General features: G+C 54.7%; 51 protein-coding genes and 2 rRNA genes (1 of these 53 running past the window's edge). 30 read left to right on the plus strand and 23 right to left on the minus strand.

What is annotated here, in order from left to right; translation table 11 throughout:
- The 3 genes from ACH1XZ_RS00005 to ACH1XZ_RS00015 form a co-directional block, all read left to right on the plus strand.
- Positions 1 to 147, plus strand: a 23S ribosomal RNA gene (locus tag ACH1XZ_RS00005); the annotation flags it as partial.
- Between the two features lie 94 nt (positions 148 to 241).
- Positions 242 to 357: ribosomal RNA gene (gene rrf / locus ACH1XZ_RS00010) — 5S ribosomal RNA — on the plus strand.
- Between the two features lie 311 nt (positions 358 to 668).
- Positions 669 to 1,967, plus strand: coding sequence for an MFS family transporter (locus ACH1XZ_RS00015; protein WP_395593830.1), 1,299 nt, complete (start codon positions 669 to 671; stop codon positions 1,965 to 1,967).
- Between the two features lie 2 nt (positions 1,968 to 1,969).
- Here the strand turns inward: ACH1XZ_RS00015 and ACH1XZ_RS00020 are convergent, their stop codons facing one another.
- The 5 genes from ACH1XZ_RS00020 to trxC form a co-directional block, all read right to left on the minus strand.
- The gene (locus tag ACH1XZ_RS00020) at positions 1,970 to 2,296 is read right to left on the minus strand and encodes a YfiM family lipoprotein (protein ID WP_395593831.1); all 327 of its coding nucleotides are present in this window, start codon (positions 2,294 to 2,296) and stop codon (positions 1,970 to 1,972) included.
- A gap of 44 nt (positions 2,297 to 2,340) precedes the next feature.
- Positions 2,341 to 3,696: a CDP-diacylglycerol--serine O-phosphatidyltransferase gene (gene pssA / locus ACH1XZ_RS00025; RefSeq protein ID WP_395594662.1), complete on the minus strand. Its 1,356-nt coding sequence runs from the start codon at positions 3,694 to 3,696 to the stop codon at positions 2,341 to 2,343.
- 108 nt (positions 3,697 to 3,804) lie between these two features.
- Complete coding sequence (locus tag ACH1XZ_RS00030) at positions 3,805 to 6,456, minus strand: bifunctional acetate--CoA ligase family protein/GNAT family N-acetyltransferase (RefSeq protein WP_395593832.1); 2,652 nt, start codon at positions 6,454 to 6,456, stop codon at positions 3,805 to 3,807.
- A 35-nt stretch (positions 6,457 to 6,491) separates the two neighbouring features.
- Entirely contained in the window at positions 6,492 to 7,190 is a 699-nt protein-coding gene (locus ACH1XZ_RS00035; protein ID WP_123650358.1) for a tRNA-uridine aminocarboxypropyltransferase, read from the minus strand.
- Positions 7,191 to 7,259: 69 nt separating this feature from the next.
- Positions 7,260 to 7,685, minus strand: a complete 426-nt coding sequence (gene trxC, locus ACH1XZ_RS00040) for a thioredoxin TrxC (protein ID WP_123650357.1) — start codon at positions 7,683 to 7,685, stop codon at positions 7,260 to 7,262.
- A gap of 204 nt (positions 7,686 to 7,889) precedes the next feature.
- Here trxC and ACH1XZ_RS00045 point away from each other — a divergent pair, with 204 nt between their 5' ends.
- On the plus strand, positions 7,890 to 8,990 hold the full coding sequence (locus ACH1XZ_RS00045; RefSeq protein WP_395593833.1) for a tRNA/rRNA methyltransferase: 1,101 nt from the start codon (positions 7,890 to 7,892) through the stop codon (positions 8,988 to 8,990).
- A gap of 146 nt (positions 8,991 to 9,136) precedes the next feature.
- Here the strand turns inward: ACH1XZ_RS00045 and ung are convergent, their stop codons facing one another.
- A complete protein-coding gene (gene ung / locus ACH1XZ_RS00050; protein WP_035893808.1) occupies positions 9,137 to 9,817 on the minus strand; it encodes a uracil-DNA glycosylase in 681 nt (226 codons plus the stop codon).
- 319 nt (positions 9,818 to 10,136) lie between these two features.
- On the opposite strand from ung, the gene grcA reads away from it, so the two are divergent.
- Positions 10,137 to 10,520: an autonomous glycyl radical cofactor GrcA gene (grcA, locus tag ACH1XZ_RS00055; protein WP_395593834.1), complete on the plus strand. Its 384-nt coding sequence runs from the start codon at positions 10,137 to 10,139 to the stop codon at positions 10,518 to 10,520.
- An 86-nt stretch (positions 10,521 to 10,606) separates the two neighbouring features.
- Here the strand turns inward: grcA and ACH1XZ_RS00060 are convergent, their stop codons facing one another.
- Entirely contained in the window at positions 10,607 to 11,974 is a 1,368-nt protein-coding gene (locus ACH1XZ_RS00060) for a PTS transporter subunit EIIC (protein ID WP_395593835.1), read from the minus strand.
- A 273-nt stretch (positions 11,975 to 12,247) separates the two neighbouring features.
- Here ACH1XZ_RS00060 and ACH1XZ_RS00065 point away from each other — a divergent pair, with 273 nt between their 5' ends.
- A complete protein-coding gene (locus ACH1XZ_RS00065; RefSeq protein WP_395593836.1) occupies positions 12,248 to 13,447 on the plus strand; it encodes an enolase C-terminal domain-like protein in 1,200 nt (399 codons plus the stop codon).
- Between the two features lies 1 nt (position 13,448).
- Here ACH1XZ_RS00065 and ACH1XZ_RS00070 read toward each other — a convergent pair whose 3' ends face one another.
- Both ACH1XZ_RS00070 and srmB read right to left on the minus strand, forming a co-directional pair.
- The gene (locus ACH1XZ_RS00070) at positions 13,449 to 14,168 is read right to left on the minus strand and encodes a GntR family transcriptional regulator (protein WP_395593837.1); all 720 of its coding nucleotides are present in this window, start codon (positions 14,166 to 14,168) and stop codon (positions 13,449 to 13,451) included.
- A 58-nt stretch (positions 14,169 to 14,226) separates the two neighbouring features.
- A complete protein-coding gene (srmB, locus tag ACH1XZ_RS00075) occupies positions 14,227 to 15,561 on the minus strand; it encodes an ATP-dependent RNA helicase SrmB (RefSeq protein ID WP_312655942.1) in 1,335 nt (444 codons plus the stop codon).
- A 131-nt stretch (positions 15,562 to 15,692) separates the two neighbouring features.
- Between srmB and trmN the strand changes: the two genes are divergently transcribed.
- The gene (gene trmN, locus ACH1XZ_RS00080; RefSeq protein ID WP_395594663.1) at positions 15,693 to 16,430 is read left to right on the plus strand and encodes a tRNA(1)(Val) (adenine(37)-N(6))-methyltransferase TrmN; all 738 of its coding nucleotides are present in this window, start codon (positions 15,693 to 15,695) and stop codon (positions 16,428 to 16,430) included.
- Here the strand turns inward: trmN and nadB are convergent.
- Positions 16,415 to 18,034 carry an L-aspartate oxidase gene (nadB, locus tag ACH1XZ_RS00085; RefSeq protein ID WP_395594664.1) on the minus strand — a complete coding sequence of 540 codons (1,620 nt, stop codon included), beginning with the start codon at positions 18,032 to 18,034 and terminating at the stop codon, positions 16,415 to 16,417. The genes trmN and nadB overlap by 16 nt on opposite strands.
- Before the next feature lie 417 nt (positions 18,035 to 18,451).
- Here nadB and rpoE point away from each other — a divergent pair, with 417 nt between their 5' ends.
- From rpoE to acpS, 11 genes are all read left to right on the plus strand, one after another.
- The gene (rpoE, locus tag ACH1XZ_RS00090; RefSeq protein WP_035893821.1) at positions 18,452 to 19,027 is read left to right on the plus strand and encodes an RNA polymerase sigma factor RpoE; all 576 of its coding nucleotides are present in this window, start codon (positions 18,452 to 18,454) and stop codon (positions 19,025 to 19,027) included.
- 31 nt (positions 19,028 to 19,058) lie between these two features.
- Positions 19,059 to 19,709: an anti-sigma-E factor RseA gene (gene rseA, locus ACH1XZ_RS00095; RefSeq protein WP_395593838.1), complete on the plus strand. Its 651-nt coding sequence runs from the start codon at positions 19,059 to 19,061 to the stop codon at positions 19,707 to 19,709.
- Complete coding sequence (gene rseB, locus ACH1XZ_RS00100; protein WP_395593839.1) at positions 19,709 to 20,662, plus strand: sigma-E factor regulatory protein RseB; 954 nt, start codon at positions 19,709 to 19,711, stop codon at positions 20,660 to 20,662. Before rseA ends, rseB begins: the two co-directional genes overlap by 1 nt.
- Positions 20,659 to 21,135: a SoxR-reducing system protein RseC gene (gene rseC, locus ACH1XZ_RS00105; protein WP_395593840.1), complete on the plus strand. Its 477-nt coding sequence runs from the start codon at positions 20,659 to 20,661 to the stop codon at positions 21,133 to 21,135. Before rseB ends, rseC begins: the two co-directional genes overlap by 4 nt.
- Before the next feature lie 173 nt (positions 21,136 to 21,308).
- Entirely contained in the window at positions 21,309 to 23,108 is a 1,800-nt protein-coding gene (gene lepA, locus ACH1XZ_RS00110; RefSeq protein ID WP_395593841.1) for a translation elongation factor 4, read from the plus strand.
- A 16-nt stretch (positions 23,109 to 23,124) separates the two neighbouring features.
- Positions 23,125 to 24,099, plus strand: a complete 975-nt coding sequence (lepB, locus tag ACH1XZ_RS00115; protein ID WP_185670084.1) for a signal peptidase I — start codon at positions 23,125 to 23,127, stop codon at positions 24,097 to 24,099.
- A 220-nt stretch (positions 24,100 to 24,319) separates the two neighbouring features.
- A complete protein-coding gene (gene rnc, locus ACH1XZ_RS00120) occupies positions 24,320 to 25,000 on the plus strand; it encodes a ribonuclease III (RefSeq protein ID WP_015963393.1) in 681 nt (226 codons plus the stop codon).
- A complete protein-coding gene (gene era / locus ACH1XZ_RS00125) occupies positions 24,997 to 25,902 on the plus strand; it encodes a GTPase Era (RefSeq protein ID WP_395593842.1) in 906 nt (301 codons plus the stop codon). Before rnc ends, era begins: the two co-directional genes overlap by 4 nt.
- Before the next feature lie 12 nt (positions 25,903 to 25,914).
- Positions 25,915 to 26,628 carry a DNA repair protein RecO gene (gene recO / locus ACH1XZ_RS00130; protein ID WP_395593843.1) on the plus strand — a complete coding sequence of 238 codons (714 nt, stop codon included), beginning with the start codon at positions 25,915 to 25,917 and terminating at the stop codon, positions 26,626 to 26,628.
- A 90-nt stretch (positions 26,629 to 26,718) separates the two neighbouring features.
- Complete coding sequence (gene pdxJ / locus ACH1XZ_RS00135; protein WP_395593844.1) at positions 26,719 to 27,450, plus strand: pyridoxine 5'-phosphate synthase; 732 nt, start codon at positions 26,719 to 26,721, stop codon at positions 27,448 to 27,450.
- The gene (gene acpS / locus ACH1XZ_RS00140) at positions 27,450 to 27,830 is read left to right on the plus strand and encodes a holo-ACP synthase (RefSeq protein WP_035891303.1); all 381 of its coding nucleotides are present in this window, start codon (positions 27,450 to 27,452) and stop codon (positions 27,828 to 27,830) included. The genes pdxJ and acpS overlap by 1 nt, the downstream gene beginning before the upstream one ends.
- Here acpS and ACH1XZ_RS00145 read toward each other — a convergent pair.
- On the minus strand, positions 27,827 to 28,087 hold the full coding sequence (locus tag ACH1XZ_RS00145) for a YfhL family 4Fe-4S dicluster ferredoxin (protein WP_220438321.1): 261 nt from the start codon (positions 28,085 to 28,087) through the stop codon (positions 27,827 to 27,829). The genes acpS and ACH1XZ_RS00145 overlap by 4 nt on opposite strands.
- A 93-nt stretch (positions 28,088 to 28,180) precedes the next feature.
- On the minus strand, positions 28,181 to 29,029 hold the full coding sequence (locus tag ACH1XZ_RS00150; RefSeq protein WP_395593845.1) for a MurR/RpiR family transcriptional regulator: 849 nt from the start codon (positions 29,027 to 29,029) through the stop codon (positions 28,181 to 28,183).
- A gap of 215 nt (positions 29,030 to 29,244) precedes the next feature.
- Between ACH1XZ_RS00150 and yfhb the strand changes: the two genes are divergently transcribed.
- Both yfhb and tadA read left to right on the plus strand, forming a co-directional pair.
- Entirely contained in the window at positions 29,245 to 29,880 is a 636-nt protein-coding gene (yfhb, locus tag ACH1XZ_RS00155; protein ID WP_395593846.1) for a phosphatidylglycerophosphatase C, read from the plus strand.
- A 32-nt stretch (positions 29,881 to 29,912) separates the two neighbouring features.
- Positions 29,913 to 30,446 (plus strand): tRNA adenosine(34) deaminase TadA, encoded by a 534-nt coding sequence (gene tadA, locus ACH1XZ_RS00160; RefSeq protein WP_395593847.1) that lies wholly within the window; start codon positions 29,913 to 29,915, stop codon positions 30,444 to 30,446.
- Here tadA and mltF read toward each other — a convergent pair.
- On the minus strand, positions 30,443 to 31,981 hold the full coding sequence (gene mltF, locus ACH1XZ_RS00165) for a membrane-bound lytic murein transglycosylase MltF (protein ID WP_395593848.1): 1,539 nt from the start codon (positions 31,979 to 31,981) through the stop codon (positions 30,443 to 30,445). The two genes, tadA and mltF, sit on opposite strands and share 4 nt — an antisense overlap.
- Positions 31,982 to 32,226: 245 nt before the next feature.
- Here mltF and purL point away from each other — a divergent pair, with 245 nt between their 5' ends.
- The 5 genes from purL to glnB all read left to right on the plus strand — a co-directional run bounded on the left by purL (position 32,227) and on the right by glnB (position 40,635).
- Positions 32,227 to 36,114, plus strand: coding sequence for a phosphoribosylformylglycinamidine synthase (gene purL / locus ACH1XZ_RS00170; protein ID WP_395593849.1), 3,888 nt, complete (start codon positions 32,227 to 32,229; stop codon positions 36,112 to 36,114).
- A gap of 637 nt (positions 36,115 to 36,751) precedes the next feature.
- Positions 36,752 to 38,188: a sensor histidine kinase gene (locus ACH1XZ_RS00175; RefSeq protein WP_395593850.1), complete on the plus strand. Its 1,437-nt coding sequence runs from the start codon at positions 36,752 to 36,754 to the stop codon at positions 38,186 to 38,188.
- Between the two features lie 17 nt (positions 38,189 to 38,205).
- Positions 38,206 to 38,904: a two-component system QseEF-associated lipoprotein QseG gene (qseG, locus tag ACH1XZ_RS00180; RefSeq protein ID WP_395593851.1), complete on the plus strand. Its 699-nt coding sequence runs from the start codon at positions 38,206 to 38,208 to the stop codon at positions 38,902 to 38,904.
- Positions 38,891 to 40,228, plus strand: coding sequence for a two-component system response regulator GlrR (gene glrR / locus ACH1XZ_RS00185; protein WP_035891328.1), 1,338 nt, complete (start codon positions 38,891 to 38,893; stop codon positions 40,226 to 40,228). The genes qseG and glrR overlap by 14 nt, the downstream gene beginning before the upstream one ends.
- Positions 40,229 to 40,296: 68 nt before the next feature.
- A complete protein-coding gene (glnB, locus tag ACH1XZ_RS00190) occupies positions 40,297 to 40,635 on the plus strand; it encodes a nitrogen regulatory protein P-II (RefSeq protein ID WP_002914032.1) in 339 nt (112 codons plus the stop codon).
- 90 nt (positions 40,636 to 40,725) lie between these two features.
- Here the strand turns inward: glnB and ACH1XZ_RS00195 are convergent, their stop codons facing one another.
- The 5 genes from ACH1XZ_RS00195 to hmpA form a co-directional block, all read right to left on the minus strand.
- Positions 40,726 to 42,189: a POT-type proton-dependent oligopeptide transporter gene (locus tag ACH1XZ_RS00195; protein WP_395593852.1), complete on the minus strand. Its 1,464-nt coding sequence runs from the start codon at positions 42,187 to 42,189 to the stop codon at positions 40,726 to 40,728.
- Positions 42,190 to 42,257: 68 nt separating this feature from the next.
- The gene (gene cadA, locus ACH1XZ_RS00200) at positions 42,258 to 44,402 is read right to left on the minus strand and encodes a lysine decarboxylase CadA (protein ID WP_395594665.1); all 2,145 of its coding nucleotides are present in this window, start codon (positions 44,400 to 44,402) and stop codon (positions 42,258 to 42,260) included.
- A gap of 92 nt (positions 44,403 to 44,494) precedes the next feature.
- Positions 44,495 to 45,826 carry a cadaverine/lysine antiporter gene (gene cadB, locus ACH1XZ_RS00205; RefSeq protein WP_395593853.1) on the minus strand — a complete coding sequence of 444 codons (1,332 nt, stop codon included), beginning with the start codon at positions 45,824 to 45,826 and terminating at the stop codon, positions 44,495 to 44,497.
- A 341-nt stretch (positions 45,827 to 46,167) separates the two neighbouring features.
- Complete coding sequence (gene cadC / locus ACH1XZ_RS00210) at positions 46,168 to 47,697, minus strand: lysine decarboxylation/transport transcriptional activator CadC (RefSeq protein ID WP_395593854.1); 1,530 nt, start codon at positions 47,695 to 47,697, stop codon at positions 46,168 to 46,170.
- 134 nt (positions 47,698 to 47,831) lie between these two features.
- Positions 47,832 to 49,022, minus strand: a complete 1,191-nt coding sequence (gene hmpA, locus ACH1XZ_RS00215; protein ID WP_395593855.1) for an NO-inducible flavohemoprotein — start codon at positions 49,020 to 49,022, stop codon at positions 47,832 to 47,834.
- Between the two features lie 326 nt (positions 49,023 to 49,348).
- Here hmpA and glyA point away from each other — a divergent pair, with 326 nt between their 5' ends.
- The gene (gene glyA, locus ACH1XZ_RS00220; protein ID WP_035891344.1) at positions 49,349 to 50,602 is read left to right on the plus strand and encodes a serine hydroxymethyltransferase; all 1,254 of its coding nucleotides are present in this window, start codon (positions 49,349 to 49,351) and stop codon (positions 50,600 to 50,602) included.
- Between the two features lie 123 nt (positions 50,603 to 50,725).
- Here the strand turns inward: glyA and ACH1XZ_RS00225 are convergent, their stop codons facing one another.
- A complete protein-coding gene (locus tag ACH1XZ_RS00225) occupies positions 50,726 to 51,148 on the minus strand; it encodes a DoxX family protein (protein WP_395593856.1) in 423 nt (140 codons plus the stop codon).
- Between the two features lie 200 nt (positions 51,149 to 51,348).
- Entirely contained in the window at positions 51,349 to 51,543 is a 195-nt protein-coding gene (locus ACH1XZ_RS00230) for a ChiQ/YbfN family lipoprotein (RefSeq protein WP_395593857.1), read from the minus strand.
- A gap of 203 nt (positions 51,544 to 51,746) precedes the next feature.
- Between ACH1XZ_RS00230 and ACH1XZ_RS00235 the strand changes: the two genes are divergently transcribed.
- The gene (locus ACH1XZ_RS00235) at positions 51,747 to 52,883 is read left to right on the plus strand and encodes a 3-phenylpropionate MFS transporter (RefSeq protein WP_395593858.1); all 1,137 of its coding nucleotides are present in this window, start codon (positions 51,747 to 51,749) and stop codon (positions 52,881 to 52,883) included.
- Here ACH1XZ_RS00235 and csiE read toward each other — a convergent pair.
- Positions 52,880 to 54,157, minus strand: coding sequence for a stationary phase inducible protein CsiE (gene csiE / locus ACH1XZ_RS00240; RefSeq protein WP_395593859.1), 1,278 nt, complete (start codon positions 54,155 to 54,157; stop codon positions 52,880 to 52,882). The genes ACH1XZ_RS00235 and csiE overlap by 4 nt on opposite strands.
- A gap of 116 nt (positions 54,158 to 54,273) precedes the next feature.
- On the opposite strand from csiE, the gene ACH1XZ_RS00245 reads away from it, so the two are divergent.
- A complete protein-coding gene (locus ACH1XZ_RS00245; RefSeq protein ID WP_395593860.1) occupies positions 54,274 to 54,912 on the plus strand; it encodes a DUF1007 family protein in 639 nt (212 codons plus the stop codon).
- Positions 54,903 to 55,883, plus strand: a complete 981-nt coding sequence (locus tag ACH1XZ_RS00250) for a nickel/cobalt transporter (protein WP_395593861.1) — start codon at positions 54,903 to 54,905, stop codon at positions 55,881 to 55,883. The genes ACH1XZ_RS00245 and ACH1XZ_RS00250 overlap by 10 nt, the downstream gene beginning before the upstream one ends.
- Before the next feature lie 64 nt (positions 55,884 to 55,947).
- Here the strand turns inward: ACH1XZ_RS00250 and ACH1XZ_RS00255 are convergent, their stop codons facing one another.
- Positions 55,948 to 56,376, minus strand: a complete 429-nt coding sequence (locus tag ACH1XZ_RS00255) for an OsmC family protein (protein ID WP_395593862.1) — start codon at positions 56,374 to 56,376, stop codon at positions 55,948 to 55,950.
- A 143-nt stretch (positions 56,377 to 56,519) separates the two neighbouring features.
- Positions 56,520 to 57,323, minus strand: coding sequence for an inositol-1-monophosphatase (gene suhB / locus ACH1XZ_RS00260; RefSeq protein WP_395593863.1), 804 nt, complete (start codon positions 57,321 to 57,323; stop codon positions 56,520 to 56,522).
- A gap of 121 nt (positions 57,324 to 57,444) precedes the next feature.
- Between suhB and trmJ the strand changes: the two genes are divergently transcribed.
- On the plus strand, positions 57,445 to 57,671 hold the beginning of the coding sequence (gene trmJ / locus ACH1XZ_RS00265; protein WP_395593864.1) for a tRNA (cytosine(32)/uridine(32)-2'-O)-methyltransferase TrmJ. 505 nt of this gene lie beyond the right edge of the window; 227 of the gene's 732 nt are visible here — the first part of the coding sequence; its start codon is at positions 57,445 to 57,447; its stop codon lies beyond the right edge, outside the window.

Raw genomic sequence — 57,671 nt, forward strand, 5'->3', positions numbered from 1 at the left:
AGCACGAAACTTGCCCCAAGATGAGTTCTCCCTGACTCCTTGAGAGTCCTGAAGGAACGTTGAAGACGACGACGTTGATAGGCTGGGTGTGTAAGCGTAGCGATACGTTGAGCTAACCAGTACTAATGAACCGTGAGGCTTAACCTTACAACGCCGAAGATGTTTTGGCGAAGAGACATCGATATTCAGCTTGATTACAGATTACATCGACATGCTAAGGCGTGTTGATAAACAGAATTTGCCTGGCGGCTGTAGCGCGGTGGTCCCACCTGACCCCATGCCGAACTCAGAAGTGAAACGCCGTAGCGCCGATGGTAGTGTGGGGTCTCCCCATGCGAGAGTAGGGAACTGCCAGGCATCAATTAGTGAAAAAGCCCATCCTGACGGATGGGCTTTTTTGCGTGTGCGGGAAAGGAAAGTGCGGTGAATTTTCCCGGGGTCACTGCGTTCGCCCGGGCTACAAGTGCCTTATCTTTAACGTTTTAACCCCTTCGTGTGCCCCTCGTACCTACAGTTACTCCTAAATCGTGATCTTGCTAATGAAAAACGTGATGCCAATCACTAATTTACATATAACAATTATATAACATTTCATTCACTAAAATACCTGCCTGCGTGACGTGTACGCCCGGTTAAGGCAGGAGATCGCTTTTGGCAGGAGTTAACGAATGGCTGTAACCAGTGTGACCCCAGAAGGGACGCTTACCGGCAGTGATACTCGCCGTCGTGTCATGGCAATTGTCGGGGCATCATCGGGGAACCTCGTTGAATGGTTTGACTTTTATGTCTACTCGTTCTGTTCTCTGTATTTTGCTCATATCTTCTTTCCATCCGGAAATACGACCACCCAGCTTCTACAAACCGCAGGTGTCTTTGCTGCTGGTTTTCTGATGCGTCCTATCGGCGGATGGCTATTTGGTCGTATTGCCGACCGCCGCGGACGTAAAGTTTCAATGCTTATCTCCGTCTGTATGATGTGCTTTGGCTCTCTGGTGATTGCCTGCCTGCCGGGCTACAGCGTGATTGGCACCTGGGCTCCGGCGCTGCTATTGCTGGCGCGTTTATTCCAGGGGCTCTCTGTTGGCGGGGAATATGGCACAAGTGCGACCTATATGAGTGAAGTGGCGGTCGAGGGGCGCAAAGGATTCTATGCGTCATTCCAGTACGTCACCTTAATCGGTGGTCAGCTGTTAGCTGTACTGGTCGTCGTTATCCTGCAAAACGTAATGGACAGTGAAAGCCTTCACGCCTGGGGATGGCGTATACCGTTCGCTATGGGGGCGGTACTGGCTGTCGTGGCGTTGTGGCTACGCCGTCAGCTCGATGAAACATCGCAGAAAGAAACCCGTACGCTGAAAGAGGCTGGATCTTTCAAGGGGCTATGGCGTAATCGTAAAGCGTTTGTGATGGTGCTTGGTTTTACGGCCGCCGGTTCGTTAAGCTTCTATACCTTCACTACCTATATGCAGAAATATCTGGTGAATACGGCAGGCATGAGCGCTAACCTCGCCAGCGTCATTATGACGGCAGCACTGTTTGTCTACATGTTGGTACAACCATTCTTTGGCCTGCTGTCGGACAAAGTTGGCCGTCGTACCTCCATGCTCTGCTTTGGTGCGCTGGCAACGCTGTTTACCGTGCCAATCCTCTCCGCATTGCAGAACGTCACCTCGCCGTATGCCGCGTTTGGCCTGGTCATGTGCGCATTGCTGATCACCAGCTTCTACACTTCGATTAGCGGAATTTTGAAAGCTGAAATGTTCCCGGCACAGGTACGCGCGCTGGGAGTAGGGCTCTCTTATGCGGTCGCGAATGCGTTGTTTGGTGGTTCGGCTGAGTACGTGGCACTATCGCTGAAGTCGGAAGGTATTGAGACCGCCTTCTTCTGGTATGTTACCGTGATGGCGGCGTTGGCTTTCCTCGTATCGCTGAAGCTGCACCGCAAAGGGAAGGGGTTACGCCTGTAGCGTTAATGGTGCGCCAGCTGCCACACCGCATAGCCGGTTGTGGCGCCGGCAACATCCCACGCAAAGTCTTTCCAGCTCCAGCCGCTCCCTGCAGGGCGGCTATCCCACAGCTCTTTCGATGCCCCCAGACTCACAGAAAACATAAAGCCAATGGCGGCGCTGCGTTCACGGCTAATGCCCTGGTGCTGCGCATACTCGTTACCGGCGGCAGACAGCATAGCTGATGCAATAAAGTGCTGTGCTTTATCCTGACCGACCCAGCTATCGTTTGCCATATGGCTACAACCGCTTAATACGAGCGTACAGAAAAGAACAAACACGCGGGTCATTGAAGGCTCCCTGAAAAAAAGCCCCGTCGAAACGAGGCTGCAATTTAAAGGATACGGCTGATGAGTCTGTCGATACGGATACGTCGCAGACGGCGGATAAGCTTACGTACTTTAACCGGATATTCAGCGATACTTTGCAGATCGCGGAAATCATTCACTACGGTGGTGTTTTTGCGGATCAGATCCAGCTCTTTCTGGCGCATTGAGGCCAGCTGCTTTTTCGGATCGTGGATCAGCACGGCATTTTCCAGATCCAGACGCCAGGCGCGTGGATTGAGGTTATTCCCGGTGAGCAGGATCCACTCGTTGTCGACCCACATTCCTTTCAGGTGGTAGGTATTATCCTCGTCTTTCCACAGACGTACGGTTAACTGATCGGTATTAATATAATACTGTAAGCGACTCAGGAAGCGACGCAGGTTAATTTCATACAGATAAGGCAGCGCACCGATAATTTTAAACGGCTCGCTTTCCGGGATGTAGAAGTCATTTGCCGTCTTATCACCGACGATAATCTCGACCTTTTTTCCATCCCGCAGCAGACGAATAATGTTCCGCACCAGCAGCGCAGGTAGGTTGAAGTACGGTGTACAGATGGTGAGCTTTTCCTCAGTACACGGCATCAGGTGGAAAATCGTTTTGTTCAGAACGCTGGTTTTACCCAGACCAACTAATGGTGTGACGGTGAGTTCATCATCGCTGGCATCGCCTTCAAAATGGTAACTGGTATCACGTAATTCCTGGCGGTACAGGCGGATATCGTTTTTGATTTCTGGGCTTTTTGGACGCTCGGTATTATCGAGGCGGTTAACGCCGCGGCCTTCAACCAGATTTTCCGACACCCAGTTAAACATGATGTCGGCCATTTTCGGATTGCGGATGCACTGATAGCGGTCATAGCGATATTTATCGTGCTGATGCAGATAGACATCGTTGATACTCGCGCCGCTGTACAGCACGCAGTCATCAATAATGAAGCCCTTAAAGTGCAGTACGCCGAGCGCTTCACGGGTGTTGATAGGCACGCCGTAAACGGGAACCTCTACGCCCGGATTCTCTTTTGCAGTACGACAGTACCAGTCCGCGTTAGTATTAGACGCGGCAGCACCAATACGCCCACGCTGTGCACGGTGCCAGTCAACCAGCACGCGGACTTCAAGCTCCGGGCGTTGACGTTTGGCGTCGTACAAGGCTTGCAGAATCGTCTTTCCGGCGTCGTCCTGTTCGAGGTACAACGCGACGATGCAGATTCGGCGCGTGGCGCTGGCGATTTTTGCGAGCAGAGCTTCACGGAAATCTGCTGGAGCATAGAAAAACTCAATATCATCAACAGACTGTGAAAGCTTGGGTAATTGGGCAAGGTGTTGTTGATGTTTATTACGCTTAAATTTTGACAACATCACAGTGCGTTTCTTCTCTGGTTTAGTGAAGGGTCCTCTGTACCTGGCAGACGACGTAAGCGGTCAATGATACCATCTCTGTCGGGTAAGGGCAGCATTTCCAGCAACTTAGTCATTACTCAGCCTTAATGAAAGACCCACAATGCCATCTTCCAGCTGAATATCAACGTCAAAGCCGAGCTTTCTCGCGAGCGCTATCATCCCGCGGTTATTGGGCATGGTAATGCCATTCAGGCGCAGTAAACCGTGAGCGCGGGTATAGTTAATCAGTTTATCCAGCAGTCGCCCACCGAGCCCAAGGCCTTTCAAATCAGAACGTACCAGTACGGCAAATTCTGCATCGATATTATCAGGATCGGAAATCGCGCGGGTTACGCCGAGGATCTCGGTATCATCGCCAGAACCGTGAACGGCGACAAAGGCCATTTCCCGATCGTAGTCGATCTGCGTCATATTGGCTAAATCGTCGTGGGTAAATTCGTTAATCTCGCTAAAGTAACGGTAGTAAAGATCCTCTTTCGTGACGCGCGCGATGAACTGCTGCAACAGCGGTTCATCTTCCGGGAGAATAGGACGGAATAAACAGCGCTCACCGTTTTTCATGACTACCCACTCCTCAAGATGTTGAGGATACGGGCGAATGGCGAGACGGCTTTCGCTTGAACCGCTAAACGGCGCGATATCCAGCGTGACGTCCAGTGCGGTAAATTCACTGCCGGAAACTAACAGCGGATGAATATCCAGGCGTTGGATCTCCGGACAATCAACAATCAGGTTGGAAACTTGCACCAGCAGCTGGCTTAATCCGGGAATATCTAACGGGCGTAGCGCACTGCGTCCACGGATTTTTTTGCTCTTAATCGCCTGAATCACCAGATAGCGCGCCAGCGTCATATTGAGTGGCGGCAGTGCAACGGCTGCCTGGTTTTCCGCCCGCCACTCTACGCCGCCTTCGCCCAGCATAATCAGCGGGCCGAAAACCGGATCGTGCTCAACCACCACGCGTAATTCCTGTGCGCCAGCGCGGTTGGCCATGCTTTGCACCAGCAGGCCGTGAATGCGCGCCTGTGGCCAGGTCATTTTGACGCGGTCGAGGATCGCGTCGGCGGCCTGTTGCACTTCGGTAGCGGTACGAAGATAGAGCATGACGCCCTGGACTTCCGATTTATGCGGAATATCCGGCGACCGTAGCTTCAATGCTACGGGATAACCAATTTGTTCGGCGATATGAACGGCCTCAGCGCTGTCGGAGGCAATCCAGGTCGGCAGCGTATTCAGCCCATAGGCTTCCAGAATCGGACGAACTTCATGGGTGTCCAGCGCGCTGATACCGTTGTCTATCGCCTGCTGCAATAGCTCGTGAGCCTGTGAGGTATTTGCCGTCAGGCTATGGGGCAGCGCCGGTGTTTCCCGCAGTTGTTTCTGGTTGCGCCGGTATTCCACCATATGCATAAAGGCGGTAATCGTCCCTTCCGGGGTGCGATAGGTTGGGATACCGGCATCGCTGAACATGCGGCGGGCTTCTCGCGATGAGTATTCGCCGCACCAGTTGGTCAACACGCTGATATAGTTCCCGCGCGGATGCTTCTTGATGAGATCAATTAACGCGGTCGCGCTTTCGCTGCCCGGCGCCGTTGCGCTTGGAGAGTGGATCACCATCAGGGCATCCAGATCCGGGCTATCGAGCAGCACTTTCACCGCCGCTAAATAGTGTTCAATGCTGGCATCATCACGCAAGTCCAGCGGGTTATTAGCTTCGACGGTTTCCGGCAGCAGCTGCTGTAGCTGCTGGCGCGTCTCGTCGCTGAGTATGGCGAGCTTACCGTTGCGCGCCCAGTGCTCATCCAGCGCCAGCGCCGCCGGAGCCGCGCCGTTGCTGATAATCATCAACCGCTCGCCGCGTAAGGGGCGCATATGGCTGAGCGTTTCAACGGCAGAGAACAGCTCATGGGTATCCTGTACGCGCAGCAGACCCGCGCGTTGAATCGCGGCATCCCATGCCGGGTCCATACCCGAGTTGACGTGCAACAGGCGCTGAGCCGCCGGGCTGCGTCCGCTTTTAATCACCAGAATCGGCTTATTGCGCGAGGCGCTGCGAGCGGCAGAAACAAAGCGGCGCGCATCGCTGAGCTGCTCCAGATAGAGCAAGATGGCGCTGGTTTTGCTGTCCCGCGCCAGATAATCGAGCAGGTCGTCGACATCAATGTCCAGGCTGTCGCCGAGCGCGATAAAGTAGGAAAACCCCATCTCGCGCTGCTGGGCCCAGTCGAGAATGGTATTGGAAACGGCGGCTGATTGAGAAATAAAGGCCAGTTTCCCTTTGCGAATGGGCACCGGCGAAAAGCTGGCATTCAGGCCCTGCCACGGTGCGAGCAAGCCCAGGCTGTTTGGCCCAAGAAGGCGCATCTGGTAGCGGGCGGCGCATGCTTTCAGTTCACTGAACTGGTCGGGCGTCGAGGAGAGAATAATGCAGGTTTTACAGCCCTTTTCCCCCAGTGCTTCCAGCAGCTCGAGGTTACGACGCGCATGGGTGCAAAGCACCGCAAGATCTGGGGAAAAGGGGAGGCTGGCAACGGTCGGCCAGGCGAGAACGCCAAGCACCGCTTTCCAGGTCGGGGTAACGGGCAGAACAGGGCCAGCAAAGCCGCCGGCCAACAGATTCTGCATCATTAAAAAACCGGCCCGCTGTGGTTTCATCGAGGCGCCAATCACCGCAATCGATTTTGGCCTCAGAAGTGCTTCCAGCCCACGTTGACTCATAGCCGTCTTCCTTACGCGACAGTAATTCTATGAGTTTAACCGTTTTCCGCTTCGGCTGTTGTGATGTTGCCCTGATGATGAGCTTTTCCCGCAAGGTAGTTATCGCGAAAGCGGGTGAAGTGCTGACTAAGCGCCGAAGCCGCGCCGGTATCATTGGCTAAATCCAGTAGCGCAATGGCCACTTCCGCCGTGCAGTACTGACCTTCGGCATGCACCTCCCGCAGGCTATAGGCGGACACGCGCGACAGGTCGACGGAGATAAGCGGAATATTGTCCAGCCATGGGCTTTTGCGGAACATTTTCCGCGCTTCTGGCCAGGTTCCGTCTAACATAATAAACAGCGGTGGCTTGCCAGCGGGCGGCGCACTGAGTACCTGACGGTCCGGGTCGGCATAGGACGACGGGAAAACGACCATCGGCTGATAGTCCGGGTTTTTAACCAGCTCGAGTAACGCCTGGGGCGGTTCGGTACGTGACCATTGGAAGGCATCAGTTTGCGGCAAAATGTCGGCAATCAGGCGACCAGTATTACTGGGCTTCATTGGTTCGGTATCGAACATCACCAGGCAAAAACGGCTCTTTGCCGGATGCGGGGCAATGGTGTCGCACAGACAATAGCGCTGCACCAGCAGACAACGCTGACAGCGGCGAACCCGATTACCACGGGCAAGGAAAGGGCGAGTCGCGCGGGCTAAACGCTCAGCACGCAACCGAAGAACGGCGTTATCAATCATGGGAGTCGTACGGCAAAGAGACTATTGTCGCAGAGGCGGATACGGGGCACAAGATGTGCCCCGGTGGGATTATGCCTGCAGAGCTTCGTTCAGCCAGCTTTCAAACGGCGCTTTCGGGACCGCGCCGTTAAGCATATCGACGACTTCACCATTTTTGAAAATCATGATGGTCGGGATGCTGCGGATACGGAAACGAGCGCTGAGTTCGCGTTCCGCTTCGGTGTTCACTTTCACAAAGCGAATTTTACCGCTTTGTTCTTCGGCCACATCCTCGAAGATGGGCGCGAAGTTACGGCATGGGCCACACCATGGCGCCCAGAAATCAACAACAACGGGGAGATCGTCCTTCAGCAGTTTATCCAGCGTGCTGTCCGTGGCATTAATGACTTCGCCATCAAACAGGTCTTCACCACAGCGTCCACATTTTGCCGCTTCGTTAATACGCGCTTCTGGAATGCGATTAAGCGCCTGGCAGTGGGCACAAACGGTATTCATAACTCACCTCTGGGTCATCGTGTTGCAGAACGGCAAGGTTGCCGAATGTTTCTATAATGTTACACATTATCAACAAGAGTGTATTAATCAACAAGGCGTTTTGTCCGATGGATACAATAGTCGTGGTCTTTTTTATGAAGTAATGGCTAAGCGCTAACACATCAGGTAATCTGCGCGCTTCGCGCAGCGCAGGTGGAGAAAAACATGAGCGACGAACTGAAGAACAAAAACGGCAAGGTCAAAGTGATGTACGTCCGCAGTGACGATGACTCGGACAAACGCACCCAAAATCCTCGTACTGGTAAAGGCGGAGGCCGTCCTGGCACATCCCGTGCTGGTGCTTCCCGTGCCGAAGGCGGTCGTCGCCCTGCCCGTGATGAGAGAAAGGGTCCTAACAGCGAACGCGGCCGTGAACGTGGTCGTGACCGCGATGTAGAACGCGATCGCGATCGTGGCGAAGGCTCCCCATGGCGTACGGTTTCCCGTGCTCCGGGTGATGACGCGCCGGCAAAAGCCGATCACGGCGGGATCAGCGGTAAAAGCTTTATCGATCCAGAAGTCCTGCGTCGTCAGCGCGCAGAAGAGACCCGTGTATACGGCGAAAACGCCTGTCAGGCACTGTTCCAGAGCCGTCCGGACGCTATCGTTCGCGCATGGTTCATTCAGAGCGTAACCCCGCGCTTTAAAGAAGCGTTGCGCTGGATGGCGGCAAACCGCAAAGCCTATCACGTGGTTGATGAAGAAGAGCTGGCGAAAGCATCCGGCACTGAGCACCACGGCGGCGTGTGCTTCCTGATCAAAAAACGTAACGGGACGTCCGTACAGCAGTGGGTCGCAAAAAGCGGCGAAGATGACTGCGTATTGGCGCTGGAAGACGCCGGTAACCCACACAACCTCGGCGCGATGATCCGCAGCTGCGCGCACTTCGGTGTGAAAGGCGTGGTACTGCAGGATGCGGCTCTGCTGGAATCCGGTGCGGCTATTCGTACCGCAGAAGGTGGCGCTGAACACGTTGAGCCGATTACCGGTGACGGTTTCATCGACGCGCTGGAGCAGTTCCGCGATGCGGGCTACACCATCGTAACGACCAGCGGCAACGGCCGTGGCCTGCCGCTGTTCAAATCCGAACTGCCTAAGAAGATGGTTCTGGCGCTAGGTCAGGATCGCGATGGCGTTTCCGAAGCGGCAGCCGCTATTGCTGACATGAGTGTTTCTATCGACGGAACTCGTGCCGTTGAAGGACTGAATGTTTCCGTGGCGACGGGCGTGCTATTAGCCGAATGGTGGCGTCAGCATAAAGCGTAAGCAAACGCGATGTTGAAAAAAAACCGGAAGAGGCAACTCGACCGGTTTTTTTATATCTGCAATATTTCCCGGCGTCACTGCACTTGGTCGGGCTCCGATTCAAATGTAGCCCGGCCGAACGCAGTGACGCCGGGAAGCTCTCCAGACTATTCCGGCAACACCGGCATCCAGTCAATCGGCGCTTCACCGCGCTGCTCTAGCCACTCATTCGCCTTCACAAAATGGTTACTGCCAAAGAACCCGCGGTGCGCGGAGAGCGGCGATGGGTGCGGTGCTTTCAGCACGCAGTGGCGCTGAGTGTCAATAATGGCGCCTTTTTTCTGCGCGTGTGAACCCCATAATAAGAACACGACGCCTTCGCGATGTTCGTTAATCAGCGCGATCACTTTATCGGTAAAGGTTTCCCAACCCAGGCTAGCGTGCGAGTGCGCCTGCCCTGCACGAACGGTCAGCACGGTGTTGAGCAGCAGCACGCCCTGGCGCGCCCAGCTCTCAAGATAGCCGTGGTTTGGGCGCGTAAAGCCGGGGATGGTTCCCTCAAGTTCTTTATACATATTTAAAAGGGAGGGCGGCGTCGCGATGCCCGGCTGTACGGAGAAGGCCAGACCGTGCGCTTGGTTAGGACCGTGATACGGGTCCTGCCCGAGGATCACGACCTTCACATCGTTTAACTCGGTAAAGCGAAAGGCGTTAAAGACATCTTTCTGCGGCGGGTAGATAGTCTGGCCGGACTGACGCTCGCTGGCGACGGTGGCAAGGGTGTTCACAAAATAAGGCTGTTCTTTTTCAGCAGCTAGCACGTCGTGCCAGGTTAAAGGGGTGGTCATCTCGCTCTCCTGCGAATAGCTATCGGTATAGCTTAACTGCTTCTTTCGACATCACAAAATCAGAAGGCGGTGGATATCGCTGACGGGGCAAAAAAAGTTGAATATTTACAAAGATTTTTGCGTGCACCACAGGGCGTAACTTGATGCAAAACAAGTATTTTCAGATATGACCTCTTTTATGGTGTGGTTTTTATTGATTTAAATCAAAGAATCAAGGGTGTTCGAGGGGTATATATACACTCAAGCAACAATGGTTTTACCAATTGGCCGCGGTCAGGTCGGTTAAAAACGAATATAAAGAGCCTTAGGGAGGCATCAAATGATTACAGGTATCCAGATCACCAAAGCTGCAAATAAAGACCTGCTGAACTCATTCTGGCTGCTCGACAGCGAGAAAAACGAAGCACGCTGCCTATGTGCAAAAGGCGGTTACGCAGAAGATGACGTTGTAGCCGTCAGCGCGCTGGGCGACATTGAATACCGTGAAATCCCGGTTGAAGCGAAACCAGAAGTCCGCGTAGAAGGTGGTCAGCACCTGAACGTGAACGTGCTGCGTCGTGAAACCCTGATGGACGCGGTTGAGCACCCAGAAAAATATCCACAGCTGACCATCCGTGTTTCTGGCTATGCAGTGCGTTTTAACTCACTGACTCCAGAACAGCAGCGTGACGTTATTGCCCGTACCTTTACTGAGAGCCTGTAATTTCTCAGGGGTGGGAAAATGGCGTGCTGGGTTAGCCCGGCATCAGTAGACGAATCCCCCCGCAGGGTGCCTGCGGGGGGATTTTTTTATTTTGCTTCTTCGCGTCCGACCAGAAGGGTAGTGAGCGCAAAGGAAAGGATCAGCGCGATGGCCACGCCGGAAAGGGCAAAGACAAAGTAGGGGCCGATATAGGCGGGCAGGCTAAAAATACTCGATAAAATATAGCCATACAGCCGCACACCGAAGAAGGCGATAAATGCCGATGCCAGGGAACTGGCGATGGTTGCCGCAATAAACGCTTTCTTGTAGCGCGTAAGCACGCCGAACAGCGCGGGCTCGGTAATGCCCAACAGCGCGGAAATAGCGGCGGAAAGCGTTACCGTCCGGTTCTCTTTGCTCACTCGCCAGATGGCAAAGGTGGAACCTGCGATGGCCATGTTAGCCATAAACATCATCGGCATCAGCATGTCGTAGCCACGATCGCTAAAGTTCTGTAGCGCAATCGGCGTCATGGCGTGATGCATTCCGGTCAGAATCGCCACTGGGCGAATAGCTCCAACCACCAGTCCGGCAAAGCTTGCTGAAACGCCAAACAATCCCTCGATAAACCACGCCAGCATTTTACCCAGCCAGATACCAATCGGACCAATGATGACCAGCGCTGCCAGCGCAGCGAGGAATAGCGTCAACGTTGGGGTAAAGACTGTTTTCAATACATCCGGCATAATTTTATCGACTGCCTGATGGATATACTTCAGCGCCAGAATCGAGAAGATGACGGGGATAACACTTGAGGCGTAGTTAAAGACCGAGACCGGAATCGCGTTAAATAACCAGAGCGCGGAGGTGGCATCCGCCTGATGGGTTGCCAGCGCTTTTGCCGCGTCAATCAGCGTCGGATACATCAAACATGCTGCAACCGCCGCCGCCAGATACTCATTGGTCTTAAAAATTTTCGCTGCCGAGACGGCCAGGAAAAACGGTAGGAAATAGAAAACACCGCTCGCTATCAGGTCGATTATCATCACGGTATCACTCTTCGGTGACACCAGTCTCAGGGCGATAAGCCCTGCCAGCAGGCCCTTAATCATCCCAGCGCCAGCAATTGCGGGTACGATTGGGCCAAATACGCCAGAGACCGTATCCATAAACAGCGACACCAGGCTTTTACGCGCTTTAGGCGTGCTTTCAGATACGCTATGGCCGCCGTTGCCTAAGGTCTCCTGCAGTTGTTCATACCAGCTATTGACCCTGGGCCCGATAATTATCTGAAACTGATCGCTTTGTAGCTGAGCGCCCAGCACGCCAGGTAGGTTTTTAATCTCTTCCTGTGCGACTTTATTATCATCAATTAAATCAAAGCGTAACCTGGTCATGCAGTGCCAGACTTTATTGATGTTTTCCCGACCACCCACCAGACCAATAATTCGGCTGATAGCCTCTTGCGTCCCCATAGCGGCTCCTGCGATATGTTTGTTGTTATCTTTGTCTGTGGAAATGGTAAATAAGCTAATCAGTAAAAACAAACCAATAAATGATGATGAAAATCACATTCTTTCCTGTATTTGGTGTTGAGTGATGGGTAATTGGTAAATTGGTACGTTTTTTAAATATAAATATATCTATTTCCAGACCAAAATATTTATTCGATAAAAAGGTTTACCGAACCCTAAAAATAGGGTGAAGATAATAAGAAATTGATATTTATTTTGCACAGGGAGCTTTCTGTGAAACCGACGTTGATTACTGCGATTGAGTGCTTTATCACCCGCCCAGACCGCCACAACCTGGTGACGGTACGGGTGACAACGGATAACGGGGTGGTGGGGTTGGGCTGCGCAACGTTCCAGCAGCGCCCGCTGGCGGTGAAAACGCTGGTGGATGAGTATCTTCAACCGCTGCTGGTGGGGCGTGACGCCAACAATATCGAAGACCTCTGGCAGATGATGAACGTTAATGCTTACTGGCGTAACGGCCCGGCGATGAATAATGCCATCTCCGGTGTGGATATGGCGCTGTGGGATATCAAAGCGCAGCTTGCCGGTATGCCGCTGTATCAGCTGCTGGGTGGAAAATCCCGTGATGCGATTGCGGCTTACACCCATGCCAGTGGCGAAACGCCGGATGAGCTGTTTATCTCCGTCGATAAGCTTCTGGAACAGGGTTACCGCCATATTCGCTGCCAGCTTGGTTTTTACGGCGGTACGGCGCGAAAAATGCACACGCCAGAGAATCCAACGCCGGGCGCATGGTTCGATCAGGACGAGTACGTGCGAAATACGGTTGAGATGTTCCGGCTGCTTCGCGCGCGTTACGGGCATCGTTTCCATATTTTACATGACGTCCACGAACGCCTCTTTCCGCAGCAGGCGCTACAGCTGGCAAAGCAGCTTGAACCTTATCAACCTTGGTTTATCGAAGATATTTTATCGCCACAGCAGAGCCCGTGGCTGGCGCAGATTCGCCAGCAGAGCAGCGTGCCGCTAGCGATGGGAGAATTGTTCAATAATCCTGCGGAGTGGCATGACCTGATCGTCAACCGACAGATTGATTTTATCCGCTGCCATATTTCGCAGATTGGCGGCATTACGCCCGCGCTGAAGCTGGCGGTACTGTGCGAGGCCTTTGGCGTACGCCTGGCCTGGCATGGACCGGGTGATATGACGCCTATCGGTGTGGCGGTGAATACGCACTTGAATATCCATCTGCACAACGCGGCCATCCAGGAATTTATCCCACGCTCGGCTATGACGGATGCGGTATTCCCCGGTGCGCCTGAGGTGAAAAATGGCTTTATCTATCCGCCGACGGCGCCTGGTATTGGCGTAGGTTTTGATGAAGCGCTGGCATTGCAGTATCCGGTGGTGTACCGCCCGCATGAATGGACGCAGAGCCGTCTGCCAGACGGCACTATGCACACGCCGTAAATCAGCCTTGAGGCTGCTGGCGGAAGGTGAGGTTATCGCGGTTATGCGGGATCACGTAGGTGCAGCTGTAGTTGATATCAATAATGTCGCTTATCTCATACACGCGCCCACCGTCGAGGATCCCACGGTTATTAATGTGCATCGCTGGGCTGCCCTTTTTGCAGCCCAGCAGCATTGACTGCTCGCGACTGACGCTGACCGCCTGGTAGCTGGTGAGCAGGTGGGAAATCTGCAATCCTTTGCTCAGCACGTATTGCTGCAACGAGCGTTCAATCACGACCTGGTTGAGATCGCTGAACATCGCGGCGGGCATGCGGGAGATTTCAATTTGGGTTGCGACTTCATCGACAAAGCGCAGGCGGCAGAACTGCCAGATAAAATCATCATCGGTAAGCCCGAAAATTTGCCGGTCTTCTCTCTCCGGCCGCTTTTTGTGCAGGCTTATCATGCGATAGCGCATCTGATCGAAACGCTTTTCGGTTATCGAGTTATAGACTAGCGGATTGTTGCGCGTCTGCTCATTAATCCAGATACCGGAACCTTGCACAATGCGAACCACGCCGATACTGGCGAGCTTCTCCAGCGCTTGACGAATGGTAAAGCGTGACACGCCATACTCCTCTGCCAGCTGCCGTTCTGGCGGGAGCTTACGTGGCCCTTCGCTGTGCTGTTGGTAAATTTTGCTGAGGAGGTCCTGAGTCACGAACTCTTTTTTCTTCATGGCCAGCTTCCGTTACCTTTCAATATGAAAACGCCGGGAGGTTATCCCGGCGTTTGTTTTACTCTTCGCTAGTCTGCTCTGGGGCAGCGCTGCCGCTTGGTTTACGGCGTTTGCCTACGTTCTTGGCATCGCGATGGCGTACCTTCACGCGCGGTTTTTCTTTGTCCTTCTCTTTTTTCTTCTCGGCGCGTTTAGCGAGGACTTTCTTCGACGGTTTGCCCGTCATTTTGTCACTCGGTGCGCGAGTCGTCGGACGCAGTTCTTCAATCACGCGAGACTTCAGTGGTTCTTCGATATAGCGGCCGATTTTGAGCAGCAGCAGGTGATCGTGCGTTTCTACCAGAGAAATCGCCGTCCCTTTACGACCGGCACGGCCGGTACGACCGATACGGTGCAGGTAGGTATCTGCGCCGCGCGGCATATCGAAGTTAATCACGTGGCTGACGTCGGGGATATCGATCCCGCGTGCGGCAACGTCTGTTGCGACCAGCACGTTAACGCGGCCATCGGTCAGACGCTTGATGCCTTCGTTACGCTTGATCTGCGGCATTTCGCCTTCGAGGTAGCAGTTGTTGATACCGGCCTGGCGCAGGATTTCCGCCAGCTCGTGCACGCGCTCACGCTTACGCACAAACACGATGGTACGGGTGGCATCTTCCTGCTTCAGCAAGTGTTTCAGCAGCTCAACCTTGTGCTCGAAGTTATCGGCGCGATAGTACCACTGATGGATTTTTTTACGCTCGCGGGTCGACGGGGTCGCAGACACCTCTACCGGATCTTCCAGCAGACGTTCGGCAAAGTCTTTAATCGCTTCGCCTTCCAGCGTGGCGGAGAACAGCAGCGTCTGCTTACGCCAGCGGGTTTCACCGGCAATATGCTCGATATCCTGGGCGAAGCCCATGTCCAGCATACGGTCTGCTTCGTCGAGGATCAGCGTCTCAACGGCGCGGCAGTCGAAGTTTTCTTCTTTAATGTACTGCAGCAAACGACCGGTCGTCGCCACCACGATATCCTGGTTTTCGCTGAACACTTCGGCGTGGTTCATATACGCGACGCCGCCGGTGATGGTAGCGATATCCAGGTGCGTGTTTTTTGCCAGCTCGCGAGCATGATCGGCGACCTGCATCGCCAGTTCACGCGTAGGCGTGAGGATCAGAATACGCGGCGGGCCGGATTTTTTGCGCGGAAAATCGAGCAGGTGCTGCAACGCAGGCAGCAAATACGCCGCTGTTTTACCGGTGCCGGTTGGCGCAGAACCGAGAACATCACGTCCATCGAGCGCAGGCGGAATGGCGGCAGCCTGAATGGCAGTCGGGCGTGTAAAGCCTTTACTCTGGAGGGCTTCCAGAAGGCTTTCGTCAAGTTCAAGTTCGGAAAAAGTCGTTACAGTCATGATTACCTCTGTTTGAGGCGCTGATTATAGACGTTACGGCTCCAATCTTCATCTGTTTGTATGGCTATCTGTTCTCGGGTATTGTGCATAGCTATAAAAGCATATGCTGTTCCCTGGCAAGGTTGACCATGATCTCTGATTCTAAATCCGCGCTGCGCCGCAACGGATTTACTTTTAAGCAGTTTTTTGTTGCCCACGATCGTTGTGCGATGAAAGTGGGTACGGACGGTATTTTACTGGGTGCGTGGTCGCCTATCGCCCGGGTTAATCGGATCCTCGATATTGGCACGGGAAGCGGTCTGTTGGCATTAATGCTGGCGCAGCGTACCGATGAAAACGTGGTTATCGATGCCGTTGAGCTCGATGACGACGCGGCGGGACAGGCACGGGAAAACGTGGCTGAATCACCGTGGGCTGAACGTATTCAGGTTCACACCGCGGATATTCAGCAGTGGGTGGCTGGGTTGACGACGCGCTATAACCTGATTGTCAGCAACCCGCCTTACTATGAGCAGGGCGTGGAGTGCGCTACGCCACAGCGCGAACAGGCGCGTTACACCACCTCGCTCGATCACCAGGCGCTGTTGGCCTGCGCGGCGAATGCCATTACCGAAGATGGTTTCTTCTGCGTCGTGTTGCCGGAAAACATCGGTCAGACGTTTACCCAACAGGCGTTATCCATGGGCTGGCATCTGCGTCTGCGCACCGACGTGGCGGAAACTGAAATGCGTCTGCCGCATCGAGTTCTGCTGGCGTTTTCCCCAAAAGGGGGAGAGTGCTTTAGCGATCGGTTGGTGATCCGTGGGCCAGAACAGCAGTACTCGGAAGGCTACACCGCGCTGACCCAGGCGTTCTATTTATTTATGTGAACCAGCGGCGAAAGGACCGACGGGCCCGACTCCGTTAACAGATCCGGGTAATCCAGCGTGTAGTGCAGGCCGCGACTCTCTTTGCGCATCATCGCGCAGCGTACGATAAGCTCTGCAACCTGAACCAGATTACGCAGCTCCAGCAGGTTGTTCGACACGCGAAAGCGTGAGTAGTACTCGTCCAGCTCCTGCTGCAGCATGGTGATTCGACGCAGCGCGCGTTCCAGCCGTTTGGTGGTGCGCACAATGCCGACGTAGTCCCACATAAAGAGGCGCAGCTCGTGCCAGTTATGCTGGATGACGACCAGCTCATCGGAGTTTTCCACGCGGCTCTCATCCCACGCGGGCAGTTTTTCCGCCTGACGCGCGTACGGCATGCGCTTGTGAATATCTTCCGCCGCCGACCAACCGTATACCAGACACTCCAGCAGTGAGTTCGATGCCATGCGGTTAGCGCCGTGCAGGCCGGTATAGCTCACTTCGCCAATGGCATAAAGGCCGTCAACGTCGGTGCGACCATAGTCGTCAACCATCACGCCGCCGCAGGTGTAGTGCGCAGCAGGCACGATTGGTACCGGTTCTTTGGTCAGGTCGATGCCAAGGCCCAGTAATTTGTCATAAATCATCGGGAAGTGTTGGCGCACAAAATCTTCTGGCTTATGGCTGATGTCGAGGTACATGCAGTCGACGCCAAGGCGCTTCATTTCATGGTCGATAGCGCGCGCGACGATATCGCGAGGCGCCAGTTCGGCGCGCTCGTCAAAGTCTGGCATAAAGCGGCTGCCGTCAGGGCGCTTCAGATGCGCACCTTCACCGCGCAGGGCTTCGGTCAGCAGGAAGTTGCGCGCCTGCGGATGGTACAGCGCCGTAGGATGGAACTGATTGAACTCGAGGTTCGCCACGCGGCAGCCTGCGCGCCAGGCCATGGCGATACCGTCTCCAGAAGAGATATCCGGGTTGGTGGTGTACTGATAAACCTTGGATGCCCCGCCGGTTGCCAGCACGACCGATTTCGCCGCACAGGTTTCGACCTTCTCTTTATTACGATCCCAAATCCATGCTCCTACTACACGACGCGTGCCCGGCAGACCGACCTTATCTGAGATAATTAAATCGACGGCGTTGCTGCGCTCCAGAATACGGATGTTGGGATGGTTAATGGCCTTACTCACCAGGGTATTTTCGACTTCGCGCCCGGTGGCATCGGCGGCGTGCAGAATACGGCGATGGCTGTGTCCGCCTTCGCGCGTAAGATGATAACTCTCTTCTCCGTTTGCCTGTACCTGGGTATCAAAGAGCACGCCCTGATCGATAAGCCATTGCACACAGTGTTTGGCGTTGCTGGCGACAAACGACACGGCCTGACGATCGCAAATCCCGGCACCGGCAATCAGCGTGTCATCAATGTGCGATTCAATGCTGTCCGTTTCATCGAAAACGGCGGCGATACCGCCTTGCGCGTAGAAGGTTGAGCCTTCGCTAATCGGCCCTTTGCTCAGCACGATAACTGAACTGTGCTCTGCAAGACGAAGCGCTAGCGACAACCCTGCAGCCCCGCTGCCGATAATCAGTACATCACAAGAAAGTTCTGGAAGTGAGTTCATCATCTTTGTTTAATTTACTAAACACGGTGATCGCAGAGTAGCACTATAAAAGCGAGGTGTGCAGGGTTTTTTTGAACTATGGTTGTAATGACTAAACACGTGGTGACAAAACAGGTGAAAAGAGGGGCTAAGAAATAAGAGGAAAGCTATGAGGTTTAAGACGTATTTATGGTGAAATAAAAGCCGGGTTACGTTACTCTTCTCGGGATTTGCGTTTTTATTTCGCAACTTACGTATTGGTAAACATCAGCAGACTTATAATGATAGACAATGAACGGTCTGCGGCTAAACAAAAAACAAAGCGTAACGGAACTTTACGAAACTCGAACACTCTAAGTCACTGCTTGCTCATAATGTAGTGCTGGAGTGGCATTCTGATTATGCATGGGAATAAGGTTTGGGGAGACATTACCTCGGATGAGCGAGCAGTTAACGGACCAGGTCCTGGTTGAACGGGTCCAGAAAGGAGATCAGAAAGCTTTTAACCTTCTGGTAGTACGCTATCAGCATAAGGTCGCGAGCCTGGTTTCCCGCTATGTGCCATCTGGCGATGTGCCGGATGTGGTACAAGAGTCTTTTATTAAGGCCTATCGCGCGCTGGATTCTTTCCGGGGAGATAGTGCTTTCTATACGTGGCTGTACCGTATTGCGGTGAATACAGCTAAAAATTACCTGGTTGCTCAGGGTCGTCGTCCACCGTCTAGCGATGTTGACGCGAACGACGCCGAAAACTTTGAAAGCGGTGGCGCTTTGAAAGAAATTTCGAACCCTGAGAACTTAATGTTGTCAGAAGAACTGAGACAGATAGTTTTTCGCACCATTGATGCGCTTCCGGAAGATTTACGCATGGCAATTACCTTGCGGGAGCTCGATGGCCTAAGCTATGAAGAGATAGCGGCTATCATGGATTGTCCGGTCGGTACGGTTCGTTCTCGTATCTTCCGTGCGCGAGAAGCTATTGATAATAAAGTTCAACCGCTTATCAGGCGTTGATGGAAGCGGGATACTGGAAAAGGTATTAGGCATGCAGAAAGAAAAACTTTCCGCCTTAATGGATGGTGAAACGCTGGATAACGAGCTGCTGACAGAGTTGACGCGCTCGCCAGAGTTACAGGAAACCTGGGCAAGCTATCACCTGATCCGCGACTCGCTTCGCGGCGACACGGGTGACGTGCTTCACTTCGATATTTCCTCTCGCGTTATGGCCGCCATCGAAAATGAGCCCGTTCGTCTCCCGACAGCGCCGCTTATTCCTGAAGCCCAGCCAGCGCCGCATCAATGGCAGAAAATGCCGTTCTGGAGCAAGGTTCGTCCGTGGGCCAGTTCGCTTACCCAGATGGGAGTGGCAGCTTGTGTATCGCTTGCTGTTATTGTCGGCGTTCAGCACTATAATGGACAACCGGAATCCTCCCAACCTGAATCGCCGGTATTCAACACGCTGCCGATGATGGGTAAAGCCAGTCCAGTGAGTCTGGGGGTTCCTACAGACGCATCGGCAGGCAGCACCGGGCCTCAACAGGTTCAGGAACAGCGTCGTCGTATTAATGCTATGCTGCAGGACTATGAATTGCAGCGTCGCTTGCATTCAGAACAGCTTCAGTTTGAGCAGGCACAAACCCAGCAAGCAGCTGTTCAGGTGCCAGGATACCAAACTCTAGGAACGCAATCGCAGTAATGAAGCAACTTTGGTGTGCCATGTCCCTTGTGGCTGGTAGCCTGTTCTTCACCGCCAACGCCTCGGCTGATGTATCGTCCGGGGCGTTGTTGCAGGAGATGAATCTGGCCAGTCAGTCACTCAACTACGAGCTGTCGTTCGTCAGCATTAATAAATCAGGCGTCGAATCACTGCGCTATCGTCACGTGCGTCTTAATGGGCAGCCGCTGGCGGAATTGCTGCAGATGGACGGCCCGCGCCGCGAAGTGGTTCAGCGTGGAAATGAGATTAGCTATTTTGAGCCAGGTCTCGATCCCTTCACGCTGAACGGCGACTATATTGTCGACTCGCTGCCATCGCTGGTTTATACCGATTTCAAACGTCTGGCGCCTTACTACGATTTTATCTCCGTAGGCCGTACGCGTATTGCGGACCGCATGTGCGATGTCATCCGCGTTGTGGCGCGAGACGGCACACGCTATAGCTATATCGTGTGGATGGACTCCGAAAGCAAGCTGCCGATGCGCGTTGACCTGCTCGACCGTGATGGTGAAACCCTGGAACAGTTCCGGGTTGTCGCTATTTCTACGGGCGATCAGGTGAGCACCAGCATGCAGGGGCTGGCGAAAGCCAACCTGCCGCCGCAGCTCTCCTTACCAACGGGCACCAGCGCGACCTTCAACTGGACGACAAGCTGGCTGCCGCAGGGCTTTAAAGAGGTCTCCAGCAGCCGTCGTACGCTGCCGAGCGTCGACAGCCCGGTTGAGTCCCGTCTCTATTCCGACGGTCTGTTTAGCTTCTCTGTGAATATCAGCCGCGCAACGGCTAATAGCAGCGAACAGATGCTGCGTACCGGCCGCCGCACGGTCACGACGACCATCCGCAATCAGGCCGATATCACGATTGTTGGCGAGCTTCCGCCTCCGACGGCGAAACGCGTTGCTGACGGTATTCAATTCAAGGGTGCGCAATGATTAAAGAGTGGGCTACCGTTATTGCATGGAATAACGGTATTGCGCAGGTGAGCTGCGATGTAAAAGCCTCCTGCAATAGCTGCGCATCACGTGCAGGCTGCGGCAGCCGGGTGCTGAATAAGCTGGGGCCACAGACCAACCACACCATCTCTGTTCCTAGCGCTGAACCGCTGGTTACGGGGCAAAAAGTGGAGTTGGGCATTACCGAAGGTAGCCTCCTCGGCTCTGCGATGCTGGTTTATATGTCTCCGCTGCTGGGGCTGTTCGTGGTCGCGGCACTGTTTCAGGTCCTGTTCGGCACTGATATTGCGGCGCTCAGCGGCGCGGTGCTTGGTGGCGTTGGCGGGTTCCTGATTGCCAAAGGCCTCTCGCCGCGGCTTGCCGCGAGGGAAACCTGGCAGCCTATCATCATCAGCGTGGGGCTTCCGCCTGACCTGATTCGCACCACGTCTTCTACCGAAATGAGCCAGTGATTACGCTGGCTTTATTATTTTTGGAACACTCCTCGCAGGAAGCGCTATGCTTGCGGGAAGAGCATTTCCTGGTTACGCGGTTGTAGTGTAGAATGCGGCGTTTTCGAACGACAATAACGTCAGGCTCCGTACCGCGGCCTCAAAGTATTCGTAAGGCATAAATATTTTAATATATGAAGAATATACGTAACTTCTCCATCATTGCACATATCGACCACGGTAAATCGACGCTGTCTGACCGCATTATTCAGATTTGTGGTGGCCTTTCCGATCGCGAAATGGAAGCCCAGGTTCTGGATTCAATGGATCTGGAACGCGAACGTGGCATTACCATCAAAGCGCAGAGCGTGACGCTGGACTTTAAATCAGCCGACGGGGAAACCTATCAGCTGAACTTTATCGACACCCCAGGCCACGTCGACTTCTCCTATGAAGTTTCCCGTTCCCTTGCGGCCTGTGAAGGCGCACTGCTGGTGGTTGACGCCGGGCAGGGCGTAGAAGCGCAGACGCTGGCGAACTGCTACACCGCCATGGAAATGGATCTGGAAGTGGTGCCGGTTCTGAATAAAATCGACCTGCCAGCTGCCGATCCAGAACGCGTAGCGGAAGAGATTGAAGATATCGTCGGCATCGACGCCACCGACGCAGTACGCTGCTCGGCGAAAACTGGCGTGGGCGTGACCGATGTACTGGAACGTCTGGTGCGCGAGATTCCGCCGCCGGAAGGTGACCCGGAAGGCCCGCTGCAGGCGCTGATTATCGACTCCTGGTTCGATAACTACCTGGGCGTGGTATCGCTGGTGCGTATTAAAAACGGCACCATGCGTAAAGGCGACAAAATTAAGGTGATGAGTACCGGTCAGGTCTACAACGCAGACCGTCTGGGTATCTTCACGCCGAAACAGGTTGACCGTACCGAGCTGAAATGTGGCGAGGTAGGTTGGCTGGTTTGTGCAATCAAAGACATCCTGGGCGCGCCGGTAGGGGATACCTTAACGACATCGCGTAACCCAGCGGATAAAGCGCTGCCGGGTTTTAAAAAGGTGAAACCTCAGGTTTACGCCGGCCTGTTCCCGGTCAGCTCTGATGATTACGAAAACTTCCGTGATGCGCTCGGCAAGCTGAGCCTGAACGATGCTTCCCTGTTCTACGAGCCAGAAAGCTCTACGGCGCTGGGCTTCGGCTTCCGCTGCGGCTTCCTCGGCCTGCTGCACATGGAAATCATTCAGGAACGTCTGGAACGTGAATACGATCTGGATCTGATCACCACCGCGCCTACCGTAGTGTACGAAGTGGAAACCACGGGCAGAGAAACTATCTACGTTGATAGCCCTTCCAAGCTGCCGCCGCTGAACAACATCTATGAACTGCGTGAGCCAATCGCGGAATGTCACATGCTGCTGCCACAGGCTTACCTTGGCAACGTGATTACGCTGTGTATTGAGAAGCGTGGCGTGCAGACCAACATGGTTTACCACGGTAACCAGGTGGCGCTGACCTATGAAATCCCGATGGCGGAAGTGGTTCTCGACTTCTTCGACCGCCTGAAGTCGACCTCCCGTGGCTACGCGTCGCTGGACTACAACTTCAAACGTTTCCAGGCTTCTGACATGGTTCGCGTTGATGTTCTCATCAACAACGAACGCGTCGACGCTCTGGCGCTGATCACACACCGCGATAACTCTCAGAGCCGTGGTCGTGAACTGGTTGAGAAGATGAAAGATCTGATCCCGCGTCAGCAGTTTGATATCGCGATTCAGGCGGCCATCGGCACACATATTATCGCGCGTTCAACCGTTAAGCAGTTGCGTAAAAACGTTCTGGCGAAATGCTACGGTGGCGATATCAGCCGTAAGAAAAAGCTGCTGCAAAAACAGAAAGAGGGTAAAAAGCGAATGAAGCAGATCGGTAACGTCGAACTGCCGCAGGAAGCCTTCCTCGCCATTCTGCATGTCGGTAAAGACAATAAATAATCTCTAAGGAGTTGGCATGGCGAACATGTTTGCCCTGATTCTGGTGATTGCCACACTGGTAACGGGCCTTTTGTGGTGCGTTGATAAGTTTATCTTCGCGCCCAAGCGGCGGGAACGTCAGGCGGCAGCGCAGGTTGCCACCGGCGAAGCGCTGGATAAAAAAACGCTGAAGAAAGTTGGCCCGAAACCGGGCTGGCTGGAAACCGGCGCTTCGGTCTTCCCGGTGCTGGCCATCGTGCTGATCGTGCGTTCATTTATCTATGAACCGTTCCAGATCCCATCTGGTTCGATGATGCCAACGCTGTTGATTGGTGACTTTATCCTGGTGGAGAAATTTGCCTACGGGATTAAAGATCCTATTTACCAGAAGACGCTGATTGAAACTGGTCATCCGAAACGTGGCGACATTGTGGTGTTCAAATACCCGGAAGATCCGCGCCTTGATTACATTAAGCGTGCTGTGGGTCTGCCTGGGGACAAAGTGACCTACGATCCCATCGCCAAGCAGGTGACCATTCAACCAGGATGCAGCTCCGGTCAGGCGTGCGGTAGCGCACTGCCGGTGACCTACTCTAACGTTGAACCGAGCGATTTCGTCCAGACCTTCTCCCGCAGCAACGGCGGTGAAGCGACCAGCGGCTTCTTTGAGATGCCGCAGGGCGAAAGCAAAGCGGATGGCGTACGCCTGACGCAGCGCCAGGAAACGCTGGGTGATGTGAATCACCGTATCCTGACCGTGCCAATCGCGCAGGATCAGGTCGGCATGTATTACCATCAGTCCGGTTTGCCGTTGGCAACCTGGATTGTACCGCCAGGCCACTACTTCATGATGGGTGACAACCGCGACAACAGCGCGGACAGCCGTTACTGGGGCTTTGTGCCGGAAGCGAACCTGGTAGGTAAAGCGACCGCCATCTGGATGAGCTTTGAAAAACAAGAGGGTCAATGGCCAACCGGCGTGCGTTTAAGCCGCATCGGTGGGATCCATTAATTCTTAGCCTGACTTCACGCGGTGGCTGAATAGTCGCCGCGTGAATTATTTCGTGTTTTAATCCATTCAAACTAACGACATCCCTTGTCGTTGCGTATAGAATATCCCCCCGAAGTTTCGGATGTCTCTTATCAGGGACACGGCACACGAAACCGCATTGGTTTCCTTCAGGTCTGTTTCGTGTGCTGCATTTTTGACGCATTTATTTATTTGGTATCGCATGAACCCCATCGTAATTAATCGGCTTCAACGAAAGCTGGGCTACACTTTTGTTCATCAGGAACTGTTGCAGCAGGCATTAACGCACCGCAGTGCCAGCAGCAAGCACAACGAACGCTTAGAGTTTTTGGGCGATTCAATTTTAAGCTATGTGATCGCGAACGCGCTCTATCACCGCTTCCCACGCGTGGATGAAGGGGATATGAGCCGTATGCGTGCGACGCTGGTTCGAGGTAATACGCTGGCGGAAATCGCTCGCGAATTTGAGCTGGGTGAATGCCTGCGCTTAGGGCCGGGTGAACTGAAAAGCGGCGGCTTCCGTCGGGAATCTATTCTGGCGGATACGGTTGAAGCGTTAATTGGCGGGGTGTTCCTCGACAGCGACATTCAGAACGTTGAGAAGCTGATCCTCTCCTGGTACCAGACCCGCCTGGACGAAATCAGCCCAGGTGATAAGCAAAAAGATCCAAAAACACGCTTGCAGGAGTATCTGCAAGGCCGTCACCTGCCGCTGCCGTCTTATCTGGTGGTTCAGGTGCGCGGGGAAGCACACGATCAAGAATTTACTATCCACTGCCAGGTTAGCGGCCTGAGTGAACCGGTGGTCGGCACAGGTTCCAGTCGTCGCAAGGCGGAACAGGCTGCCGCCGAACAGGCGTTGAAAAAGCTGGAGCTGGAATGAGCGAAGAAAAAACTTACTGCGGATTTATTGCCATCGTCGGTCGTCCGAACGTTGGCAAATCCACGCTGCTGAACGAACTGCTGGGGCAGAAGATCTCCATCACGTCGCGTAAAGCGCAAACCACGCGTCACCGTATTGTCGGTATTCATACCGAAGGTGCATACCAGGCTATCTACGTAGATACCCCGGGCCTGCACATGGAAGAAAAACGCGCAATCAACCGCCTGATGAACAAAGCGGCCAGCAGCTCTATCGGCGACGTTGAGCTGATCATTTTCGTGGTGGAAGGTACCCGCTGGACGCCTGACGACGAAATGGTGCTGAACAAACTGCGCGGCGGTAAAGCGCCGGTGATTCTGGCGGTGAACAAAGTCGATAACGTGCAGGAAAAGGCGGATCTGCTGCCGCACCTGCAGTTCCTCGGCAGCCAGATGGACTTCCTCGATATCGTACCGATGTCTGCAGAGACCGGTCTGAACGTGGATACCATCGCGGGTATCGTGCGTAAGCACCTGCCGGAAGCTATTCACCACTTCCCGGAAGACTACATCACCGACCGTTCACAGCGCTTTATGGCTTCTGAAATCATCCGTGAAAAACTGATGCGTTTCCTGGGCGCTGAGCTGCCGTATTCAGTCACCGTTGAAATCGAACGCTTCGTCTCTAACGAGCGCGGTGGCTATGACGTTAACGGCCTGATTCTGGTTGAGCGTGAAGGGCAGAAGAAGATGGTTATTGGTAACAAAGGTTCCAAAATCAAAACCATCGGTATCGAAGCCCGTAAGGACATGCAGGATATGTTCGAAGCGCCTGTTCACCTTGAACTGTGGGTGAAAGTGAAATCTGGCTGGGCCGATGACGAGCGCGCACTGCGTAGTCTCGGTTATACCGACGATCTCTGAGAGTAATCCCCGATGGAAGGCTGGCAGCGCGCTTTCGTCCTGCATAGTCGTCCCTGGAGCGAAACCAGTTTAATACTGGACGTCTTCACGGAAGAGTCGGGTCGCGTGCGCCTTGTGGCTAAAGGCGCACGTTCCAAACGTTCCAACCTCAAAGGTGCGCTTCAGCCCTTTACTCCCTTATTAGTTCGCTTTGGCGGGCGTGGCGAAGTCAAAACGCTGCGTAGCGCGGAAGCGGTCTCACTCGCACTTCCCTTAAGCGGCATCACGCTTTATAGCGGTCTGTACGTCAACGAGTTGCTCTCCCGCGTGCTGGAGCACGAAACCCGCTTCTCTGAACTCTTCTTCGATTATCTGTACTGCATCCAGGCGCTGGCCGGTGCAACGGGCTCGCCAGAACCCGCGCTGCGCCGCTTTGAGCTCGCGCTGCTGGGGCATCTGGGCTACGGCGTCGATTTTCTGCACTGCGCCGGTAGCGGCGATGAGGTTGATGACACCATGACCTACCGCTACCGTGAAGAGAAAGGGTTTATCGCGAGCGTGGTTATCGATAACAACACCTTTACCGGGCGCCATTTGAAAGCGCTGGAAAGCCGTGAATTTCCTGACGTGGACTCGCTGCGCGCCGCGAAACGCTTTACCCGTATGGCACTGAAGCCGTATCTTGGTGGTAAACCGCTTAAGAGCCGCGAGCTCTTTCGCCAGTTTGTCCCCAAGCAGAAACCCTGATTGCACTCATCCCGCTTTCCCCCTTGCTCTTTGGGCAGAGGGCCGGGGCGAGGGGAAATGAACGTTAAAAATAAAGACACGAGGATTGTCATGGCTGAATTACTGTTAGGCGTCAATATTGACCACATTGCCACCCTGCGTAACGCGCGCGGCACCGCCTATCCCGATCCGGTTCAGGCGGCATTTATCGCCGAGCAGGCCGGTGCGGATGGCATCACCGTGCATTTACGTGAAGATCGTCGCCACATCACTGACCGCGACGTGCGCATTCTGCGTCAGACGCTGGACACCCGCATGAACCTGGAGATGGCGGTCACCGAAGAGATGCTGACCATCGCCTGTGAAACCAAACCGCATTTCTGCTGCCTGGTGCCGGAAAAGCGTCAGGAAGTCACCACTGAAGGCGGTCTGGACGTGGCCGGTCAGCTCGATAAAATGCGCGATGCCTGCAAACGCCTGGCCGGCGCTGGTATTCTGGTGTCGCTGTTTATTGATGCCGATAACGCACAGATTAAAGCCGCGGCCGACGTTGGCGCGCCGTATATCGAAATCCATACCGGCTGCTATGCGGATGCCACCACCGATGCTGAACAGGCGAAAGAGCTTGAGCGTATCGCGAAAGCCGCGACCTATGCCGCCAGCCTGGGGCTGAAGGTGAATGCCGGCCACGGCCTCACCTACCACAATGTTAAAGCGGTTGCCGCGCTGCCGGAAATGCATGAGCTGAATATCGGCCATGCCATTATTGGGCGTGCAGTGATGACCGGCCTGAAAGAGGCGGTTGCCGAGATGAAACGCTTGATGCTGGAAGCGCGCGCGTAATGGCGATTCTGGGGCTCGGAACCGATATCGTCGAAATCGCCCGTATTGAAGGGGTGATTGCCCGCAGCGGCGATCGCCTTGCTCGTCGCGTGCTCAGCGATAACGAATGGGCCATCTGGGAGACGCACCAGCAGCCGGTGCGTTTTCTGGCGAAGCGCTTTGCGGTCAAAGAAGCGGCCTCTAAAGCGCTGGGCACCGGTATTCGTAACGGCCTGGCGTTTAACCAGTTTGAAGTTTACAACGATGAAATGGGTAAACCGAAGCTGCGGTTATGGGGTGAGGCCAAGCTGCTGGCAGAGCGAATGGGCGTGGCGCATATGCATGTGACGCTTGCCGATGAGCGCCACTACGCCTGTGCCACGGTGATTATCGAAAGCTAGATCTTGTCCGCGTGATGCATCTGCACGAATTTATCCCACAGCTGCTCTTCGCTCTCTGAATGTGCCGGATCCTTAAGAATGGTATTCGGGATCGGGCACACCTTCTGACAGGTTGGCGTATCGTAATGGCCAATGCACTCGGTGCAGCGATCGCTGTTGATCTCATAGATGCTATCACCCATCGAAATCGCCTCGTTCGGGCATTCCGGCTCGCACATATCGCAGTTGATACATTTTTTGGTGATTAACAGCGCCATCAGGATATTCTCAGAAACGAAATAAACAGGGCGCGCATTATACGCTCATTTTCCACTCAGGCCATACCTTTTCTGTGGTAATAGCACCGGCGATCAAACCAGCTTTTTCACCAGCGCCTCGCTGTGGCGAATACGCTCCGGCGCGTTTTCCAGGTCCTGCTGTACCAGCCCCATAAATAGTAGGTCGGTCAACATCATCTGCGCGCTAGTCGAAGAGATAGCCGCGCTGCGGGTGGCCTGCTCTTCGGCAATGGTATACAGACAGTGCGTCGCACGCTGCTGAAGGGCGTTGGGTGAAAAGCCGGTAATAGCCACCACCTTGCCACCGACACGCAGCATCTCATCGGCGGCGAGATTAATTTCACGACGCGCGCCGGAGTAAGAGATAGCCAGCAGCAAATCATCCTGAGTCATCGCCTGAACGGTCGCCAACAGGGCGTGCATATCCTGCTCGGAAACGACGTTCAGACCGATTTTCATCAGCTTCCAGCTAAAGTTACGCGCTACCAGGCCAGAGGCACCAATCCCCGTCAGCACAATGCGGCGCGCGTTGCGCAGCAGGTTGACCGTCTCCATCAGCTTGTCTTCGGTGTTGACGTCAAGCGAAGCGTGCATCGCCGCCACGTTGTCTTTAATTAGCTTCTCACCGACAAGACGCAGCGGGTCATCGCCGCAGATCTGGTTATGAACCGGTACGGAATGCGGATTCGCGTTGCTGGCGAGCGCTTCACTCAGTGCGAGTTTCAGCGCGGGAAAGCCTTTAAAGCCTAGCTTCTGGGCGAACTTCACCACACTAGACTGGCTAACGCCAGACTGGCTGGCGAGCTGCTGCGAGCTTAAATGCCGCGCTAAATCAGGCTGCGCCAGAATAAAATCGGCGAGCTTTCTGTCGCTTTGCGCCAGCTGGGGATAACGCTGACGGATACTGAGTAAACAATTCATAATAACCTCACGGGCACAATGAGCACGACGTGCCAGGCCACCATTCTGCTCGTTTGCAAGAATTTTGTATTCTATTATAACGGAATATATCGAATTAAATGTGCTATGTGTTTGTAAAAACGTCGCTATTTCTATCAGGCGTGCCCGGTGACGAAAGTCAAAGGGTTCTCTGGTAGTCTGTAATCTGGAACGCCAGGAACTGACAGGAGTTGCATTTGATTAATCACGTTCGCCGCGTGGTGTTTTTTGACCTTGATGGCACGCTGCACCAGCAGGATCTGTTCGGTGCCTTTTTACGCTATCTGTTGCGCCGATTACCGCTTAATACGCTGCTGGTGCTCCCCTTATTGCCGATTATTGGCGCGGCAATGCTGGTGAAAGGCCGCTCGGCACGTTGGCCGGTGAGCGTATTGCTATGGGGATGTACCTTCGGCCGTCGTGAGACAACGCTGAAGGCGCTGGAGGCCAGCTTTATCGTCAGGTTTCGCGCTGCCGTCACTTCGTTTCCTGTGGTTCAGCAGCGGTTGGATAACTATCTCCAGCATCAGGATGTCGACGTCTGGCTTGTCACCGGTTCACCGCAATCGCTGGTGGAACAGGCTTATGCGGATGCGCGCTGGATGTCGCAGGTGAACCTGATTGGCAGCCAGATGCGTCGGGCCTTCGGCGGCCGAGTGCTATCGGTACGCTGTCTGGGGCGTGAAAAAGTGGTGCAGCTTGAACAGCGTCTCGGCACACCGCTGCGGTTATACAGCGGCTACAGCGACAGCAAGCAGGATAACCCGCTACTCTTTTTCTGTGAGCATCGCTGGCGAGTCACTTCCCACGGTGAGCTGGAGCAGCTGGAATAGTCAGCGCTGCGCTTTGACGGAATTTGTGTATAATGCGCCGCGTTTTATCATCTGGAGTCCCCACGTTGTCCGACATTGAACTGAATCATGAATACTGGATGCGCCATGCGCTTGTGCTTGCCCAACGAGCCTGGGACGAGGGGGAAGTACCGGTAGGGGCTGTGCTGGTGCATAACAATCAGGTGATAGGCGAAGGGTGGAACCGCCCGATTGGCCATCATGATCCTACAGCGCATGCGGAAATCATGGCGCTGCGCCAGGGCGGACTGGTGCTGCAAAACTACCGTCTGATTGATACCACGCTGTATGTGACGCTGGAACCTTGCGTGATGTGCGCCGGTGCGATGGTGCATGGGCGTATCGGTAATCTGGTCTTCGGCGCGCGTGACGCCAAAACCGGCGCGGCAGGGTCGTTAATCGACGTGCTGCATCATCCAGGAATGAACCACCGGGTAGAGATAACCGAAGGGGTGCTGGCTGAGGAATGTTCCACGATGCTCAGCGACTTCTTCCGTTATCGTCGTCAGCAGCAAAAGGCGCTCAGACAGGCGCAAAAGGGTAGCTAGTTTTTCGAGGTGAAGCGCAGCAGCGGTGATTCGTTGTTATCGCGGTCACCGCGACGCAGGAACGAAAAAATACCTGTGTCGTTTTCACTGTGCTGTAACTCATGTGGCGATACCGCCGGATAGGCTTCCGCTATCGCCATCTCCTCCGTCGCTTTCTTCTCTTTTTCCTGCAAATAGCCCACCAGGCTAATCTGGTACTTACGGATGTTTTCCACGTAAGCATAGGCCTCGTGCCCGCGGGCGTAGCCGTAGGTGAGTTTGCTGTACCAGGGTTTCTGGCTGAGCAGCGGCAGCCGCTGTTTGACGTCGGCCCAGCTATCCGGATTGCCTTTCTGCTTCGCTGTCAGCGCGCGGGCATCGAGCATATGCGCGTAGCCCATATTATAAGCCGCCAGTGCAAACCAGATTTTTTCATCCTGCGGTACGCTGTCCGGCACTTTGCTCATCATATCCTGTAGATAGCGCATCCCGCCGCTGATGCTCTGCTCGGCATCGGTACGGTCGCTCAATCCCAGACTCTGCGCGGTATTTTTGGTCAGCATCATCAGGCCGCGCACGCCGGTAGGTGAGGTGGCAAGCGGGTCCCAATGCGATTCCTGATAAGAGATGGCGGCGAGCAGTTTCCAGTCGATTTCGCTCGCGTACTTTTCAAATAGCGGCTGCAGGTCTGGCAGTACGCTATCGACCGCGCGCAGGAACGAGCGGGTATCGACATAGTCGAAATCGTCGCCGTGGCCGAGGTACTTCTCTTCCAGGCGGGCAAGGGTGCCGTCTTCATTAATATTATTGAAGAAGTCGAGCATGGCCGCAGAGAGCGTATTGTCGTCATCCTGCAGGCTAAACCAGGTGACCGGTTGCTCGTCGGTGACGTCAAGAGCCACCGCAAGCTCCGGATGAACGCGCTGGAACAGGCCGATAGCCACCGAGTCGGCGATGGTGTAGTCGAGCTTACCGTCGATAACCGCCTGCATCAGGTCGGCTGAACTGCGTTTTACGTCAACGGTCCAGGATAGGTCCGGATATTTCTGCGCCTGCAGATTTTGCAGATCGCTGATAACTACCTGACCCGGGGCAATGGTCAGTTGGTCGGCCGTGACATTGCTGAGGTTTCTTGGACGCGTGCTGCCAACGCGGTAAACCAACTGCTGTGAAACCGAATAGTACGTCGGTCCCGCCTGATAACTTTTGATGCGCTCGCTGTTATAGACCAGACCGGCAGCCAGCATATCGGCATCCCCATGGTCTAAATCATCAAACAGCTGGCTGATGTTATGCCGAACCGTGACTTTCAGCTTCACGCCCAGGTAATCGGCGAACTGTTGGGCGAGCTCATAATCGAGCCCGTAGTCTTTATCATTGACGGTGGTGTAGGTCAGCGGGGACTGTATGGTACTGACGCGCAGCTCCCCCCGCTCTTTGATCGCGGCGATACGATTCTCTGGTTTGCCAAACCAGGGAATTGAGGGCCAAAGCGCCGCCGCGAGCAGCAGCGTAACAAGGCCAATGAGCAGGTAATTAATCTTTAACTTTTTCAAATAGTTAATTCACTGCGTTGCCAGAGGAGAAACCAGATAATTTAATGCGTTATGACAGAATGAGCGGCATTTTGCTTAACATTGCGCCAGTTGGCAACTTATTCGAGAGATACGTCACATCTATTGATAAAGAAAAGAGATGCGTTTATTTCGACGCAAACGGTTTCGTATGGGCGCAGGATTCTCTATAATAGCGCCCGTTCTCCCCCATTGCGCACACTGAAAGCTGAGAAGACGAGAGACTTATGATGGAAATTCTGCGTGGTTCGCCTGCACTGTCTGCATTTCGTATTAACAAACTGCTGACGCGGTTTCAGGCAGCCAACCTCCCGGTAAGCAATATTTACGCCGAGTATGTCCATTTTGCTGACCTGGACGCGCCGCTTAATCAAGAAGAGCGAGCCCGACTTGAGCGACTGTTGCAGTATGGCCCAAGCCTTAATAGCCATAACCCAACCGGTAAACTGCTGCTCGTCACCCCTCGCCCTGGCACCATCTCCCCCTGGTCTTCAAAAGCTACCGATATCGCCCACAACTGCGGTTTAGCGCAGGTTCTGCGCCTGGAGCGCGGCGTGGCGTACTACATTGACGCTGCCAGCCTGACCGCTGAGCAGGTGAGCGTGGTGGCGGCTGAACTGCACGACCGCATGATGGAGAGCGTATTTGACTCGCTGCAGGACGCTGAAAAACTGTTTGCCCACCATCAGCCGGCACCGGTTGCTAGCGTGGATCTGCTGGGGCAGGGGCGTCAGGCGCTGATTGATGCCAACATTCGTCTGGGTCTGGCGCTGGCGGACGATGAGATTGACTACCTGCAGGATGCGTTTACCAAACTGGGTCGCAACCCGAACGACATCGAGCTCTACATGTTCGCCCAGGCGAACTCCGAGCACTGTCGTCACAAGATTTTTAACGCCGATTGGATTATCGACGGTAAACAGCAGCCGAAGTCGCTGTTTAAGATGATCAAAAACACCTTTGAAACCACGCCGGATCACGTGCTGTCTGCTTATAAAGACAACGCCGCGGTGATGGAAGGCTCTGAAGTCGGCCGTTACTTTGCCGACCACAAAACCGGCCGCTACGATTTCCATCAGGAACCTGCGCATATCCTGATGAAGGTCGAAACCCATAACCACCCGACGGCTATCTCTCCATGGCCGGGCGCGGCAACCGGCTCCGGCGGGGAAATCCGCGATGAAGGCGCAACCGGTCGCGGTGCCAAGCCAAAAGCGGGGCTGGTGGGCTTCTCCGTTTCCAACCTGCGTATTCCTGGCTTTGAACAGCCGTGGGAAGAAGACTTCGGCAAGCCGGATCGTATCGTTACCGCGCTGGACATCATGACCGACGGCCCACTGGGCGGCGCGGCGTTCAACAACGAATTCGGTCGCCCGGCGCTGACCGGCTACTTCCGTACCTACGAAGAAAAAGTGAACAGCCACAACGGCGAAGAGCTGCGCGGCTATCACAAACCAATCATGCTGGCGGGCGGGATCGGCAACATCCGCGCCGATCACGTACAGAAAGGCGAGATCGTGGTGGGCGCGAAGCTGATCGTGCTCGGTGGCCCGGCGATGAATATCGGCCTGGGCGGCGGTGCAGCCTCTTCAATGGCTTCCGGCCAGTCTGACGCTGACCTCGACTTCGCTTCCGTACAGCGCGACAACCCGGAAATGGAACGCCGCTGCCAGGAAGTTATCGACCGCTGCTGGCAATTGGGCGATGCCAACCCGATTCTGTTTATCCACGACGTGGGCGCAGGCGGCCTGTCTAACGCCATGCCGGAGCTGGTGAGCGACGGCGGACGCGGCGGTAAATTCCAGCTGCGCGACATCCTGAGCGATGAACCGGGGATGAGCCCGCTGGAAATCTGGTGTAACGAATCCCAGGAACGCTACGTGCTGGCGGTGGCCGCTGACCAGCTTCCGCTGTTCGATGAACTGTGTAAGCGTGAACGCGCGCCGTACGCGGTCATCGGTGAAGCTACCGAAGAGAAGCACCTGACGCTCAGCGACAGCCACTTCGACAATCAGCCAATCGACATGCCGCTTGATGTGCTGCTCGGCAAAACGCCGAAGATGACCCGCGACGTGCAGACGCTGAAAGCGAAGGGCGAAGCGCTTGCCCGTGAACAGATTACGATTGCCGATGCGGTGAACCGCGTACTGCACCTGCCAACCGTCGCGGAGAAAACCTTCCTCGTGACCATCGGCGACCGTACCGTCACCGGTATGGTCGCGCGCGACCAGATGGTTGGTCCGTGGCAGATCCCGGTAGCGAACTGCGCGGTGACCACCGCCAGCCTCGACAGCTACTACGGCGAAGCGATGTCTATCGGCGAACGTGCGCCGGTTGCGCTGCTGGACTTTGCCGCTTCCGCCCGTCTGGCGGTAGGTGAAGCGCTGACTAACATCGCTGCGACCCAGATTGGCAACATCAAACACATTAAGCTCTCGGCAAACTGGATGTCAGCCGCAGGTCACCCAGGCGAAGACGCTGGTCTGTACGAAGCGGTGAAGGCGATTGGCGAAGAGATGTGTCCGCAGTTGGGCCTGACCATTCCGGTGGGCAAAGACTCCATGTCGATGAAAACCCGCTGGCAGGAAGGCAACGAGCAGCGCGAAATGACCTCGCCGCTGTCGCTGGTGATTTCCGCCTTTGCTCGCGTTGAAGATGTGCGTCACACCATCACGCCGCAGCTGGTCACTGAAGACAACGCCCTGCTGCTGATTGACCTCGGTAAAGGTCATAATGCGCTGGGTGCGACCGCGCTGGCGCAGGTTTACCGCCAGCTGGGCGACAAGCCAGCCGACGTGCGCGATGTCGCGCAGCTGAAAGGCTTCTACGAGGCGATTCAGGCGCTGGTCGCACAGCGTAAGCTGCTGGCCTACCACGACCGTTCCGACGGCGGCCTGCTGGTGACGCTGGCGGAGATGGCCTTTGCCGGTCACTGCGGCGTGGAAGCCGACGTGGCAACCCTCGGCGACGATCGTCTGGCGGCGCTGTTCAACGAAGAGCTGGGCGCGGTGATTCAGGTGCGTGCCGCTGACCGCGAAGCGGTAGAGGCGATTCTGGCGGCCAACGGCCTGGCAGACTGCGTACACTTCCTCGGTAAAGCCGTGGAAGGCGACCGCTTCACCCTGACCGCCAACGGTCAGTCGGTATTCAGCGAAAGCCGCACTACGCTGCGTATGTGGTGGGCAGAAACCACCTGGCAGATGCAGCGTCTGCGTGATAACCCAGAGTGTGCCGATCAGGAACACGACGCGAAAGCCAATGATAACGACCCGGGCCTCAACGTGAAGCTCACCTTCGATATCGCGGCTGATGTCGCAGCACCTTACATCTCCACCGGTGCGCGTCCGAAAGTGGCGGTACTGCGCGAGCAGGGCGTGAACTCTCACGTTGAGATGGCGGCTGCTTTCCACCGTGCGGGCTTTGATGCCATCGACGTACACATGAGTGACCTGCTTGCTGGGCGTACCGGTCTGGCAGACTTCCAGGCGCTGGTGGCCTGCGGTGGCTTCTCCTACGGTGACGTACTGGGCGCGGGGGAAGGCTGGGCAAAATCCATCCTGTTCAACAACCGCGTACGCGACGAGTTTGCGACCTTCTTCCACCGTCCGCAGACGCTGGCATTGGGCGTGTGTAACGGCTGCCAGATGATGTCTAACCTGCATGAGCTGATCCCAGGCAGCGACCTGTGGCCGCGCTTTGTGCGTAACCAGTCCGACCGCTTTGAAGCGCGCTTCAGCCTAGTGGAAGTGGCCAGCAGCCCATCGCTGCTGCTCGCCGGTATGGAAGGTTCTCGCATGCCAATCGCCGTTTCTCACGGTGAAGGCCATGTAGAAGTTCGCGACGGTGCGCATCTGGCTCAGCTTGAAAGCAAAGGGCTGGTGGCGCTGCGCTTCGTGGATAACTTCGGTAAAGTCACCGAAGCTTATCCGGCGAACCCGAACGGCTCGCCAAACGGGATCACCGCCGTGACCAACGAAAGCGGTCGCGTCACCATTATGATGCCGCACCCGGAGCGCGTGTTCCGTACGGTCTCCAACTCCTGGCACCCGGAAAACTGGGGCGAGGACAGCCCGTGGATGCGTATCTTCCGCAATGCGCGTAAGCAGCTTGGTTAAGACTAACGCTTAACGTATCAAGCCCCTCCTGGTGAGGGGCTTTTTTATAGGTAGGCCGAATAGGGCGTTTACGCCGCCATCCGGCAATATGCGCAGATTTGCCTGATGGCGCTGCGCTTATCAGGCCTACATTAAGGCGTTGTTATCGAGAGTGTCGGGAAACCCCGACATAGAGAGGGTTGCGGTGTCGCCAAATGGAGACATTTAACGTGATGATTTATATGTTATTTTTAATTATCGATTTTAGGTGTTGCTAATTAGCGACAAAAAGCCCAAAACCCGTTCAGCAACGAACAATATGATAATTGGTATATTTTCTATATTTATCATTATGTTAATTTATTGTTTTGTATTGTGGCACGCATCGTGCATAATATTAACCAGTGGCTCATTCACCTTCTTATGTCAGCCCCTTCGGGACGTGCTACATAAACTTCGAATGACGCACAACAAGGTGCCTGCCGTCCAGCAACTGATAATAGCGATGCTTTATCAACCATCGGGCGAAACGTTGAGTTAGGCACCGCCTTATTCCATAACAAAGCCGGGCTTCTGCCCGGCTTTGTTATTTCTGGCCTTTCCCTCATCGATAACCTCAGTTAGCATTCCGTTACGTTGATTGACTGAGACCTCTCTTTTGAAACGCCTCTCGCTTTCCCCACGATCGCTTCGCCAACTGGTGACGCTGGCTTTCCTGCTGATTCTGCTGCCGCTGCTGGTGCTTGCCTGGCAGGCATGGCAAAGCCTCAACATGCTCAGCGCTCAGGCTGAACAGACCAACCGCACCACGCTGATGGATGCCCGACGCAGCGAAGCGATGGCGAACGTCGCACTGGATATGGAGCGTAGCTATCGCCAGTACTGCGTGCTGGATGATCCGACGCTGGCGAAGGTGTACCAGAGCCAGCGTAAGCGCTATAGCGACATGCTGGAGGCGCACGCGGGCGTGCTGCCTGATGACACGCTGTATCAGCGTCTGCGGCAGAATCTTCATGACCTGACGACCCTCCAGTGCACCAACAGCGGCCCGGAAAAGCTGGCGGTGATGAAGCTCGAAGCGTTTTCCAGCGCTAACGGCGAGCTGGTGCAGGCGACCCGCACCGTGGTCTTCTCTCGTGGACAACAGTTACAGCAAGCGATTGCCGAGCGCGGCCAGTTCTTTGGCTGGCAGGCGCTGGTGCTGTTTCTTGTAAGCCTGGCGATGGTGCTGCTGTTTACCCGTATGATTATCGGCCCGGTGAAGGGCATTGAGAGCATGATTAACCGTCTGGGCGAAGGGCAATCGCTGGACGGTGAAGTGATGTTCCGAGGCCCGCGGGAATTGCGATCCGTTGGGCAGCGTATTATCTGGCTCAGCGACCGGCTCTCCTGGCTGGAGTCGCAGCGCCACCAGTTTCTGCGTCACCTCTCCCACGAACTGAAAACGCCGCTGGCCAGCATGCGCGAGGGCACCGAGCTGTTAGCCGACCAGGTTGTCGGCCCGCTGACGGCGGAGCAAAAAGAGGTGGTGGATATTCTCGACAGCAGCAGCCGCAACCTACAAACCCTGATTGAACAACTGCTGGACTACAATCGTAAACTCAGTGAAACCACCGTACGCATGGAGTACGTGGCGCTGGCGCCGCTGGTGGAGATGGTGGTTTCTGCGCACAGTCTCCCGGCACGGGCTAAACTGATGCACACGCAGGTTGACCTACAGGCGCCAGCTTGCCTGGCTGAACCGACGCTTCTGATGAATGCGTTGGATAATCTCTACTCGAATGCGGTGCACTATGGCACTGAATCCGGTAACATTTATCTTCGTAGCCATCGGGATGGTGCGCGGATAGCCATAGACGTTATCAATACCGGTACGCCGATCCCGGACGGCGAAAAATTAATGATTTTCGAGCCTTTCTATCAGGGCAGCCATCAGCGCAAAGGTGCGGTGAAGGGAAGCGGCCTGGGGTTAAGCCTTGCGCGTGACTCCGTTCGGAAAATGCACGGAGAGCTTCAGCTTCTCGACACCCAGGACGGCAACGTCTGTTTTCGTATTGAGCTTCCCGTACCTGGGCTTGAAAAAACAATCACATGAATCGAAATCGAGTCACTATGCCCCAATTTTTAGCACGGACAAGTCGGTTGCCACGGCGGTGGTGCGGCGGGTTATTTGGGCTCGCCTGCCTGATGCTTTCCGGCTGTAATAGTACGCTGACGCCACACAGCCTCGGCAATAGTACCGAAAGCGGCGAACCGCGCCAGCAGGTCGCGGATTATCTGTCGACCAACTGTGATGATATCTGGTCGCTGGACGGCGACACCGCAGAGAACAACCCCCTTTACTGGCTGCGCAGCGTAGACTGCGCCAACCGTCTATCGGCAGCGCGCGCGCGCGCCGAAGCCAGCCCGCTGACAACGGATACCTGGCAGGGCGCGTTGAAGCGCGGCATCCTGCTGGCGAACGCCAAAATTACCCCGACCGAGCGTCGGCAGGTGGTCACGGCGATTGATACCCTCAGCCCGCAAATACCGGTTCGCATTCGCCCGCTTTATCAGCTCTGGCGCGATGGACAGGTGTTACAGCTGTCGCTGTCTGATGAACGTCAGCGATACAGCAAGCTGCAGGAGACCAGCGACGGACAACTGGATGCGCTGCGCTTACAACAGCAGCAGCTACAGGGCGAACTGGATTTAACCACCCGCAAGTTGCAAAACCTGACGGATATCGAACGCCAACTCTCCACCCGTAAACCGGGCGCTGATATGTCTCACGGCGCGGCAGCTGACGAGGATAAACATGACCAACCGTAAACCCGCGCACCTGCTGCTGGTGGATGATGACCCCGGCTTGCTGAAACTCCTCGGGATGCGTCTGACCAGCGAAGGCTATCGGGTTGTTACGGCAGAAAGCGGCCAGCAGGGGCTGCGAGTGCTGGCGAAAGAGCGCATCGACCTGGTGATAAGCGACCTGCGCATGGACGAGATGGACGGCCTGCAGCTGTTCAGCGAAATTCAGAAAGTACAGCCGGGAATGCCGGTCATTATCCTGACTGCCCACGGCTCAATTCCAGAAGCGGTCTCGGCGACCCAGCAGGGCGTGTTCAGCTTCCTCACCAAACCGGTGGATAAAGACGCGCTTTATAAAGCCATCGACGAAGCGCTGGAGCGCACGTCACCGGCAAACGATGAGCGGTGGCGGGAAGCGATCGTCACCCGCAGTCCGCTGATGCTGCGTCTGCTTGAACAAGCGCAGATGGTGGCGCAGTCCGACGTCAGCGTGCTGATTAACGGCCAGAGCGGCACCGGTAAAGAGATTCTGGCGCAGGCCATTCACAATGCCAGCCCACGCCACGCCAAGCCGTTTGTGGCCATCAACTGTGGTGCGCTGCCGGAGCAACTGCTGGAGTCTGAACTGTTTGGCCACGCGCGCGGCGCGTTTACCGGTGCGGTCAGCCACCGGGAAGGCTTGTTCCAGGCGGCGGAAGGCGGCACGCTGTTTCTTGATGAAATTGGCGATATGCCCGCGCCGCTGCAGGTGAAACTGCTGCGCGTACTACAGGAGCGCAAGGTGCGGCCGCTCGGCAGCAACCGTGACCTCGACATCAACGTGCGCATTGTCTCCGCCACCCACCGGGATCTGCCGAAAGCGATGGCTCGCGGTGAGTTCCGTGAAGATCTCTTCTACCGCCTGAACGTGGTGAATCTCAAGATCCCAACCCTTGCCGAGCGCACCGAAGATATTCCGCTGCTGGCAAACTACCTGCTGCGCCAGGCGGCGGATCGCCATAAGCCGTTCGTTCGCGCTTTTTCTACCGATGCGATGAAGCGTCTGATGGCCGCGAACTGGCCTGGCAACGTGCGCCAGTTGGTCAACGTGATTGAGCAATGCGTGGCACTGACTTCATCGCCGGTTATCAGCGATGCGCTGGTTGAACAGGCGTTGGAAGGTGAGAACACCGCGCTGCCCACCTTCGTGGAAGCGCGCAATCAGTTTGAACTCAACTACCTGCGCAAGCTGCTGCAAATTACCAAAGGTAACGTCACTCATGCGGCACGTATGGCCGGACGAAACCGCACGGAGTTCTACAAATTGCTCTCCCGACATGAACTGGATGCGAACGACTTTAAAGAGTAGCACCCGAAATACGTCTGATTTATGATACGGTAAGCAACCGGTTACGCGATAAAAACGACAGGAACACCATGAAAAAGATTGATGCGATTATTAAACCCTTCAAACTCGATGACGTACGTGAAGCGCTGGCGGAAGTTGGCATCACCGGGATGACGGTAACGGAAGTGAAAGGCTTTGGCCGTCAGAAAGGTCATACCGAGCTGTACCGCGGCGCGGAGTACATGGTGGACTTTCTGCCGAAGGTAAAAATTGAGATCGTGGTGACCGACGATATCGTCGATACCTGTGTGGATACCATTATCCGCACCGCGCAGACCGGTAAAATCGGCGACGGCAAAATCTTTGTCTTTGACGTCGCGCGCGTGATTCGTATCCGTACCGGCGAAGAAGACGACGCAGCAATCTAATAGACGTAGGCCGGATAAGCGAAGCGCCATCCGGCAGAGCCTGTGCAGGGTGCCGGATGGCGGCGCAAGCGCCTTCTCCGGCCTACAGTATTACTCGTCGGTCTGTGCTAAAGGTTCGCTGGACGAACCCAGCAAACGCTTCAACGCCACCAGCACCACAATCAACGCCACCACGCCCAGCGTCCATTCCCCCATCTGCGAGAAAAAGTGCCCATAGGCATCGATAGCCGTATCGCTAATCTGTGATTCGGTGGTTTTCTGCGCCACCACACCCGCCAGCCAGTTGGCCACCGAGCCGGTTGCTAACATATAGATGCCGGTCAGCACGCCGGTTACGCCGGGCAGGTTCAGGCGCGTAATCTGCGCCATCGCCACCGGGTCAATAAACAGCTCGGCGAAGCCCATCAGCGCCAGCCCGGCGACCATCATGCCCATCGAAGCCTGACCGTGCAGTTGCGCCCCGTGCGCATTCAGCGCCAGCAGCATAAAGCCCGCGCCCATCAGCACCAGTCCGAACGCGAACTTCAGCCATACTCGCAAGGCGGAACTGACGCTGCTTTCGGGACGCGCCAGCCAGGCCAGCACCACGCCCGCCGCCATCACCGCCACGGCGTTGACCGACTGGAAGAGGGCGGTAGGTACGTCGAAGCTCAGCCAGTGACGGTTAACAAAATGGTCGATAAACAGGCTGATTGAGCTGCCGCCCTGCTGGGCCAGTACCCAGAACAACGTGCCGGTCAGCATCAGCAAAATGATTTGCCACAGCGCGCGGCGCTGCGCCGGAAAGCGCAGCATAATGCGCGCCACGATAACGGCGGCGGCAGCGCAGACAATCGCCAGCAGATAACCAGACCCGTCGTTTTGCAGCAGCAGGGTGAAGAATAGCGGTGCGATGCATAGCGCCAGCGCCAGCCAACCCCAGGTCGGCAGGACAAACTTCACTGCTTTCAGCGCCGGTTTGTTCATTCCTTGGGTATGGCGGAAATGGCGTTGACCGCTTAAGAACACGATCAGGCCAATGAACATGCCGATGCCCGCCAGCGCGAAGCCAACGTGCCAGCCGTACCACTGCGCGGCCAGTCCGCAGGCGATAGGCGCTGCAATGGAGCCGATGTTACCTGCGGCGTACAACAGCGAAAAACCACCGTCTCGACGGTTGTCGTCGGGCGCGTACATCTCGCCTAACAAACAGCTGATATTGGATTTAAACAGGCCGTAGCCGCAGATGATAATCCCCAGTGCAAGGTATAAACTCCACGTGGAATCCGATTCCACGCCGAGCACGATATGCCCAAGCGTCATTAGCAGCGCGCCTGAAATGACGGCGATTCGGTTGCCGAGCAGACGGTCGGCGAGCCAACCGCCCAGAATAGGGGTCACATAGACCAAAGAGGCGTAGGCGCTGAAGAGGTCGATAGCGTGGCTATCGTTGAAGCCAAGCTGGTGGGTAAGATAAAGGATGAGCAGGGCGCGCATGCCGTAAAAACTGAAATATTCCCAGATTTGAATCGCCACGATGTAATAAATCGCGCGCGGTTGTGAGGGTGTTTTCATCTCGACTCCTTGCTGTGTGAATGCATGAAAAAGGGAAGTGGCAAGCCACTTCCCTTTGGTCTTTCTCGTTATTTATTATTTTCTTTCAGTACTTTAACCGTGTAACGACCATCGGCTTGACGATACGCACCGTGGATGTCGGTTTCGAAGCCTGGGTAATGCGCGCCGATTTCACACAGCATCTGCAGGAACTCCAGCACCGGACGGCTCTCCTCGGTGATCATCTCACCCGGCATCACCAGCGGCACGCCTGGAGGATACGGCAGGATCATGTTGGCGTTGATACGACCCACCACGTCATCCAGATAGACCTCTTCCGTTTCACCGTGCAGCTCTTTCTGGAACGCTTCGAACGGGGTAATTTCCATGGCTGGCAGCACTTCAAAGGCGCGGAACATCAGGTCCGGCAGGTTGTGATGCTCAACCAGTTTGTGGATGTCCTGTGCCAGCTCCTGGATACGCATGTTTTCATAGAATTCCGGCGCTTCCTGGTACAGCGAAGGCAGAATGTTTTTCACACGCAGGTTCAGGTCAAAGGCGCGTTTGAACTCGGTCAACGCGCGCAGCAGGCTCAGCGCTTTGGTTTTATCGATCCCGATGCTGAACAGGAACAGCAGATTGTACGGGCCGGTTTTCTCAACGATGATGCCGCGTTCGTCGAGGTATTTAGCCACCAGACTCGCCGGAATACCGAAGTCATCCATGGTACCGTCTTTTTTCATGCCCGGAGTCAGGATGGTGACTTTGATCGGGTCGAGGTACATGTGTTCGTTATCGATGTTTTTAAAGCCGTGCCATGCGCTGTCAGAACGCAGCGGCCAGCAGTCAGGGCCGTCGATGTGCTCAGGCTGCCAGACGTCAAAGAACCAGCCTTCGGACTCGCCTTTCAGACGTTTGATCTCTTTACGGAACTTGATCGCACGTTCGATAGAACCGTTGATGAGACGCTTACCGGCATTACCTTTCATCATCGCCGCCGCGGTTTCGGTGGACGCCACGATACCGTAATGCGGAGAGGTGGTGGTGTGCATCATGTAGGCTTCGTTGAAGGTCTCTTCGTTGATGTCGCCCTTCACGTGAATCATCGATGCCTGAGAGAACGCCGCCAGCAGTTTGTGCGTGGACTGGGTCTCGTAAATCACTTTGCCTTCAACACGGTCGCCGCTCATCCCACATTTGCCCGCATAGATTGGCGAGAAGTTGGTGTAAGGCACCCAGGCAGAGTCGAAGTGGATGGATTTCACATCCAGCGTCTTCTTGATGTAGTCAGTGTTGTACAGCAGACCGTCATAGGTGGAGTTAGTGATCACCGCATGCACCGGCCAGGTGGCGTTTGGTGTCGCTTTCACACGCTTTTCAATGGTGGCGCGCTGGAATTCGCTCTGTGGGATACCGCCGAGAATGCCGTAAGCGTTACGGGTCGGGCGGAAGTAGATCGGCGTAATGTTGCTCATCATCATCAGATGGGTGAGCGATTTATGGCAGTTACGGTCGATAAGCACCGTGCTGCCGGCTGGAGCAGAGTACATGCCAACGATTTTGTTCGCGGTAGACGTACCGTTAGTCACCATATAGCTGCGCTCAGCGTTAAAGACGCGGGCGATATACTCTTCGGCTTCTTTGTGCGGGCCGGAATGGTCCAGCAGAGAACCCAGCTCGGAAACGGAGATGGAGATATCAGATTTCATGGCGTTAGGGCCGAAGAAATCATGGAAGATGCTGCCGACCGGGCTTTTCTGGAAGGCGGTGCCGCCCATGTGGCCAGGGGTACAGAAGGTGTATTTGCCTTCACGCACGTATTTGAACAGCGCTTTGGTCAGCGGTGGCAGAATGGTGTCGATGTATTCGTCGGTGCTCTGGCGGATTTTTGCCGCAATGTCAGCCGCTGCGCCCAGCGCATACTCGAAGAAGCGAACCTGCATACGCAGATCGTTGAGGCTAACGTCGAGCGTAGAGTAGCTGTTGGCAAAAGCATAAACCGGCATGTACTCGTTCAGCGCGCTGATCTCTTCACACAGCTCAAGGTTGTACTTATCCCAGTCAAAAATCACGCCGCAAAGATTGGCATTATTTTCAATCAGCTTCAGCAGGTCTTCACGGTCATTTGGGTAAACGATGCGGAAGTTCAGGCCTTCCAGCGCGCGATGAAGTTCACGAATAGGCTCTTCTTTAAAGTAGACGCCCATGTGGTTCATGATAGCAATAACGTTCATAGTCATAGTCATGTTTCCGGATAAAGAAGGCCCCTCCCGCCATGATGTAGCAGGTGAAGGTAGGAGCCTTTAGAGAAATTAGTGGGGAGCGATTAAAGCGCTTCAGCCGTTTTGTTTTCGTCGTCGTTATGCTGACGCTGGTGCATTTTGCGACCGTAGAACATCAGGATGACCAGGCTGACGATGAAGGTGCCGGACAGTTCGAAGGAGCTTGCGCCCATCAGCGCGATGAAGCAGAACGCACAGCCCAGAACCGAACAGATAAGGCTCACGAAGTTGCGCACGTTGATGCCTTCGAAGCGAATCAGGTCAACGCAGGAGTAGAAATAAGGCAGCATGGTCAGCAGTACGGCAATACCGGTCAGTTCACCGAACAGGTCGGAAGCTTTACCGCCGTTGGAGTTCATCACGGTGATGATAATCATCAGACCGGTCATTTTCAGGCCTGCTAACAGCAGGCCTTTCTTAGGAATGCCGTTTTTATCGAGTTCGCCATACACTTTCGGGAAGTTACCGTCGTTGGCGGCACGCACGCCAGCCTGACCAACTAGCATCATCCAGGAGCCCAGAGACGTCAGGCACGCAAAGGCGGTGAAGGCAGAAACCAGTGGAGCGGCCCAGCTACCCAGAATGGTCGAGGCGCTGACGGCAAACGGTGCACCGGAAGAGGCCATGACGGAAGCCGGGTACATACCGGAGATAACCTGAGTGGCGGCGATATAAACGATACCCGCCAGCGCGGTACCCAACATGGTTGCCATCGGTACGGTACGTTTCGGGTTTTTCACCATGCCGGTGCTGACGGCGGCAGATTCCACGCCGACGAACGCCCACAGGCACAGCAGAATACTTTTGATAACCGCATGAGGATCGGTAGTGGTGGAGGTGTTCCAGTTTGCGTGGTAGGTCGCCATATCAAACCAGTGCCAGCCGACAACGGCGGTCAATACTACAGGGATCAACACCAGGAACAGGCCGATAGTGGTCAGACGGCTTACCCAGGTACCGCCCAACATGTTGATAAAGGTGAACAGCCACACGATGGCGATACACGCGATACCTGCAGGAATAGGGTCGTTTAATACCGGGAAGTAGGTGGATAAATAAGAAACGGCGGTAATACCGATAGCCAGGTTACCGATCCAGTTAGCGTGGTAATAAAGAACGCCGGTCTGGAAACCGAAAGCCGGAGATAATTCACCGGCGTACGCAATTGGGCCACCCTGCTGCGGGTTTTTTGTCGCCAGTCGGGCGTAAACGTAAGCCAGTGACATGGCACCAATAATAGAAATAACCCAGCCCCAAATAGCAATACCACCGATGCTGGCGAGGTTCGCGGGTAATAATGCAATACCGCTCCCCATCATATTCCCGGCAACAACGCCGGTACAGGCAAATAGCCCGATCTTCTTGGCAGAACTCATGTTCGTTTCTCCTGAACAGTATTTTTAGGACCGGATCGCAGAATGAGTAATACCAAGTGATCCGACCAACTGACGGCAATTATTACTGAGCAGGCTAAGAGAAGTCCTAAAGTAAAAGTGAAATTAAAACAAACATGAAAAAGATGAGGTCTTTACCTTTTTTGATTAACACATCAGGATAAAAACTTTATATCAGGAAAAGGTAAATGGCTTCTAATTACAAGTGGTTAGGTGGTGGTATTCCATAAGGTGAAATGTTGTCGCAGGGTAACAAATAACACCTTGCGACAACATCAATATTACATTAGGAGTGCGATTATTTAACCGTGATAATGGAATTGTTAGGCTGGCGATGACTCTTTAGCTAAAAAAGACTGTAAGTACGGAACTATTTTCTCAATGGATGTCTGGAATACACCATTTTGGATCCAGTACAGCGTGTTCTCGCCCGGTCGTAAATTAAAAGCTGTAATATAGGCATCAGCCGCCAGACGACTCTCGCCTTTCATTTCATAAACTTTACCCAGCAGTACGTAGTTAAGCCATGACATCTCAATTTCAATGCTTTTATTCACGGAATCAAAAGCGTTGTCGATGTTGCCTTTGCTTAAATAATCTATGGCTTTAATTCGATACAGTATGGAGCTGCCTTGAATCTCCGGCATTTGTTCTACCCGCGCTAATTCTTCATTTAGGGCGGCCAATTGCTGAGTATCAAAAGGTTGTTGTGATTGGCGTAAGATATCCACCATTGCCTTTTGTGCATAGGCGTAAGCGAAGCCGGGTGAGGATTTCGTGATGTTCTCAAGCAGCGTGCTGGCCTTGTTTAACGATGGTGCATCACCCACAGAAACCAGCTGCAGCGCCTGGTAAAACTGTGCCAGCGCCTGAGTTTCCGGCAGCTTCAGTCGGGTCAGTTGCTTCTGCATCTCTTCTGGCCACGGCTGCGCCAGCGCGCTGGAGAGGCTATCGAACAGATCGCCCTGGATGGAGACCAGGTTGCTATCGGTGACAAAATAGCGCTTATCAAGCATGGTTGAGCCATCAGCGTTGTCGATAAGCAGTACCGACATAAAGCACTGCTGGGCGCGGTAGTGGCGTTGATTCACAAAGCTGATAGTCAGCGTCTTCCCGGAACTGCTCGGTTCATTCACGTTGTAGTTGGTTTTGTCGTGAACCATAAAGGTGGAATAGGTGTTCAGCGAGGTGGTAATCAGCGTGCCGAGGCCGATGGCATAAGACTGCTGCGAGGCCCAGTTATTACAGGATGAGCCCGGCTCAAAGCGGACATCAACATCGCGTGGGTTAAGCAGCAGATGGGTGCGCGTGACCTGCGGATGCGGGCGCACCACGCTCAACAGGACCATGGCAATCAGCACGCCAAGCGATAGTGTAAAGGCACACTGGGTCCAGAAGTTGGCAAACCAGCGGCGTGGTTTCTGCTCGAAAACGGCGGCGGACGCAGGGCTTTGTGCGGGTGCGACAGGGGCGCTAGCAGCGGTAGTTACGGGCTGTGACTCAGTAGCTTCACCTTGTATTTCAGACTCGCTAAGCCAGGTCACGGGGGCCGTAAGCTGGTAGCCACGTTTCGGCACGGTAATAATGTATTCAGCGTGGTTATCGCCACCGTCTCGCAGCGATTTACGCAGTTCAGAAATACTCTGAGTGACCACATGGCTGGTCACAATATTCCGCATCCAGATATTATCAATCAGCTCGTCGCGGCTGAGCACTTCTCCAGGATGACGGGCAAAATACATCAGTAGATCGATTAATCGAGGTTCCAGAGTGAGCTGGCGTCCAGGACGGCTAATTTGATTCACTGAAGGCGTGACAAGCCATTCCCCAACGCGCACAAAGGGTTGTTGCATAAAAATGAGTCACCAAAGGAAATGAAATAGATAAGTGAGCAATCATAACACAGCTCACTACTCTATTTTTTGACCGGGAAGAGCGAAGAAAGAGGGGAAGGCGGGGAGTTTCCTACCCGCCTGGAAAGAAAAGATTACAGAACTTTATGCGGGCCAAAGCATTCGTAATGGATGCTGTCGGCGTTGACGCCAAGCTCAACGAGCTGTTTTGCCGCGTGCTGCATAAAGGCAACCGGGCCGCACAGGTAGAATTGCATCTGCGGGTCTTGCAGCTTATCGGCAAGCGTTGAAAGCGCCATCAGGCCTTCGCTGTCGAATGCGCCGGACTGGCGGTCCGCGTCGGTCGGGGTGCGATACCACAGGTGTGACGTGAAGTTCGGCAGCGCGCTGCCCAGCGTTTTCACTTCATCGGCAAAGGCGTGAACGTCGCCGTTTTCGGCTGCATGGAACCAGTTAACCTGTGCCGGGTGGCGGTTTTTCGACAGCGTATCCAGCATCGCCAGCATTGGGGTTTGCCCCACGCCGCCGGAAATCAGCGTGACCGGTGTTTGCGGCGTGACGTTCAGGAAGAAGTCGCCCGCAGGTGCAGCCAGATAGACCACATCACCTTCTTTAGCCGCATTATGCAGCCAGTTTGATACCTGGCCGCCGTTTTCACGTTTCACGGCAATGCGATAGCCTTTGCCGTCCGGCTTGCGGGTCAGCGAGTACTGACGAATTTCCTGATACTCGAAATCTTCCGGCTTCAACCATACCGCCAGATATTGACCTGGCTGATAATCCGCCACCGGCTGACCGTCTACCGGTTCCATCTCGAAGCTGGTAATCAGGTCACTGCGCGGGGTTTTTTTCACGATGCGGAAGGCGCGGGTGCCTTCCCAACCGCCGGTTTTGCTGGCGTTATCCTGATAAATCTCGGCTTCGCGGTTGATAAACACGCCCGCCAGCACGCCGTAGGCTTTGCCCCAGGCGTCCAGCACTTCCTGGCCTGGGCTAAACATCTCATCCAGCGTCGCCAGCAGGTGCGCACCGACGATGTTGTACTGCTCTGGCTTAATCTGGAAGCTGGTGTGCTTCTGGGCAATCTTCTCTACCGCTGGCAGCAGCGCAGGCAGATTTTCAATATTGCTGGCGTAGGCGGCAATGGCGTTAAACAGCGCCTCACGCTGGTCGCCGTTACGCTGATTGCTCATATTGAAAATCTCTTTCAGCTCCGGATTGTGGGTGAACATCCGATCATAAAAGTGGGCGGTGAGCTTCGGGCCGGTTTCAACGAGCAGGGGAATAGTGGCTTTTACGGTGGCGATGGTTTGAGCGTCTAGCATGGCAGGTCTTCCTTTCAATGTTATCTAATGTTGCATGTTAAATGCATCTTATAAAAATACCCCTGCTTTGTAAATGGTTCTTTGAAAGAATGCACCATTGCGGTTACAACTTGAATTATTCACATCACAATCCTGAAAAGAAATCCGTTTCCCCTCCGTAGGCCTTTATTCCTCAATCCCTTGTGTGGCGCGGAGGTAAACGTTTGCGTAATTTCGTTTGTCAAGACCTGTTATCGCAGAACTAATCAGTTATACTGTTGGCCGTTGTCCAATTGGACTGCCTTTTCAGGCCAAAATTTAATTGTTAGCTGAGTCAGGAGATGCGGATGTTAAAGCGTGAAATGAACATTGCCGATTATGATGCCGAACTGTGGCAGGCTATGGAGCAGGAAAAAGTACGTCAGGAAGAGCACATCGAACTGATCGCCTCCGAAAACTACACCAGCCCGCGCGTTATGCAGGCGCAGGGTTCTCAGCTGACCAACAAATACGCTGAAGGTTACCCAGGCAAACGCTACTACGGCGGTTGCGAATACGTTGATATCGTTGAACAGCTGGCGATTGACCGCGCGAAAGAACTGTTTGGCGCAGACTACGCTAACGTGCAGCCGCACTCCGGCTCTCAGGCTAACTTCGCGGTCTACACCGCGCTGCTGCAGCCGGGCGATACTGTACTGGGTATGAACCTGGCACAGGGCGGCCACCTGACTCACGGCTCCCCGGTTAACTTCTCCGGTAAACTGTATAACATCATCCCTTACGGTATTGATGAGTCCGGTAAAATTGACTACGACGAGATGGCTAAGCTGGCTCAGACCCACAAACCGAAAATGATCATCGGTGGCTTCTCCGCATACTCCGGCGTTGTAGACTGGGCAAAAATGCGTGAAATCGCAGACAGCATCGGTGCTTACCTGTTCGTCGACATGGCGCACGTCGCCGGTCTGATTGCCGCAGGCGTTTACCCGAACCCGGTTCCACATGCTCACGTTGTGACCACGACTACCCACAAAACCCTGGCCGGTCCACGCGGTGGCCTGATCCTGGCGAAAGACGGTAGCGAAGAGCTGTACAAAAAACTGAACTCCGCCGTGTTCCCAAGCGCGCAGGGTGGCCCACTGATGCACGTTATTGCGGGTAAAGCGGTTGCGCTGAAAGAAGCGATGGAGCCAGAGTTCAAAGTTTACCAGCAGCAAGTTGCTAAAAACGCCAAAGCAATGGTGGAAGTATTCCTGAACCGTGGCTACAAAGTGGTTTCTGGCGGTACTGAGAACCACCTGTTCCTGCTGGATCTGGTGGATAAAAACCTAACCGGTAAAGAAGCGGATGCTGCACTGGGCCGCGCTAACATCACCGTTAACAAAAACAGCGTACCGAACGATCCTAAGAGCCCGTTCGTGACCTCCGGTATTCGTATCGGTTCCCCAGCGGTAACTCGCCGCGGCTTCAAAGAAGCTGAAGTGAAAGAGCTGGCTGGCTGGATGTGTGATGTGCTGGACAACATCAACGATGAATCCGTCATCGAAAGCGTCAAAGCGAAAGTGCTGGATATCTGCGCTCGCTTCCCGGTTTACGCGTAATCGCTAACCGTAAGATGCAAAAAAGGCCGCGTATGCGGCCTTTTTTTATGCCTGATGGCGGCTGCGCCTTATCAGGCCTATAAGCGTGGTAGGCCCGATAAGCGTAGCGCCATCGGGCAATTTTCAGCGCCTATCCAACGAAATTTTCCCCGGCCCAACAATCGCCAGCAGCAAGAACGCCCCTGAAATACTGATGTTCTTGTAGAAGTTAATCATGTTTGGCACCACCGCATCACCGGTCATGTTCCAGAAGTGGTGGCCAATCACCGCTGTCCCCAGGGTGTAGAAAATAAAAATCACCGCCAGCGGACGGGTAAAGAAGCCCAGAATCACCAGAATAACGGCAGGCACTTCCATCACAATCGCAATAATGGCGGCGAGAGAAGGCATCGGGGCGCCCGACGCCGCCATATACTGTACCGTTCCGTCGAAGTGGAGCATTTTGGGATAGCCGGAGAGAATAAACAGCAGGACGATAGCGATACGGGCAATCAACAGTAACAGATCGCGCGAAGCGCCGAAGTCGAGATAACGGAGAGCGTTCATGGTCATTCCATTGTGTAAGTACGTGTGATTTAAACGTAATACACAATATGGCTCCCTGCCACCGCGTGCACATAAATCAGCCTTATGACTGGAGCGCGCGTACTGCGTCGGGGCGGGAGGATAACCCTACTTTGATGCCCGGTTATATGAATATTTCTAATACGAAGTTCGTCGTTTTTCTGCTCACTCTTATGACTAACTCAGCGAGAAGCCTTTAAAACCTTACCGCATTTTTCATCGCTCGCCTGGCCGTTGCCGCTCATTGCGGCCTGAATGCACTCCTGATAATCCAGCGATGAAATGGTTTCGTTACTGCTGTGTGTTTGCGGCTTTGACGGCGCGCTGGCGCAGCCCATTAATAAAAGGGCAACGAGCGTGGGGAGAAGGGTTTTCATGGTTCCATCCTGAGTTATTGGTGTCCGTGATGACAGTGTGCACCGCAGTGAAGCGAACGCTGTAACCTTTTGTGCGGACGGATGACTGGCGTAAAAATAGCTAAAGGTGATGCCCATCACAATTATCTCGTTAGCGTGAGGAGTAGTTCTCTTCAGAATGTGGGTTGAGTCATTAGACTAGGGGCTCCACAACGGGAGGAACCATGGTTTTGCACTCCACGCGCTGGCTGGCGCTCAGTTACTTCACCTACTTTTTTAGCTACGGTATTTTTCTTCCTTTCTGGAGCGTCTGGCTCAAAGGCGCAGGGCTGTCGCCCGAAACCATCGGTCTGCTGCTGGGCGCGGGGCTGGTTGCTCGTTTTCTGGGGAGCCTGTTGATTGCACCGCGCGTAAGCGATCCTTCGCGCTTAATCAGCGTGCTGCGCGTTCTGGCGCTGATGACGCTGTTGTTCGCCGCCGCGTTCTGGGCTGGGACGCAGGTCGCCTGGCTGATGGTGGTGATGATCGGCTTCAACCTGTTCTTCTCTCCGCTGGTGCCGCTGACCGATGCGCTGGCAAATACCTGGCAAAAACAGATAACCATGGACTATGGCCGAGTGCGGCTATGGGGCTCGATTGCCTTTGTGATTGGCTCAGCGCTCACCGGTAAGCTGGTCAGTCTGTTCGATTATCACGTTATTTTGCTGATGCTGAGCCTCGGCGTGGCGTCGATGCTGCTGGGGATGCTACTAAAGCCGTCGGTGATGCCGCTTGGCGAATCCCGCCATCAGGAGAGCGTCGGTTGGCCAGCCTGGCGTTCGTTAGTGACGCAAAACTGGCGTTTTCTTGCCTGCGTCAGTCTGCTTCAGGGGGCGCATGCTGCCTACTACGGTTTCAGCGCTATCTACTGGGAAGGGGCGGGGTATTCGGCATCGGCTATCGGCTATCTGTGGTCATTAGGCGTGGTCGCCGAAGTGGTGACCTTTGCGCTGAGCAAAAAGGTCTTCCGCCGATTTAGCGCCCGGGATCTGCTGCTGCTGTCGGCAATTTGCGGTGTTATCCGCTGGGGGCTGATGGGCTGGACCACGAGCTTGCCGTGGCTGATTCTGATTCAGATCCTGCACTGTGGCACCTTCACCGTCTGCCATCTGGCGGCGATGCGCTATATTGCTGCCCGGCAGGGGAGCGAAGTCATCCGCCTGCAGGCGGTCTACTCGGCGGTGGCAATGGGCGGTAGCATTGCGGTGATGACCATGTTCGCAGGCTTCCTGTATCAGCACCTTCACCAGGGTCTGTTCTGGGTGATGGCGCTGGTGGCGCTACCGGCTCTGGTGCTACGGCCGAAAACCGTCGCCCGCTAGGTTTCCAGAATTTTGCAGATATGCTGCTGCTGGTGCTCGCTGAGCGGTTGTTCAGCGTGGATCAGCGGCGGTGAAAAGAGAGGAAGGGCAATCGCGTAAGGCGAGATAACCAGCGTGCTATTTTTCGGCGCTCCCTCTTTCTGGAACGTATTGACCTCCAGGTACTTCACGGTCAGCGGCAGCAGCGTCAGCTCACGAAGCTGCTGTTCTATTTCTTGCTCAAGTGCCGGGTTATTTCCGGTCAGCAGTACCACCTGTTTTTCCTGTAGATCGCTTTCCTGCATCAATCCTGCTCCAAAAATTACCGCAATCAGTGCTGCTTCATCGTCGCTAAAGTTCAGGCTATAGCGCGTTTCAAAATCGCTCAGCGCCGCGCGGGTGGTACGAATTAAGCGTGGATAAAGACGGTGGATCTCTTCGGGCAGATGATGATCGATACCGATCTCAAACACGCAGCGGTTCAGCGCCTGCGACAGATGCACATAGAGTTGATCGTGCAGGCCGCGTTCATCGGCGAAACGGTAGTGTGCTTCGTGTTGAAAACGCTCAACCAGTCTGGCAATCGCCAGATGCAGTTGCTTATCCTGCTCACGGCCATCAAATAAAGGATTGGGTACCTTCAGCAGCATAAACAGCAGCGCGAGGAAGTGCTGCTCGTTGCGGTTCGGCGTCTGCATGACGCGTCGCTGCCAGTGATGGACAATATCCGCCGCCATCTGGTATTCAACGGTCGACTGTGTCCAGGCGCTTTGTAGCGGGGTAAAGCACGGGCTTTCTCCCTGATGGTGCTGTAACAGGCAGTACTGCAGATACAGGCGCAGGAACTGCCCGTCGCGACATTCGAATTCGCGCTGTAGGCTTCGGGCGCAACGGTTTACCAGCGCCTGTAGGTTGGTTTCATCATAAAGCGTCCGGGGGATCTTCATCTGTTTGAGCTGCGTTTTAAGCGCCGGGGTAAAATGATGCAACACAAAGTGCGGACACAAACGCAATGCGCGGCGAAGCCAGTGCAGTAAGCACAGGCGCAGGTCGAGAGCGGTGCCTTCAATCCGATAGCAGCCATCCGCCTGAGTGGCGATCGCCAGACGATGGTAACGCTCAACCTCCTCTCCGGCTTCAATGACATCTTGCCGGGCAGTGGAAACATCGACATTATTCACCATGCCAATGTATTCCGCCGTGATGGAATGACCAGGGAGATAGAGCATCAGCAGCGCCTGGCAGCGGCGCTGCGGACTGGAAAGCACAGATGGCGGTTCGAGTACGGTCATCATCTGTTGGGATCCAGCAGCAGGTTATGAGCTTAAGAATAGACAAAAGATAACGGCAGCTAATGAGCTTTAGCTAAGGAATGCAGGTGACGGTCACAGAATTTTTCACTGAGGAACGGATGAAGAGAGTGAAACAATGCGCGGTTCTGATGTTTCTTACGCTTTTATCGGTAAACGCCAGCGCACATCCGCATAGTTTTATTACCATCACTAATCAACTGGTGGTGGTGGACGGCAAGCTGACCGGCATGAAAATGCGCTGGGTGATGGATGAACTCACCTCGGCGGATTTGCTCTATGACGCCGGGAAAGCGAAACCGGGCGATGAAGTCTGGAAGAAACTGGCGGCAGAAGTGATGGCGAATGTGCTGGGGCAGCACTATTTTACCGAATTCTGGCACGACGGGAAAAAGGTGAAGTTCGAGAACCTGCCAACGGCATACGGCCTGGCTCGTCAGGGGCATCAGGCGGTGCTGACCTTTACGCTACCGCTGGCAACGCCGCAGCCGCTGGCGGGGCAGACCTATACCTTTTCTACGTTTGACCCAACGTACTATGTCGATATGAGCTATGAAAAGGACGGTGACGTTGCGTTTGACCCTGATTTCAAAGGGGCATGCAAAGTGAGCGTTCATACGCCAAAGCCGAATGAAGACATGCTCTCCTACGCGCAGTCGCTCGACAAAGCGGATGCGCCGCCTGAGGACATGGATCTTGGAAAACAGTTTGCTCAGAAGGTGACTATCGCATGTCAGTAATCTCCTTTAGCCGCCGAACATCGCGCCGCTGGCTTCCTCTCTGGCCGCTTTTGTTGTTCTTTATCGTCGCTGCTGTCGGCCTGCTGTGGCTTTGGCACGCCTGGCCACAGGTCATGCTGAAAAGCGTTATCTGGCAGCGCGATGTTAACCAGCAGATGAGTGGCCTGTTAAAAGCGGTGGCGGAGAACCCGACTCAGGCGGGTGGGGCGCTGCTGCTGTTCAGCTTTGTCTACGGCGTGCTGCACGCGCTGGGGCCGGGGCACGGAAAGGTCGTCATCACGACATGGCTGGCAACCCATCCTTCAAAATTAAAATCCAGTATTGGCCTCACGCTTGCCGCTTCTTTATTGCAGGGACTGGTAGCGATAGGGCTGGTGGTAGTGGTTCTGACGCTGTTGCAGCTGCCGGCGCGGCAGTTGCATCTCAGCAGCTTTTGGCTGGAGAAGGGGAGCTACGCGCTCGTGGGCGTACTCGGACTCTTACTGTGCTGGCGGGCGCTTAAAAAGCTGCGCGTACTGCTGAGAAAACCAAAGTTCACCGCTTTTACACCGCATCATGTCCACGACCAGCACTGTGGCTGCGGCCATCAGCATATGCCTGATCCTAAACAGCTTGAACGCGATGAAGACTGGCGTGCCAGGTTGGTGATTGTGCTATCGATGGGAATGCGTCCCTGCTCCGGGGCCATTATGGTGCTGCTGTTCAGTAAAGTGATTGGCGTGTTCGGCTGGGGCGTTGCCTCCGCGCTGGCGATGGCGGCGGGCACATCGATCACCATCTCTTCTCTGGCGCTGCTGGTCCACGGTTTTCGCACTCTCGCGGTGAAACTCAGCGGCAATCGCGCGCCGGTACTGTGGCGACAGATTGGCTGGACGACGCTGGCGCTGGCAGGCGGAGTGATTCTTGTGGCGGCGGCAGTGGTCATGTGGGTGAGTGCGGTGCCGGTCGGCCGTGGGCTAAGGCCGTTTTAAAGTTGAAATGCTGGTCAATAAGGTGACCAGCATGCTTTACGGGGCAAGTTGGCCCGTTTTAACGTTAGTTCAACGTATATTCCAGCGTGATTTCGGCCTTCAACACCTGGGAAACGGGGCAGCCCGCTTTCGCTTTCTGGATAATGCCGTCAAACTGCTTCGGGTTGATACCGGGCACTCTCACCTTACTTTGCAGGGCGATTTTAGTAATGGCAAACCCGCTATCAGTTTTGTCCAGCGAGACGTCCGCAGTGGTATCAATGGTATCAGCGGTATAGCCCGCTTCACCCAGCATCAACGATAACGCCATCGAAAAACAGGCTGCGTGTGCGGCGCCAATTAGCTCTTCCGGGTTGGTGCCCTTTGCGCCTTCAAAACGGGTATTAAAGCCGTAAGGTTGTTGGTTAAGAACGCCGCTTTCGGTAGAAACCGTCCCTTTTCCGCGTTTGATATCGCCTGACCAGTGCGCTGAACCGTGCTTGTGAATTGTCATTCTCATTCTCCTTTTGGCTAACAAAAGGTTAAGTATAGACGACGGATTTGGTGGCAACGGGAAGAGAGATAATTCTGCGGGTCGGGTAGGGGTAAAAAAAAGAAGCCCGCGAAGGGGCTTCTTAATTGACGCCGCGTCTGGACTTAGCGCTTCAGCGCTTCGCTCAGTTCGTCACGCATGTTCGCCAGCATCGCTTTCACGATGCGTGGGTTACCAGCAACGATGTTGCCGGTCATCATGTAGTTGTGGCCACCGGTGAAGTCACAGACGATAGCGCCTGCTTCACGAGCGATCAGTTCGCCAGCGGCGAAGTCCCATGGTTTCAGGCCGATTTCGAAGAAACCGTCAACGCGTGCAGCGGCAACGTAGGCCAGATCCAGCGCAGCGGAACCGGAGCGACGGAAGTCCGCGCATTCGGTAAACATTTTGCCGAGGATGTTCATGTAGGCAGGTGCGTGCTGTTTCACTTTGAACGGGAAACCGGTCGCGATGATAGTGCCATCCAGGTCGCGGGCAGTGCTGCCGCGCAGACGGTAACCGTTGAGCTGTGCGCCCTGGCCGCGGGTTGCGGTGAACAGTTCGTTGCGCATTGGATCGTAAACCACAGCCACTTCAGTACGGCCTTTAATGCGTACGGCGATGGAAACGGAGAAGTGTGGAAGACGTTTAATAAAGTTGGTGGTGCCATCCAGTGGATCGATAACCCATTGAACATCCAGATCTTCGCCAACATGTTCACCGCTTTCTTCGGTGATGATGGTGTGTTGCGGGTAAGATTTGCGAATGGTGTCGATAATCATCGCTTCAGCGGCTTTATCAACGTTAGTCACGAAATCGTTGCTGCCTTTTTGGCTCGCTTCAACAGCTTCTGGTGTTTCGTAGTTTTTGGCAATCAGGTTACCCGCCTTGCGCGCTGCGCGCACGGCGATGTTCAGCATCGGATGCATCAGGTTACTCTCACTGGATGTTAAAGAACGGGGGAAAACGGCGCATATCATAGCAGCGAATTCGGATTCTGTCTCAGGTTTATGGTAATATGGTCGAATAATCTTTAGACGAAGAATGACAATGCTGCAAAATATCCGAATTGTGCTGGTCGAAACCTCTCACACCGGCAACATGGGCTCCGTAGCCCGCGCTATGAAAACCATGGGTTTAACCAACCTGTGGCTGGTCAACCCGCTGGTGAAACCAGACTCCCAGGCTATCGCCCTGGCAGCCGGTGCCAGCGATGTGATTGGCAATGCGCAGATCGTCGACACTCTCGATGAAGCGCTGGCCGGTTGTAGCCTGGT

Source organism: Kluyvera chengduensis (genome assembly GCF_044197065.1).
In the GTDB taxonomy this organism is placed as follows: domain Bacteria; phylum Pseudomonadota; class Gammaproteobacteria; order Enterobacterales; family Enterobacteriaceae; genus Kluyvera; species Kluyvera ascorbata_C.

Coding starts and splice junctions, on each gene's coding strand:
- nadB (WP_395594664.1), bottom strand. CDS start 18,034: ATGAACTCACTTCCAGAACTTTCTTGTGATGTACTGATTATCGGCAGC.
- ACH1XZ_RS00195 (WP_395593852.1), bottom strand. CDS start 42,189: ATGAAAACACCCTCACAACCGCGCGCGATTTATTACATCGTGGCGATT.
- rseB (WP_395593839.1), top strand. CDS start 19,709: ATGAAGCAACTTTGGTGTGCCATGTCCCTTGTGGCTGGTAGCCTGTTC.
- ACH1XZ_RS00030 (WP_395593832.1), bottom strand. CDS start 6,456: ATGAGTCAACGTGGGCTGGAAGCACTTCTGAGGCCAAAATCGATTGCG.
- ACH1XZ_RS00225 (WP_395593856.1), bottom strand. CDS start 51,148: ATGAACGCTCTCCGTTATCTCGACTTCGGCGCTTCGCGCGATCTGTTA.
- ACH1XZ_RS00235 (WP_395593858.1), top strand. CDS start 51,747: ATGGTTTTGCACTCCACGCGCTGGCTGGCGCTCAGTTACTTCACCTAC.
- purL (WP_395593849.1), top strand. CDS start 32,227: ATGATGGAAATTCTGCGTGGTTCGCCTGCACTGTCTGCATTTCGTATT.
- era (WP_395593842.1), top strand. CDS start 24,997: ATGAGCGAAGAAAAAACTTACTGCGGATTTATTGCCATCGTCGGTCGT.
- ACH1XZ_RS00035 (WP_123650358.1), bottom strand. CDS start 7,190: ATGATTGATAACGCCGTTCTTCGGTTGCGTGCTGAGCGTTTAGCCCGC.
- pdxJ (WP_395593844.1), top strand. CDS start 26,719: ATGGCTGAATTACTGTTAGGCGTCAATATTGACCACATTGCCACCCTG.
- ung (WP_035893808.1), bottom strand. CDS start 9,817: ATGACCACCCCTTTAACCTGGCACGACGTGCTAGCTGCTGAAAAAGAA.
- qseG (WP_395593851.1), top strand. CDS start 38,206: ATGCCCCAATTTTTAGCACGGACAAGTCGGTTGCCACGGCGGTGGTGC.
- recO (WP_395593843.1), top strand. CDS start 25,915: ATGGAAGGCTGGCAGCGCGCTTTCGTCCTGCATAGTCGTCCCTGGAGC.
- ACH1XZ_RS00150 (WP_395593845.1), bottom strand. CDS start 29,029: ATGAATTGTTTACTCAGTATCCGTCAGCGTTATCCCCAGCTGGCGCAA.
- ACH1XZ_RS00250 (WP_395593861.1), top strand. CDS start 54,903: ATGTCAGTAATCTCCTTTAGCCGCCGAACATCGCGCCGCTGGCTTCCT.
- cadB (WP_395593853.1), bottom strand. CDS start 45,826: ATGAGTTCTGCCAAGAAGATCGGGCTATTTGCCTGTACCGGCGTTGTT.
- tadA (WP_395593847.1), top strand. CDS start 29,913: ATGCGCCGCGTTTTATCATCTGGAGTCCCCACGTTGTCCGACATTGAA.
- pssA (WP_395594662.1), bottom strand. CDS start 3,696: ATGTTGTCAAAATTTAAGCGTAATAAACATCAACAACACCTTGCCCAA.
- ACH1XZ_RS00145 (WP_220438321.1), bottom strand. CDS start 28,087: ATGGCGCTGTTAATCACCAAAAAATGTATCAACTGCGATATGTGCGAG.
- lepB (WP_185670084.1), top strand. CDS start 23,125: ATGGCGAACATGTTTGCCCTGATTCTGGTGATTGCCACACTGGTAACG.
- rnc (WP_015963393.1), top strand. CDS start 24,320: ATGAACCCCATCGTAATTAATCGGCTTCAACGAAAGCTGGGCTACACT.
- csiE (WP_395593859.1), bottom strand. CDS start 54,157: ATGATGACCGTACTCGAACCGCCATCTGTGCTTTCCAGTCCGCAGCGC.
- ACH1XZ_RS00045 (WP_395593833.1), top strand. CDS start 7,890: ATGAGCGACGAACTGAAGAACAAAAACGGCAAGGTCAAAGTGATGTAC.
- ACH1XZ_RS00245 (WP_395593860.1), top strand. CDS start 54,274: ATGAAGAGAGTGAAACAATGCGCGGTTCTGATGTTTCTTACGCTTTTA.
- acpS (WP_035891303.1), top strand. CDS start 27,450: ATGGCGATTCTGGGGCTCGGAACCGATATCGTCGAAATCGCCCGTATT.
- ACH1XZ_RS00070 (WP_395593837.1), bottom strand. CDS start 14,168: ATGAAGAAAAAAGAGTTCGTGACTCAGGACCTCCTCAGCAAAATTTAC.
- ACH1XZ_RS00060 (WP_395593835.1), bottom strand. CDS start 11,974: ATGGGGACGCAAGAGGCTATCAGCCGAATTATTGGTCTGGTGGGTGGT.
- lepA (WP_395593841.1), top strand. CDS start 21,309: ATGAAGAATATACGTAACTTCTCCATCATTGCACATATCGACCACGGT.
- ACH1XZ_RS00020 (WP_395593831.1), bottom strand. CDS start 2,296: ATGACCCGCGTGTTTGTTCTTTTCTGTACGCTCGTATTAAGCGGTTGT.
- hmpA (WP_395593855.1), bottom strand. CDS start 49,022: ATGCTAGACGCTCAAACCATCGCCACCGTAAAAGCCACTATTCCCCTG.
- srmB (WP_312655942.1), bottom strand. CDS start 15,561: ATGACTGTAACGACTTTTTCCGAACTTGAACTTGACGAAAGCCTTCTG.
- glyA (WP_035891344.1), top strand. CDS start 49,349: ATGTTAAAGCGTGAAATGAACATTGCCGATTATGATGCCGAACTGTGG.
- grcA (WP_395593834.1), top strand. CDS start 10,137: ATGATTACAGGTATCCAGATCACCAAAGCTGCAAATAAAGACCTGCTG.
- ACH1XZ_RS00015 (WP_395593830.1), top strand. CDS start 669: ATGGCTGTAACCAGTGTGACCCCAGAAGGGACGCTTACCGGCAGTGAT.
- trxC (WP_123650357.1), bottom strand. CDS start 7,685: ATGAATACCGTTTGTGCCCACTGCCAGGCGCTTAATCGCATTCCAGAA.
- glnB (WP_002914032.1), top strand. CDS start 40,297: ATGAAAAAGATTGATGCGATTATTAAACCCTTCAAACTCGATGACGTA.
- cadC (WP_395593854.1), bottom strand. CDS start 47,697: ATGCAACAACCCTTTGTGCGCGTTGGGGAATGGCTTGTCACGCCTTCA.
- cadA (WP_395594665.1), bottom strand. CDS start 44,402: ATGAACGTTATTGCTATCATGAACCACATGGGCGTCTACTTTAAAGAA.
- rpoE (WP_035893821.1), top strand. CDS start 18,452: ATGAGCGAGCAGTTAACGGACCAGGTCCTGGTTGAACGGGTCCAGAAA.
- ACH1XZ_RS00255 (WP_395593862.1), bottom strand. CDS start 56,376: ATGACAATTCACAAGCACGGTTCAGCGCACTGGTCAGGCGATATCAAA.
- ACH1XZ_RS00230 (WP_395593857.1), bottom strand. CDS start 51,543: ATGAAAACCCTTCTCCCCACGCTCGTTGCCCTTTTATTAATGGGCTGC.
- rseC (WP_395593840.1), top strand. CDS start 20,659: ATGATTAAAGAGTGGGCTACCGTTATTGCATGGAATAACGGTATTGCG.
- glrR (WP_035891328.1), top strand. CDS start 38,891: ATGACCAACCGTAAACCCGCGCACCTGCTGCTGGTGGATGATGACCCC.
- rseA (WP_395593838.1), top strand. CDS start 19,059: ATGCAGAAAGAAAAACTTTCCGCCTTAATGGATGGTGAAACGCTGGAT.
- suhB (WP_395593863.1), bottom strand. CDS start 57,323: ATGCATCCGATGCTGAACATCGCCGTGCGCGCAGCGCGCAAGGCGGGT.